Source organism: Salinivibrio sp. VGrn1 (genome assembly GCF_009377995.1).
Lineage (GTDB): Bacteria > Pseudomonadota > Gammaproteobacteria > Enterobacterales > Vibrionaceae > Salinivibrio > Salinivibrio siamensis.
On sequence record NZ_SATA01000001.1, the window covers coordinates 172,116 to 229,208 of the forward strand.

The following is a 57,093-nucleotide window of genomic DNA, read 5'->3' on the forward strand; positions in this document are numbered from 1 at the left end:
CGTATGGGATGCGTTGGCGGATGATAGAGCCGATATTGCGATTGGTGCCACGGCTGCCGTGCCAGTGAGCGGCGCGTTTCGCTATCGGGAAATGGGCACCCTGCGTTGGCGGTTTGTGGTGAGCCCCTCGCATCCACTCGTCCAGTGTGCCCAGCCACTGGCTAATGATCAGCTCGCGCCGTATTCGGCTATCTGTTTGGAAGACACTTCGCGCCGTTTACCGCGCCGTACCACTTGGCTATTGGATAATCAGCGCCGCCTCACGGTACCGAATTGGCACAGTGCCATGCAATGTTTTAAGGCAGGGTTAGGCATTGGTGTGATGCCTTCACACATGGCAGAAGATGCGATTGCGAGAGGAGAGCTGGTGGAGCTTGCGCTTGAAGAGCCGCTATTAAGCAGTCCGTGCTGCATTGCATGGCGCTCGGATAAAGAATCACCACCGGTGCGCTGGCTGCTCGATTACTTAGGCGATAAAGAGCAGCTGCAGCACCAGTGGCTATAAGCTAGGAGGAGGGCGTATCGAGCGTACGCAACGTTTGGTACCCCGCCCAGACTCGTGTTGCTGCCGTAATTAAACAGGCTGCGCCAAAGATGCCGGCAATCCACGCCATGTATGTTGGGAAAAGGCACATTAACACAAAACTCGCGATGGTCTCCGTTCCTTCGGTGATCCCGCCGATGTAATACATCGACTTATTGGCGTAAACCGGGTTATCAATCTGGTGTTTGCCGGCCATAATTGCAAACGCTAAAAAACTTGCGCCAGTCCCCATAAAGCAAAACAGCAAAAAACTGGCGGCGATGGCGTTATTGGCCGGATCGGCTAGCGCAAAGCCAAAAGGAATGGCCGCGTAGAAGATAAAATCGAGGGTAATATCTAAAAAGCCCCCCGCGTCCGTGAGCCCTTGCTCGCGGGCGAGCGCACCATCAAGGCCATCAAAAAGTCGGTTGATGATAATAAACACAAGCGCCAGCCAATACATTTGTAGCGCGAGAGCGGGCACGGCCAGCAAGCCAATCAAAAAGCCTGAGAGCGTGACGGTATCGGGTTTTACCCTCCATTTTGTGAGCTGCACCGCTGCCTGCTTCAATGGCCAGCGGATTATCGCGATGGCGTAACGATCAAGCATTCTGCATCTCCTCGTGCGGTGCGGGGTCAGTCGGGCGAGCCGGCCAATTTAAACAGCGGCTCTGATCCGCAATATCCTCGGCATCATGCGTCACAATCAACGCAGGAATGTTGCGCTGCGCGATTTGCTCAAACACAAAGGCCCGAAAATCCCGTCGCAGCGGCTTATCCAGCTTACTAAAGGGTTCATCAAGCAAGATGGTATCGGGCGCGGCGAGTAATGCACGCAACACACTGATTCGCGCACGCTGTCCGCCCGAAAGCTGGCTGGGGGCATAATCCGCAAACTCCGCTAAATTGACAGACCCTAATGTTGCGATGGCCTGATCACGTTTTTGCGCTTTGCTCATCGATGAAGGCAGGGCAAAGGCTAAGTTTTGCCAGACGTTGAGATGCGGAAAGAGCAAATCATCTTGAAACAGAATCCCAATACGGCGCTGTTCCGGCGGTAAGTGATCAAAGGGCTTACCATTTAACGTCAGCTGACCGCTGTAATGCATGGGCGGTTGGATGTGCCCCGCCAATACACTCAGCAAACTCGATTTTCCGCAGCCACTGGGCCCCATCACGGTGAGTATTTCTCCCGGAGCGACCGAAAATGACAGCTCACGCACCAAACATTGATCAGGCGCGTTTATGGTGAGTTGGTTGACACACAGTGTCATGGTGTTGAGCTCCTGAATAAGTTGGTGTTGATTTAGGTAAAAGGCGACGTTCAGCGATGCGGCTCAGCACAGTGGCTAAGGCGAAAACGACAAGTGGAAGCATCGCTTGCATCAGCCCATACAGGCCACTGATACGGCGATCAAGGCCGCTCGATAAGCTAACCGCCTCTGTGGTCAGGGTATTAATGCGTCCCGCGCCCAGCAATTGTGTGGGGAGGTATTGCGCTAAGCTAACGCTTGCCCCGACCGCCCACGCCAAGATAATGGCGGGCAAAAGGAGTGGCACTTTCACCCGCCACCATGCAAGCGTGGCGCTAAGACCGAGGCTTCTGGCGGTTTGCATAAGACGCATATCAAATTGCTGCCACGGTCCATCGAGTGCGAGGTACACATAAGGAAACGCGAAAAAAATGTGAGCCCAAAGGGTTGCCGGCACGTGCCACTGGCCGGGAAGGCTATACACCGCCACCTGAATACCGAACAAGATAGAGAGTTGAGGAACCAATAACGGAATGGCGATGATCGCTCTCGGCACTGAGCGTTGCTGATTGACTGACCGCTCCAGACATCCGATGGCAAATAGCAAGGCGACACTGGCGCTGACCACCGCCAGAACAATACTGTTCCCCGCCAATGACCACACATAGCTAAGCTCTTGCTCCCAAAACCGTAAGCTATATCGGCTGGGTAGCCAATCGGGAAATGACCAGCGCAGCGCGAATGACCACATCAGCAACACAGGCATAATTGCAAGGGGAGTGATAAACACCGGCCACCAGAGTGATTTGCCGGGTAACCATGCGTGGCGGCGCCCCGTGTATTGCCAGCGATTGAGACATTGGCAACCAAGCCACGCCAAAAAGCGAAATAGCAATAAAGCCAAGCCACACAGAGCAAACAACAGCAAGGCACCGGCTGAGGCTCTAGGCAATAGCGCTAAATCAGGGTCATTAAACCACTGCCATACCAATACCGCATAGGTGGGCGGCGTATTCGGCCCAAGGATCATCGCCACATCAACCACTGAAAGGCTATAGGCGATGACGGCAAAAATCGGGAAACGCATTTTGGCCAGCCAAAGCGGAAGAATGACTTTTAACCAAGTTGCGGTGCGGTTATACCCGAGGCTGGTTGATACCATCGTCAGTCTAGACACATCAATTTGACGCAGCACCGATAGACTCATCAATAGTAAAAACGGGGTTTCTTTTAGCGTCAGCGCCAAGGTGAGCCCAATAACATAAGGGTCTTGTACCAGCGCCCAAGTCACGGGTTGATCGCCGAGAAGGGGACTTAACAGGCGAAACAGCCAACCCGACGGGGATAGCAGCAAAACCAGACCAATCGCAAACGCGACGTGTGGTAATGCCAATAGCGCAGGCAAGCGTGCACTGATCTTTTGCCAAATAGGCGTGTGCCAAGTAGCCTGTAAAATCATAAAGCTAAGTGCCACCGCGAGCAGGCTACTGCCTAACCCCGAGATGAGCGTTAGCTGAATAGATTGTGATAGCCCCGGCCATGCCATGACAGCTTGCCAGCCGCTAAAGTTAGCCTCCGTCAGCCCTAGTGTGGGTAAGAATGCAAAGGCGGTCGCGAATAAGCCGCCCACCCCTGGCAACAAGGGTAGGCAGCACACCGTTAGGGTAATGGCAAACAGCAAACGTGCCATATCAACCTCTTTCTATTGGCCGTAGCGTTTCAGCCAAGCGCGCTCAAGCGCGGTTTGCCAGCTTGGGTGTGGCTCGGGTTGGGTGTTAAAGCGGCTGACTTCGGCGGTGTCAGGCAGCTTCACCACGGGTGGATCGCCCCATACTTGGGTATCGGCTTTGCGCAGCTGTGCCTTTTCGCTCATTAAGAAGTTGATGGCGACCATGGCGCCGGCTTTGGCATTAGCGTTGTATGGAATCGCCATAAAGTGAATGTTAGACAGGGCGCCTTGGTCAAAGGCAAACGCACGCGCTGATGGGGCAAGTTTTCCAGAGGCCACCGCCGCTTTTGCTGCATTGGGGTTAAACGCTATCGCGACGAGAAGCTCACCATCGTCCAACAATTGGATAGTTTCAGCACTACCCGATGGGAACTGCGCGCCTTCGCGCCAAGCGACTTGATGCAGTTGGTCGAGATAGCGCCACAATGGTGCGGTCACGGCGTCAAAATCCACCTCATCAACCGGCAAGTAAAGCGCCTCGCGGCTGTCCGTGAGCTCGAGTAACGCCGCTTTCAGAAAACTGGTGCCGTGGAACTCAGGGGGTTTGGGATAGCTGATACGGCCAGGGAATGCTTTAGCTAGATCTAGCAGCTCGGCAAATGATCGAGGCGGATTAGCCAAGGTTTTCTGATCATGGATAAACACCAGCTGTCCCACCCCCCAGGGTGCTTCGAGGCCGTCTGTAGGCTCAGTGAAGTCTTCTTCAACCGGTAAGCTTTTATCGACAATTTCCCAATTGGGAAGCGTGCTGACAAAAGGGCCGTACAGCAAATCATTTTCCTTCATCGATTTGAAGTTTTCGCCGTTAATCCAAACCATATCGACACTGCCGCCGCTATCCTTACCGGCGGTCTTTTCGGCAAGCAGGCGATTGACGGTTTCAGCGATATCCGCCACTTTGACATGTTTAAGTGTGACACCGTAATCGCGTTGTAACTCGCGGCTTGCCCAGCGCAGGTAAGCATTGATCTCTTGATTGCCGCCCCATGCGTTAAAGTAAACAGTTTGACCTTTGGCTTGTTGCTCAATTCTTTCCCAACTGTTGTTTTCCGCGCTTGCAGAGGCAGTAAAACTGGCAGTACTCGCAATTGCCAATGTTAACGCCGCTATCCAGTGTTTCATTGTCATCTTCCTTTTCAATTAGTGACGCATCCAACGATGATATTTTTCGACCCAGTTAAGCAGCTTCTCGGGTGCATGGGCTTGTTTCCACATCCCAGCGGTATACTTCACCGCTTCACTCATGGTCGGATACGGATGGACGGTGCCCAAAATTTTATTTAGTCCTAACCCATGCCGCATGGCGAGAGTAAATTCTGCGAGCAAGTCGCCCGCATGCTCGCCAACAATAGTCACACCCAGAATGGTATCTTTTCCTTTCGGTGTCAGCACCTTAATAAAACCGTGATCATTGCCATCAGCAATCGCGCGATCCAGATCATCAATGCCGTAATAGGTCACTTCCACTTCTTGCTGATTGGCTTTGGCTTCTTTTTCATTGATACCTACGCGCGCGACTTCTGGCGAGGTGTAAGTCGCCGCCGGCATCACTGAATAATCGGCTCGGAAGCGTTTGAATTGACCGAATAGTGCATTCACGGCGGCATACCACGCTTGGTGGGCACTGGCGTGGGTGAGCTGAAACGGCCCCGCTACGTCACCCACCGCATAAATATTGGGATAGGCGGTTTGCAGATACTCGTTGACTTGAATTGTGCCACGATCGGTTACGGGAATATCGAGCTTTTCGAGACCAAAGCCTTTGGTGTTGGCACTGCGCCCTAACGCGACCAGCACCGCATCAAATGCGACGGTTTTCTCACCGTCAGGGCCATCGAGTAAGGCGATTTGCTCATTATCACTGTGTTCAAATGCTTTGACTTTGTGCTGTGTTAAAACCGTGACACCGTCATGCTCTAACGCCTGCTCAACCAGTTTGGCGGCATCTTTATCCTCACGGCTGAGAAGTTGGTCAGCCATTTCTGCGAGCGTCACTTGGCTGCCTAAGCACGAAAAACTTTGCGCCAATTCCGCGCCAATGGGACCACCGCCTAAAACCAACAACCGTGATGGCAGCTCAGTCAGAGACCAAATCGTATCTGAGGTGTAATGCGTGACCTCTGCCAAACCAGGAATGGGGGGTAGCATGGGGCGTGCGCCTGTGGCAATCACGATGTTGCGAGTGGTCAGTCGCTCGCCGTTCACCTCAACTTCCCATGGCGAAACGATGTGCGCTTCGCCTTGCACACACTCCACGCCGAGTTTGGTGTAACGCTCGACCGAATCGTGAGGCTCAATGTGGGTAATCACTTGTTTAACCCGTGCCATCACGGCCGAAAAATCAACAGCTGGCGTTTGGGTATGAATGCCAAACGTTTTGGCCTTGCCAATTTCTCGCATGGTTTTTGCCGCGCGTATTAGCGCTTTTGAGGGAACACATCCGGTGTTTAGGCAGTCACCTCCCATCGAACCTTTTTCAACCAGTGTGACTTTTGCTTTTACCACTGCAGCGATATAACTCGATACCAAGCCGCCTGCACCGGCACCGATCACCACCATATTGCGGTCAAACTGTTGAGGTTTGTTCCAACCTTGATAGCGTTTACGACGCGTGATCCAAGCCATGACCCACTTTGCCAGTAGTGGGAAGACACCCAGTAATGCGAGTGAACCAAGCACTGAAGGTGACACTACATCGCCGAGTGCATCGATTTGGGCCAGTTGGGTCCCTGCATTCACGTATACGGCGGTACCCGGCAACATACCGAGCTGACTGACCCAATAGAAGTTGCGGGTTTTGAATGGGGTTAGCCCCATCACGAGGTTAATCAGAAAAAACGGGAAAATAGGGATCAGGCGGAGGGTCAACAAATAGAAGCTGCCGTCTTTCTCAATGCCACGATTAATGGTATCGAGCTTATTGCCAAATTTGGCTTGGACCCAGTCGCGTAACATAAAGCGACTCACCAAGAAGGCGAGGGTGGCGCCAATCGAGCTAGCAAATGAGACCAACACCAATGCCCACCAAAAGCCAAAGAGTGCCGCGCCCAATAGACTGGCTACCGCCGCTCCCGGCAACGACAGGGCGGTCATCACCACATAGCCGGCGAAAAACACCAAGCTCGCGGTGGTCGCGTTTTCGATAATGTAATCGTTCAATGCCGCTTGTTGCGCCTTGGCGTTTTCAAGTGTCAGCCACTGGCTGAGATCAAAACTAAACCAGAGGGTAATAAGTGCAGCAATCGCAAAGCCAAGTAAGATCTTTTTTATTGGCATACGGTATCTCGTCAGGTAGCAAATAGGGTCCAGTTATAACATTAGGTGCTGTAGATTAATTAACTGGCTGATTTTTCTGTTGCATTAAGAAACTGTGCTCTTAATCGTACCTAGAATCAGACCTGATCGATCGCAGGAGACTTTCACATGGAGTGTAAAAAAAGTGTGGTTGACGCTTTTTTGAGCGAAAAGAGAGAAGCGACACCGCCCTAAGGCGGTGTTGGACGCGAACATTGCTCACAGAAAAAGTAGAGTCAGAGTAGAGAGTGTTATTGTGAGGTGTTATTTCTCTAGATGTTGTAATAACTCTTGGCGGCGTTGGGGTGGGACAACTGACCAGTGTTTGCCAGTAATCGCGCCCTCTAGTGACCATAATAGCTCCAAGCTTAGGTCTTTATCATGCGCAGAGACGAGTGCTTTGTAGGCGTTGACTGCTCCCTGTTGATGAAGGGATTCAGGCGAGTCGATCCCTGCCTTTTTCAGCATTCTTTCGGTGGCGAGTCGAAGGTTTGGGAGATCTTTCAAGCGCGACGGACTGGTTTCGGTTTTTAGCGAACGATCGCGAATGGCAACATCGAGTGCACTTTTAGCTTCACTGATGAGTTTTTGTTGATTGTCCCACCAAGCATCAGGAATGGCAAAGTACTTGGTGACCACCGGGAAACCACGTTTCTTGTATACATAGGGAGCGAGGCCCTGTTGTTTGAGTAAAGCTTCGTTTTCTTTGCCGGCGCGTAGGTGAAGGGTGTTATTGACGACAAGGGCGAACATGGTGTCTTCACAAAATAAGCCAAATCCGCCGAACATGGATCGGGATTTGATATTGCCAAAATCGGCAAATAAACGCATCGCGTCTTTTAAAGCTGGTTTATCCATTAATAACAATCTCGATGAATGCAAATGCCTAAAAAATAGTACCGTAGTGTAACAAGGCAAACAGGCAGAATTATCAGCGAGTTATCAAAATCTCAACGATGATACATCGTAAGTTTTGACGCTATCTTCAGCTTTATAACAATGATGCTGGCAACCCCGCTACCGTAACTAACTGATTGAATTTTATCAGCGTCCATAGGCCGGTGGCTTTGCGTCCCATGCTTTCGCCATGGTTTGCCTTGTTCAAACAGGGATAAGCATATAATAATTAGACAGTGATGTCGCCCTCACCAACCACACAAAGTGTGATTTTGGTTCAAAAAGTTTGTAATTGACAAGTTAGAGTAAAGGTTCTTTTTGGCTCAAGAGAGGGGAAGAAGCCACCATGCCCAATGACATGGCAGCTTAAAAAGTTATTATAAAACACTAATTTATCGTTTTTACAGATTCCCGACTAATGAGCTCGAGATCCATTTCAAATACTTGCTGTTGCGTATCATTATCGTTAATGCGTGCAAGCAAGAGTTTAACAGCGGTTTTACCGAGTCGCCGCTTAGGTTGGTGGACGGTCGTCAGTGGTGGTGAGTAATACTCGGTCAGATCAATATTGTCATAACCAATCACAGAAATATCTTCAGGTACTTGCAACCCCGCTTGGTTAAAGGTGCTAATTGCGGCGAGCGCCATAATATCGTTGAAGCAAAACACGCCCGTGGGACGATGAGTCATATCAATGAACTGTTGCGCAGCGATTTTGGCCTGATCTGCCTCGAAATCAGCCTCTACGATCCAGTCAGGGTTCGCTGTTATATTGGCTTCATCCAGTGCACGGTAAAATCCTGCTAGTCGTTGTTTACAGGTATTTTTATCCATTTGACCGGAAATACAGCCTATTTGGGTATGGCCATTGTCAATAAAGTGTTTGGTTGCCAGGTATCCGCCTAACTCGGCATTGTCTTCGATGCGATCGGTGTTGATATGATGACTCCCCCAATCCATTACCACCATCGGGAGATCGCGTTTCTTCTCTAACAGCAGCATGAGATCTTCATTGAGATCCGAGCACACCACAATCAAACCATCGACACGTTTTTCTGACAACATGCGTAAATAGTCACGCTGTTTTTCTAGGTTACCCTCGGTATTACATAAGATCAGGGTATAACCTTGCTCATAGCAATAATCTTCTACACCGTGAACCAGTTCAGCGAAAAAAGGGTTGGTTGATTTGGTCACCAACATACCAAGCGTGCGCGTCGTGTTACACTTTAAACTACGCGCGACCGCACTTGGCGCATAATTAAGGTCTTCAACGGCTTGCCAAACCTTCTCGGTTGTTTTCTCTGCGACAAAGCGGGTCTTATTGATAACGTGTGAAACCGTGGTGGTTGAAACGCCTGCGAGACGCGCGACATCTTTAATCGTTGCCATCTTAATTCTTCTATATTGTGAAGCCTTGGGATCGTTACTCGCGACCTTACAGAAAAACGCCGCTGTAACGCAGCGGCGTTGTCTTTCACAATCCCGGCTCATCAGAGGGTTGCGAAGGTAACGAATCCGATTTCATCCATTCTCATAGTTAATCGGTTGCGGTCTCAGTTTACTTAGGTTGCTGCTCAGTCGCAATTGGTCTGATGAGCAAGCCATCACCAACAGGTGGTTTTGTGACCCAGCTATGCTCTTGCAGCGTGATCTCATTTTCTTCACAGTCGGCAAAATTGTCATTACGTCACTATCAGTGGGCAAGCATGCGTTGGGTGTGTCATTACTGTCAGTGGGTGTTGATAAATCTCAGTCATCTGGTGGTGCGTAAAGCATTGCCAAGGCGTTCCCGAGAGAACCATTTCGCCTTGTTTCATAAAATAAAGATAATCAGCGTAGCGACTGGCAAGGTTAAGGTCGTGCAGTACGATGATCACTGTCATTCCTTGATCAACCAGTGCTCTGCACCGCATTAGCGTTTGGTGCTGGTGACTAATATCAAGAGCAGACGTCGGCTCATCAAGCATCATCATGGCGCGAGTCGGTTCCGTGTGCGCCAATTGCATGGAAATACGCGCCATATGGACTCGCTGCTTTTCACCGCCTGACAGTGTGGGGTAGGGACGATGTGCAAGATGAGATACATGCCATTGATGTAGCTGCTCTTCGGCTAACGCTCGGATTTGTTTGCGGTTTGCTTTTAATGGTGTGCCGCCCATTTCGACGACGTCTTTAACCGTAAACGCAAAGGTTAACCCGCTGGTTTGCGGCAAAAAGGCAACCTGTCTCGCGAATGTATCACGAGGCCATGTCGCTCTTGACGCTGACCAAAACAATACGTCGCCTTGTTGGTGTTGCTCACTCATCAGCTGTTTGAGCAAGGTACTTTTACCCGCTCCGTTCGGACCGAGTAAGACATGTAACTGTCCACTTTGAAACGCGACATTGATGTCGCGAAGCAGTGGGCGTTGACCAAGGGTGTAATGAAGGTGTTGAACATGAAGCGCCGTACGAGACATTAGTGCACCATCGTTTGTCGTTGCTGAATAAGAAGCCAGATAAAAAAAGGTGCGCCCATCAAAGCGGTAATAATGCCTACGGGCAACTCCGCAGGTGCGACAATCACTCGAGCAATAATATCGGCAAGCGTGAGTAAAAGTGCCCCCAATACTGCAGATAAAGGGATGAGCATACGGTGGTCGGGCCCAACGATCAGGCGGCCAATATGCGGTACTACTAAGCCAATAAACCCAATCAATCCCGCAGCACTAACGGATACGCCCATCCCGGCAGCGGTTGCAATGATCAGCAAACGTTTTAGGCGGTGAATATCTATCCCTAAATACGCGGCTTCGTTTTCACCGAGCAATAAAGCATTCACCTGATGAGCACGACAACAAGCAAACACCGTGAGAGCGACAGCCGCCACCCCAGTTAAAACGATTTGCCCCCAACTGGCACCGGTCAGTGATCCCATAGACCACAATGCGATATCGCGTAGGGTTTGATTGTCTGCCACATAGTTGATCATTCCCAGCGCCGCGCCTGATAGCGCACTGATAGCAATACCGGCCAATAGCATGACGGTAACGGACGTGCCCATCGCGGTGGTGCCGATTCGGTATACAAATAACGTTGCGAAAAGTGCACCAAAAAAAGCAAATAGAGGCACTGATAAGTGAAACGCCATGTTTATACTGCCAAATGACAACAACAACAGCCCCAGTGCACCGCCTAGAGACGCCCCCCCTGAGACACCAATAATCCCAGGATCCGCGAGAGGATTACGAAATAGTCCTTGCATTAATGCACCGGAAACGGCGAGTAAAGCGCCCACAAATAAGCAAAGCAGCGTTCGGGGCAGTCTGACTTGCTGCACGATGGCTAATACATGAGGCTCAAGCTGGTCTTGCCAAGGCGTTAGACTTTGTAGACTGACGAGCCAACCTAACTGCCATTGACCGACTGCAATCGAGGTCACCGATACGGCAAGCAACAAAATGATCAGCGCGGGAAAGAGTCGCTGATAAGGATGCTGTATCTGTAATGGCATCACTGGCTAAGCTCTATTAACTGTGATTGCACACGAAGCGCCTCATCTAAGCTTTTCAGGCTCAAACCGCCAACCAACACACTGCCATCGATCGCGAGGATCTTGTTTTGCTGAAAAGCTTGGGTGTTTTCTAGCAAGGGGACGGCATTGGCAAGTCCTGTCAAGCCACCCAATTGGTCCAAAGAACGTTGCATCACCAAAATAAAATCGGGATTAAAACCGAGCAGCGCCTCGGGTGAGAGGGGTTTATAGCTGGTAACCGTATTGGCAGCCGGATTCGTCGCGCCGATAAGCTCAATGAGCGTATTGGGTGTCGTGCTCGTGCCGGCAATACTCGCGGGACGACCTTGGTGAACAAGTAAGAAAACCCCTTGCTGTGTCGACGCTGGGGCGCGACGTTTCAGTTGCGTGAGTTTTCCATCGACCGCACGAAGCAGAGGCGCCGCTTTACTTTGCTTGTCTGTGAGGTTGGCAACTTGGGTTATGCGCTGTTTCAGTGCCGCCACCGTCGGTGCACTGGGTAGCGCAACCACCTTAACCCCGGCATTGTTGAGCTTTGTTAATACAGGTTTGGGGCCCATTTCCTCAGAGCCTAACAAAAGCGTGGGTGACAAGGAGAGTACCCCCTCCACTGATAGCTGACGGTGATAACCGATATTGGGGACATCTTTATTATTAAGCTGGCTCGTGGCGTCAATCCCCACAATTTGTGTTTCTGCCCCCAGATCAATCAGTAGGTCAGTAACACTTGCCCCCGCACTCACTATGCGTGGCGATGCGTGAATTGAAAATGAAACGAGTGTCATCATGAGGGCAATCAGTCGAACAGCAGCGGTTGCCATGCTTTATCCTTATTTTTCAGTGTCAGTAGTGTCGAGTGGTTTATATGTTGGTTAGGTCGCCACACCGTGCGACATGAACTCAGACAATATATTACCCAATACAAACAAGATCAATTATCGTTTGCATTCCTGTTCTCGATCAATAGAATCACTTTCAAATGATGATAAGTCGCATTTGCAGTAAGGCATAGAGAACCGTTATGAAAACCAGAAAGGATATTTGGACAGTAAAGCATAGCCACCGTGTCGCCTTGGCAGTCGGGGCCGTGCTGAGTACGATGACTGTTGCGCCTCAGGCCGTCGCTGAGAGCGCGAGTGCCGCCAGCCAGTCTAAAGAGGCTAGCTCTGTAGAGACGCTCTCTGTCTACGGAAGCCGTATGGACACGCAAAAAGCGAATGCTGGCGTGGCGGTGAGTACAGTGTCATTGGAAGAGATAGAGAAACGCCAGGGAAGTAATGTCACGGATTTGATTCGTCATTTACCCAATGTCTCCGTACTCGGAGGAGGGCGTGATGCCGCTCAGTCTGTTAGCATTCGAGGCCTTAGCAGTGACAACGGCCGCGTCATCCAGCTTGTTGATGGTGCCCGTCAGAATTTCTCGGTCGGCCATCGTTCCAGCCTATTCATCGATCCTGAATTGCTCAGTTCAGTCGAAGTGGTCCGTGGCCCTTCCAGTACGCTGTGGGGGTCTGGTGCATTAGGCGGTGTATTCGCACAAAACACCAAATCAGCCAGTGACTTTCTCTCTGGCACAGAAACCTTGGGTGGCTATGTCAAACAAGGCTTCCACAGCAACGACAACGCCTCACGTACAAGCGGTGCGGTGTTTGGTCGCACGGAGACGGTTGATTGGCTAGTACAAAGCTACTATCACGATAGCGACGATAGCCAATTAGGCAATGGCAAGACCTTGTCGTATTCTGCGGATCGAGAAAAAGGCGGGTTTGCTAAACTGGTGTTTACGCCTTCTTTGGATCACCAGTGGTCATTCATCGCGCGTCAAGGTAAACGTGACGCCATGGTTCCCTCTAATCCGACGACAACCTCGTCGCCCCTCGTATATCGCCAAGTCGACGACCAAAGCCTGTCGCTCACGTACAACTATAACCCTAGCCAGTCATGGGTGGATTTAGACACTCGCTTGTATTGGAACGACACCGAGGTCAATGAGCATCGGGTTGATAAAGGTGAGTTTGATAATAATCAGATGCAAACGCTGGGTTTGTCTTTATCGAACCGCTCGACGCTTGAAGCACTCACATTAACCACCGGGCTGGATGCTTATCAAGACAACTTTGAGACAGTACGAGACGCGAGTGGCTCGATGTTTGGTCGCCCAGATGACCAAGACGCCGAAGCACAAAGTGTCGGCTTGTTTTCCCAAGTTGATGTGCCGCTGGGACAAGCATGGCAATGGCAAGCGGGTGTCCGTTTTGATGCTTATGATGCGAAAGATAAGCGACCCGAATCGACCATTGGTAACCATGATAATACGGCGTGGTCGCCTTCAACTGCATTGACTTGGAATGCGACTGAACAGTTAGCACTGACTGCCAGCTATCGCGAAGCATTTCGAGCCCCGAGTTTAGAAGAAATGTATGCCAGTGGTACTCACTACCCCGGAAATCAATTTGTGCCGAATCCCGACTTGAGACCGGAAGAAAGTGCTAACAAAGAGCTAAACATCACCTATACTTTTGCGCCAAGTACGTATGTAGATCAAGGTTATATTGATGCTCGAGTCTTTCGCAATGACGTCGATAATTTTATAAATCAATCGGTTAAAAGGACTAAGGGTACTACGGTGAAGGAGAACCTTCCCGAAGCTAAACTCGAAGGCATCGAGATTAGCTTGCATCACCAACTTGGTGGTTTTACCAATAATCTGAGCTACAGCCAAACCGAAGGCAAGAATAAGCATGATGGCAGCTATCTAGATAATATTCCCGCTCATAAATGGGTTGCGGAAACCGACTACGCGCTGGCGACGTTACCAGTGAGTGTTGGTGGTCGCGTCTCTCATTATGCCGATCAAGACGACACGAATAATGCCAACACCTACGACGGCTATACCCTGTGGGATCTGTATGCAAGTTATAGCCCGAATGGCGCCTGGGATGGGGTGAAGTTTGATCTCGCGATCGATAATTTAACCGATGAACAATACACCCAAGCGTGGGCGCAAACCGCGTCACCCGGGCGTGATATTAAGTTTAATGTTCGGTACCAGTTTTAACCCAAAGATAAAGGGCAGGTGAACGCCTGCCCACTCAGAGACGACACACCACAATAAGAATAGGCTGGAGTGATCAATGACAACCACTTTGAACGAGCAGGTAAACGCACTATTGGCAGATAATGCCTCTATATTGCCTGCTGATATAGCGAAAACCCTAGGCGTGAGTGAAGGCGAGGCAGTACGTGCCATGCCGGCTGAGTATCAAACGTGGGTGGACGGGCAGCATGCTGAAACCGTGCTCATGAAAGTGGCCGAATGGGGTGGCCCAGTCACAGCGATTGTGCATTCCGGTGGCTCAATTTTTGAAGTAAAAGCCCCGTTTCCCAAAGGAAAGATCGCTTATGGCTACTACAACTTAATGGGAAAGCCGGGTGAAATGCATGGCCACCTAAAATTAGAGCGCATGAGCGGCATTGCCTTCGTCAGCAAGCCTTTTCGCGGTAAAACAACCCACTATATCGGCTTTTTCACCGAACAGGGGGATTCAATCTTTAAGATTTACGTGGGAAGAGACGACAAACGTCAGCTTCTTGAACACCAGGTTGAAGCCTTTAATCAACTAAAAACGCAGTTAGCGACCTCAACACCAACAGACCCGGAGCAATAATCATGGATCAAGCGACAAAACAACAACGCCTACAAAACCGCCTTGGCCCAGAAATCGAAGCCTTTCGTGCTAACTGTCGGACTTTGCAGCTAGCAACCGTCGATGCCCAGGGAAAACCCAACGTGAGTTATGCGCCATTTGCACAGTTGGAAGACGGTTTTTATATTTTAATCAGTGAAATTGCTCGTCATGCTCGGAACCTACAACAAAACCCCCAGGTTTCGCTGATGATGATCGAAGACGAAAGCGGGGCAAAACAGATTTATGCGCGCCAGCGCCTTAGTTTTGATGCCAATGCTGAATTAGTGATGCGTGATACCACTGAGTGGCAAACGGGGATTTCGGCGCTGACCCACCGCTTTGGCGATATTATCGACAGCTTAAGCGGGTTAGCTGACTTCCATTTATTCCGTCTAAAGCCGGAAAATGGTCTGTATGTCAAAGGGTTTGGTCAGGCCTTTCAGGTTGGCAGTGATGATTTTGTCGATATGGTACACCTTGACCAAGGTCATCGAAAACTTGGCGACAGCCAAGATGTTCAATCGACCGATGAGATAGCGGTTAACGACTAACCGAGTTTGCTTTCCTCAAACGGCGATGTGTGAAGCATCGCCACTCTTGTGTCGCTTCAGTCCGGGTTTACTTAGTAACAACCCAGTGATGATTATGATAAAGTTGTCGGCATCATAGAGCGTATAACCTGATTAGCATGAATTATCTCCCGTTGTCTGAATATAAAAGAAAGTGGATCTTCACCCACCAGTCTTTGCCTATTCCCGAACAGGATCTCGCTGATATTAAACCCATGGCTGAGGCACGCGCGGCGCAGTTATGGCAAGAATTTATCAGTAAAGACAGCCCAACACCGGATCATTTTGGCAAGCAAGATTGGCCGACGCATCAAAGCGTTTGGACCCAGCGACTGGTTTGGCAACAAGCCTGGGACGACGATGATGATCTTCCCGTAGAGTTTCTCGCTAACTTTCCTTGGGAAGACAATATTACGGTCTATTTTTGCTACGACAAACATAATATTGTCGAAACCCAATGGGGCGTGTTTAAACGGTATTGGAAAAACTTTCTATTCTACGATGATAAGCCTATTTTGCTTGGGCGTCGTCGTAAGGAAGTCGCTATGTTTGAGCAATCAGGCGAAGTGGTGATTGGCAAACGTGACTGACCTCAAGTTATCAGCGGTAGTGCCGTTACCAATGGTAGCCATGCGCTAATGTGACAGCCGGGCGTGGTGACGGTGCGATGCGTCTTGATAAGTGACCAGCCATAGAGAGACGCGTTGTATTCGGTGCACAGTGTAGGAAGAAGTGATGATTAAGATAATGGCCGCAGTGTGCTTGTCGATGTTATTGGTCGGATGCTCACTGCCAAAAATGTCGGACTTATGGCGCAATTACAGCACCATTGGTCTCAATGAAGCACTGCGTGGCGCGCAACAAGATCTTGTCCATTGCCGCTATGACAAAACACTTGATACGGCTCAGCGCTACACCGTGATTGGTACGGCGCGAGAGAAGACACGTGCGTTTGAGCTAATGGGCATTGTCTACAGCGAACAAGAGAACAGTGCAGAGTTTGATCACACGCTGCAGCGGTTTTTGTTTTCAGAACCGGGGCGAACGATGACGGCATCTCAGGTACAGATGCAGTGGCGTCAAGCCCAAATTGATATCGAACATCAACGCGAGGCAGTACTGAGCCAAACACATTGCTTGCAATCAACGACGTCACCAAAAGCAGGGCCGCTGAAGTAGCCCGTTTACTGCGCAGGTCATCATTTTTTAGCGCAATAGGGCAGCCACCACCGTAACGGGGCTGCCTTTTTATTGCTCGAACCGCACCGACTTAGGCTTTGAGAATACTGTCAGCCAGTGTCATCAGGCGTGGGTAGGCAAACTCACTTTCTTTGGCGATTTCACCCTGCTCCGCCAACACTTCTTGCAAAATATCAGCGGTGGTGAGGGGATTGGCCAGCACGACACGGAAAACCGTGGTGGTGCGACGTTGCCATTGCTCAGGCGTGAGACGTGTACGGGAGACAAAGGTTTTGCCCGATTCGCGCTGGCGCTTTTGAATGAACTTGGTTAGGTCGTTAAGCAAATCATGCATCAACTCAATTTGCTCTTCACTGGCCACAGCCAGCGCGGTTTGTACTTTTGCGGGCACAAAGCGATAGGTGAGTAGGCACAACTCGGGTTCCGATATCAGCTCAAAATCTGGATCTGTGGTTATCATGTCGGCAAACGTCGCCGCTTTATCAATACTTTGATCGATCAATAACTCATAACCGCGGCGAGAAATGATGTTCATACAAGCAAACACCAACATTGCCATACCACTGCGAGAGCCTTCGAGTGTGTGACTCCCCAGATCTTTTGCTCCTTTACGCAGGATGTACTCCGCATGATGTTCGATCGACGCCACGAGCGACGGATCTTTAAATAACACCATACCAGCCCCCATAGGGACATAAAGCTGTTTGTGCGCATCAATCGTGACAGAATCGGCACGTTCAATCCCAGCCAGTTTGTGGCGCTGATTATTTGACATCAAGGTCGCGCCGCCCCACGCGGCATCAACGTGGAAGTGAATACCCTCACGTTCCGCAATATCAGCCAGTGCATTGAGAGGATCAATGCTGCCTGTCTCTGTGGTGCCCGCCACCCCCACGATAGCTATCGGTTTAATATTGTCCCGGTTAAGTGTGGCAATGGTCTCTTCGAGTGCATCAATGCAAATACGATTTTGGCTATCTGCAGGCACCGAGATCAGTTGGTCGCGGCCAATGCCGAGTACATCAGCCGCCTTACCCAATGAATAGTGGCCTCGTTCTGACACCAAGATCGCGAGGTCGCGATAGCCATAGTGACGCATCGCGCCAAACAAGCCAGCCTTGTTGATGCCAGGAAACTCTCCGTCAGGTTTGAGCACGTTATTTCGCGCGACCCACAACGCGGTGATATTCGCCACCGTTCCACCTGAGCAGAAGGCCCCTAATGAATGGTTCGCGCTGTGCATCCAACTTTGATAGAAGGCGTCGTCTTGCTGATAAATCAGGTTGTGCAACATGCCAAGCACTTGCCGCTCAAGCGGTGTAAATGCCTTAGATGTTTCAATTTTGACCGTATTTTGGTTGAGGCCAATCATGATTTTAGAGAGCGGCATCAAAAAATAAGGCAGTGCAGAGGTCATGTGGCCGATAAATCGCGGTGAAGCGGTATGTACCGATTGAGCGACGAGCTTATCGAGCAGAAACTGCGTGTGATCAGAGACAAAAGTGGGGTCTTCAGGGATGGCCGGATCGCTAAAATCGCGCTCAATATCAGCGAGCGACCGTTCGGTGGCCGTAATATGGTTTTGTAAAAACCGGTTTAGATTCTGAGAGATCGCTTGCTCAATTTGACTGAGCGTTGAATCTGGGGCTTCGGGGACAGTGAAAATCCGGTGCAAGGTTTCCGGTGTGGCGTCCGCGGCTTTATTTTGTGTTGCCATGACGTTCTTCTTATATCTGCTTGGCTGTCCAAATAGTGACTCTCTCATGCGCATTGAGAGTAGGGTCACGATCACTGACTGAAATTAGGCCTCAACATAGCAAAAAAAAGCGAGAGCATCAGGCTTTTTTTACTGATAGATGACAGCTGAAACAGCACACGCGAAAGAGAGTCGATAAAAGAGCCAGCGGTTGCCGGCTCTCAAACAGCGGCCTGTTTACTGACACTGACGTTGGTTAATGCTGTTCATTTGGTCATTGTACTGGTTAAGTGCCTTATCAATCTCTTTTGGATGACTTAGCAGATCGGCAAGTGCACTGCGAAGGGCGTAGTTCCCGTCCATGGCTTCGCCTTGGCGGAAGTTAAACACTTTTTCGGCCAGCGCAGAGGGGGGCAACGAGCTTTGTGCGAGTGTTTTTACGTCTTCTTGGCCTAGTTTTAACCAAGATTCCACAGGCGCTTCCAAATTGAGCTTGGCGCTGTCATTTTCTAAATAATAATCAAACGCTTTTGCATTGAGGTTAAAGTGATTTTTACGGCCTTGCAAAAACCACTGTGCAACCTCATCGAGCGATGCGTCTTTTTTCACCGTCATATCGACCAACGCTTGGTACCAATTGATCGATGCATCTACATAATCATGATACTTGGCCGAATAGCAGTCTGCATTTTTGACAGGCGCAGCGTTTGACATTATCGGCAATAGTGCCGCGACCAGTGCAAGGGCATAGCGTTTCATAACATTATCCTAATCGTTATCGTGTTTGTGCTTTATGATTATACGCACCAACCATGTGCGGGGCGCAAACGTTGAGGTTTGGGCATCTTTGTGAATAATAAAACGCGGATATTGTAGAACGAGCCAGCGACAAAGTTAAATAACACATTGATATAAAAAGCCCTGTAGCAGAAAAGCTGTGACGCCACACTCAGTTAGCGCGTTGACATAGCTTATGGGTTCGACAGTACCGACAGCCAGTGGTGGGTAAATTCGGCAAAACCAAACCCTCCCGGCGCATCCGTGATCCAAGTTGGTACGGTGGCCAATGTTGGAAGGTGAGAGGAGATATTCGCGACGCCGACGCTCAGAGGAAAGTGGGCAAACATTTCGCTGTCGTTCGGTGAATCGCCAATAAACGCTGCGCGTTGCTGAGTTTGCTTTCCTGTGACACTGTAACGATCTAACCATTCTTGCGCCGCGTGTCTTTTACTGTGGTTACCTAACCAGGCGTTAATATGAATCGAACTGGCCGTTGCATTGACGCCCTGCCCATGAAGCTCGTCGAGTAATGCATTGATCTCGTCTGCGGATGCGCGTGGCGTATGCTGGCCAATATCAATCGCCACTTCACAGAGACGATAAGACTGATCGGCAGCAAGTGCGCGAGCTGGATAGCGCTGAAGTAAGCGGTTTACCCAGTCAAGTAGCGCAGCTTGCTGTTGATGGGCGGCGTGATTGATTTTCGTGAAGCGCTGACCGTTTTCTTGCCATAGGATCACGCCACCGTTTTCGCTTATCACCGTATCGACAGGCCAGGCGTTAATCATATGATCGCCCCAGCCAGCGCAAGCGCCAGTAACAGGGACAACGTGAATGCCAGCTTCACGGAGATCGGCCATTGCCTTCAGTGTTTGCCAAGGGAGCTCACCTTTCCATGTCAAGGTGTCATCTACGTCGGTAAACAGCCATTGCACGTTACGCCAGCGTATGGCGTGGTCATGCATTGACGATATGGGCAAACACTGATTCGGCATAGGTATTGCGATCCTCACTAATTAAATAGCTGCCACATGGCGATGATTAACCTGACGCAGAGTGAGCGCCAGCCGTTTTCCCTGCTCATGGTCAAACACGTGGAGGTTCTCAGGGGCAATCGCCAAGGGTAGGTTATCTCCTTCTACGACCTTACTGTGCCCCTCTAAACGCAGTGTGATGAAGCTGTCAGTATCGCTTATATGGCCATAGACCAGCAAATCAGCTCCCAAAGACTCGGTTAAGGTAACTGACAGTGTGAAACAGGCCTGATCGGCCGGTACCACTTTTAAGTGCTCGGGACGTAATCCGACGGACACGGATTGTGTGTCAATGCCCTGACACTCAGCCAATACGTGTTGATCTATCGAGAGGACGTCATTGTCGATACGACCTTCAACGATATTCATCGCTGGTGAGCCGATAAAAGTGGCCACAAACAAGCTAGCCGGGGCATCGTAGACGTCTAAAGGCGTACCAATTTGTTCAACGTTGCCACCATTTAATACCACGAGGCGATCCGCGAGGGTCATTGCTTCAACTTGGTCGTGGGTGACATACACAGCAGTGGTATTCAGCTTTCTCTGCAAACTTTTGATTTCCAAGCGCATTTGCACACGCAGTTTGGCATCAAGGTTGGATAACGGCTCATCGAAGAGAAACACCTTGGGACGACGCACAATGGCTCGCCCCATGGCTACGCGTTGTCGCTGTCCGCCGGACAATTGATTGGGCCGCCTGTCGAGTAGATGCTCTAGCTCGAGCATGGTCGCGACCTCGGTGACAAGCTGTTGAATGGTCGCTTTTGGTGTCCCGCGATTTTTAAGGCCATAGGCCATGTTGTCGAATACACTCATGTGTGGGTAAAGCGCATAGTTTTGGAATACCATGGCAATATCGCGCTCGCCAGGTTCAAGATCATTCACTTTTTTATCGTCAATGACTAATTGTCCGCTGGAAATCGCCTCTAGGCCGGCAATCATGCGCAGTAAGGTTGATTTGCCACAACCACTGGGGCCCACCAATACAATCATTTCGCCATCTTTCACTGATAAGTCGACGCCGTGAATGGCTTTGAACCCATTAGGGTAGGTCTTTGCCATCTGTTCTAGGGTTACCGTTGCCATTTACTTCTCCGTTTCCACTAAGCCTTTTACAAAGAGTTTTTGCATGCCGAGCACCACGATCACCGGGGGTAGCATCGCCATTAGAGTTGTTGCCATTACGCGGTTCCATTGCACCTCACCATCACCAACAGACAGCATGCGCTGAATACTCATCACAATGGTGTAGTACTCATCATCGGTGGTGATCAAAATCGGCCAAAGGTACTGGTTCCAACCATATATAAAGGTGATCACAAACAGTGCGGCGATATTGGTGCGCGAAAGAGGCAGCAGAATGTCTTTGAAAAACTTGAACGGGCCCGCGCCATCAATTCGCGCGGCTTCAAGCATTTCACCTGGGACCGTCATAAAAAACTGACGGAATAGAAAGGTCGCGGTAGCGCTGGCGATGAGTGGAATGGTCAATCCCGACATCGAGTTGAGCATGTTCAGGTCGGCAATGACCTGGAATGTTGGCATGATGCGCACCTCCACCGGTAGCATTAGGGTCATGAAAATCACCCAAAATGCCAACATTCGACCGGGAAAGCGAAAATACACCACGGCATAGGCTGAAAGAATGGAAATCGCGAGCTTGCCAATGGCGATGCCCATTGCCATTAAAAATGAATTCCACAGCATGCCGGCCACGGAAATGTTTAACTCGCGTGATGTGCCTTCGGTTAATACCTCCTCGAACACAGATAATCCTTTGTCACCAAACCATAACGGCGTGACACCACTTACAAAGGCGCTGCTGTCATGGGTGGCGGCGGTCAACGCAAGCCACACAGGGAGCGCCACCGAGGCGACGCCTAAAATCAACACCAAATGCGAGAACACAGTAAGCCAAGGGCGACGTTCAACCATTAGTAAGCCACCTTCTTTTCAACATATTTAAACTGAATCACGGTTAATGCGCCCACGAGGATCATCAACACGACGGATTGCGCGGCGGACGATCCCATATTGAGGCCGACAAAACCGTCTGCATACACTTTATAAACCAGCGTTGTGGTGGATTGACCGGGTCCACCTTGCGTCATGGCATGAATCACCCCAAAGGTTTCGAAAAAGGCGTAGACCAAGTTCACAACCAACAGGAAAAAAGAGGTCGGAGAGAGCAGTGGAAAAATGATGGTCAAAAAGCGTTTTACTGGGCCTGCGCCGTCAATAGCTGCCGCTTCAACCAATGAACGTGGGATAGATTGCAGCCCAGCGAGGAAGAACAGAAAGTTGTAGCTAATCTGCTTCCATGTAGCGGCAATGATCACCATGGTCATGGCATCGCCAGAATGGATAAACGGATTCCAGTCTAAACCAATGGCTTTTAGCGCGTGGGCCAATACACCGACAGTGGGATTGAACATGAATAACCACAACACCCCTGCCACAGCGGGAGCGACCGCGTAGGGCCACACCAAGAGTGTTTTATAGCCTGTCGCCCCTTTAATGACACGGTCAGCCATCACCGCGAGCACAAGCGCCGATAGAAGCGCGATGCCTGCAACAGAAAAACTAAAGAATAAGGTGGTCAAAAAAGAGCGATAATAGCTGGTGTCTCCCAATAACTCGGTGAAGTTTTCGCCACCGACAAACTCGGTACTAAGACCGAAAGGGTCTTCCAACAAGGTGGATTGCCATACAGCCTGCGCCGCTGGCCAGATAAAAAAGATAAAGGTGATCAGCAATTGAGGCGCGAGCAATAAAATGGGAAACGCACAATGATTAAATGTGGGTTTATTGGACATAGGCTTTCTCAAAAAGTGGAGCGGCAGTCTATACCGCTCCGTCATACAACATGGTTTTTACTGAATGGAACTAAACCGCTTATTGATTGGCTTTAGCAAACTTTGAAAGCAAGCCATTGGCACGCTCAACTGCTTCATCCAGCGCTTCTTGAGCCGATTGATCGCCGGACCATACGGTCTCAAGCTCTTCGTTAATCACATCACGGATTTGAACGAAATTACCTAAGCGGATCCCTTTAGAGGCAGGCGTTGGCTCGACCTCGGTCATTTGTTTAATCGCGACGTCTGTGCCTGGGTTTTGAGCATAAAAGCCTTGCTTCTTGCTTAGCTCATAGGCTTCGTGGGTAATGGGCAAGTAACCGGTGAACTGGTGCCAGTCCGCTTGGATTTCAGGTTGAGACAAGAAGGAGAAGAACTGGGCGACGCCCTTGTACTCTTCTGACTCGTGGCCTTGTAGAACCCAAAGCGTGGCCCCGCCGATGATGGTATTTCTTGGCTGCTCAACGGCTTTATCCCAGTAAGGCAGCTTGGCAACGCCAAACTCGAAATCTTTTACGCTTTCGCGCACACCGGCGTAAGACGCTGAAGAGTTCATGTACATGGCACATTCACCACTGTAAAACAGCGGCGCACTGTCAGAGCGGCGGCCTCCATATTCAAAAATGCCAGCCTGTTGCCAATCCGCCATTTTGGCAATGTGATCCACAAATGGAGACTGGTTAATTAGCATCTTGTTATCGACACTGCCAAAGCCATTGTCATTGGTGGCAATGGGCGCATTGTGGCGAGCACCGAGGTTTTCAATTTGTACCCAAGACTGCCAGCCAGTCGTGAAGCCGCACTGAGCGCCATTGGCAAGCAGTTTCTCAGACACTTGCTCAACTTCTTCCCAGGTTTTGGGAGGGTTAACGCCAGCTTTAGCAAACAGATCTTTGTTGTAATACAGCACGGGCGTTGAGCTATTAAATGGCATCGACAGCATATTCCCGTCTTCGTCTGAATAATAACCCGTCACAGAAGAGAGGTAGTCAGATTGGTCAAACGGGACATTCGCGTTTTCCATTAGCTCATAAACCGGGTATACCGCCCCTTTTGCTGACATCATTGTCGCGGTGCCTACTTCAAACACCTGGACGATATGAGGTTGCTTGTTGGCGCGGAATGCCGACACAGCGCCTGTCATGGTTTCGGTGTAGTTACCCTTGTAGACGGGTTTGACGGAATAGTCATCCTGACTGGCATTAAACTTCTCAGCAATTTCATTCACTTTTTCGCCAAGGTTTCCGCCCATTGCGTGCCACCATTCAATTTCGGTTGTCGCGTTGGCAGAAAAAGTGGCCAGCAACAGGGCCGAAGAAAGCGCGGTTAAGCGTTGGGTTTTCATGCGTCACTCCTTTTGAGGATGGGGTAATGTTCATTCGGCAACTTAATGAACAAAAATGAACATAATATGAACCCAAACGAAAAGGGAGATGACAATTGTATGACTTTTGACCGCGGTCGCATGGTATGTGAGGAAATTGTTAATTAGAGCGTGTTTTGATGATGAAAATCCTGCAAGCGCAAAGATTTACTCGTAAACACTCTGTCATATTTACACGAGACAATGCGGCTCGCGCTGTCCTACAATACCTAAATAACTGATTGAGATGAGACTGTTCAAATGAAAATCGCGCCACAGCAATTATGTGGGCATCGAGGTGTCGCTGCTCATGCTCCTGAGAACACGTTAACGTCTATTGCAAAGGTGCGAGAGATGGGGTTAAGTTGGGTCGAGGTCGATGTGCAACTGACCCAAGACGGTGTTCCCGTGGTGTTTCATGACCATAGCTTACAACGGTGCACCAATGGTGTAGGGGCGTTAAAAGACACCGCCTTGGCCGATTTACAGCAGCTCGATGCAGGCGGGCACTTTTCGCCAATGTTTGGCTATGAAAGGGTACCCACGCTCATGGCCGTTTTAGCCCAAGCGCACCGCGATGCGCTTTATATCAACCTTGAGATCAAAACTTACCCGGATAGCGATATACCTGCCTTGTGCCGCGCGATATTTGCTTGCTTGTCGGCAAGCCCTATCAGCACCGAGAAGGTATTAGTCTCATCTTTTTCTCTTGAGGCACTCGCGATTGTTCGTGATGAAATGCCTGAGTCAGCGCGGGCGATTTTATGGGAAACGATCCCTGATAATTGGCGTGAGTTCCGGGACTTAGCCACGTTTAGCATTCACTGCAACTATCGCCACCTCACCCAAGAGAAAGCCAAAGCCGTTAAAGATTCAGGTTTAGCGCTTAAGTGTTATACCCCTAATAAGCCTGTTGAGGTCGAAGCCTTGTGGGGTTGGGGCGTAGACATGATGATCACCGACGACCCAAGTAAATACTTAGCACACCCGTACTGACACGGAGTCAACCGAATCGTTAGGTGAGCGGTCGATAATGTCATACAACAAGGAGCTTATGTGTCACAAGAGGCAGAGTTAAATTGGCGCCAGCGCGAAATATTAGCGCAATTAGCAAAAACAGAGCACTTAGAAACGGATGATTTGGCCACACAGTTTTCGGTCACGACGCAGACTATTCGTCGTGATATTAATCAGCTCTGTGCGCTTGGCTTAGCTCGGCGTCACCATGGCGGCATTAATATGCCCTCTGCGCATGTCAATAGCGATTACCAACGTCGTTTGCAAAGGCACAGTGGCGTTAAAACGGCGATTGCACGCGCGGTGGCCGAGCACATTCCTGAGGGGGCGACCGTGATGCTCGGGATAGGGACCACGGTTTCTGCGATTGCTGAGCAGCTATTAACAAGACGCGACCTTCGCGTAATCACCAATAACGTTCAGATCGCGCATATTCTGGGGGCTAATCCCGACCTCGATATTTGGCTGGCAGGGGGGAAGCTGCGCGCCAATGACCAAGATATGGTTGGACACTCGGTGCTTCAGTTCCTGTCGCGTTTCCAACCGGATATCGCCATTATCGGCTGTGCGGCGGTCAATGAAGAGGGATGGGTGTGTGAGTTTTCCCCCGATGAAGCGGATATCAGTGACACCATGCTTAGTGCAGCGAGTGCACGGTGGTTGGTGGCAGATGGGTCAAAGTGGCAGCGCAGTGCGCCGGTGAAAGTGACAACGTTAAGTCAGTTTGATTATGTGTTCACCAACGATGTATTGAGCAACTACTCGACGCTGCCGGCAGATATTGCTTTTGTTCCTTGTGACTCGCGCGATCTCGGCCCCACGCAAGCGCCAACTGCCAACTGAGAAGGGTTGGCTAAGTTTGTGTGATGAAAAAGCCTGCATGACGACCGTCAAGCTTGCGCGGATAATATAGCGCGATACAGTGCCTCGGTGGCTTCACGCGGCGTTTGCTCAGGGTTGTAGAAGAACTCATTAATCACGTCGAACACCGCGCTTTGTACATAACGTGTGGTGGAAAGGCCGTGTGACATGCTGGGGCTTAAGGTGCCATTCTCTTGCGCGTAAGTAAACGCATCACGTGATTGTTGTGCGCACCGGTCTCCCTTGGGAAGGGGCACATCAAATCGGATAGGTAACGAGCCTTTGTAACGGTTAAAGTCACGCTGGAACTGTGGTGTGAGGAGGTAAGAGGCCATGTCTGTTTGGCTTTGTCGCTCACTTTGGCTATTGGGCTTGAAAAATACAAAGCTGTCGACATTGTAACTAAAGGCTTTTTTCGTCCCAGGGAAGGCGACACAGGTAAAGGCTTTGCCTTCTTGCTGGTTGGCGGCAAAAAACTCCCCTTTGGCCCAATCACCCATCACTTGCATCCCCGCCTGGTTATCAATGAGTAGACGAGTGGTATCGCTCCAGTTGCGTCCTTGACCCGAGTCATCCACATATTGGCGCATCTTCGCCAGCAGGGTAAAGGCTTTGACCACATCGTCACTAAGGAGTGCTTGGCGATCAAAGTCTAAAAAGGCACGTTGGTAATCTTGTGGCCCCAGTACTGATAGCGCCAGGCTGTCGAAAAGCGTCGCGACTTGCCATGGCTCTCCTCCCAACGCGAGTGGGATATAGCCTGCTTGCTGCAGTTTATCGGCGGCAGCAAAAAAGCTATCAAAGTCGGTAGGGATGTCGGCATTGACTGCTTTAAAGGCGCGTAAGTTGACCCACAGCCAATTTACGCGGTGAATATTGATGGGCGCTGCCACATAGTTACCTTGGTACTGCATGACATCACGTAGTGGGGCAGGGATTTTATCTTCCCAGTTTTCCGCTTCAGCAATCTCATTGAGGTTGCGTAAAAAGCCTAAACGGGCCCATTCGGTGATCTCCGGCCCTTTGATTTGTGCCGCAAGGGGCGGGTTACCACTGATGGCACGGATCCTCAAAGTGTTCATCGCGCTTATCCCTGCGCGGCCACCGACCGCGAAGTCTTGCCATTGATGGCCTTGTTGCTCAATGCCTTCTCGTAAGACAGAGGCGGCTTTGGCTTCACCTGCCGATGTCCACCAGTGTAAAACTTCAACATCACTCGCGGACACTGCAAGACTATAGGTGGCAAGCATGCCACCGATGATACATTGAGAGAGGTATCTATTTAAGCGTGTTAAACGTGCCATTACTCTTCTACCCGAGGAAAACTGATATCAACTTGTAGGCCGCCTTCACTGCGGTTACTGAGCACCATATCCCCGCCATGTGCGTGGATGATATCGCGCGCAATCCCTAAACCGAGCCCCGAACCATCGTTATCATCATGTAAGCGTACATAAGGGTCAAACACCGAGTCGAGCTCTTGCTCAGGAATACCTGGCCCCTCGTCAATCAGGGTAATATCTAACGTGTGTTTTGCGTCCATTACATAAATCGTCACTTTATCGCCGTATTTCACACCATTATCAATTAAATTGGATAAGCAGCGTTTGAAGGCGAGTGGCTTACACGTAAACGGAGGTACTGCGTCGCTTTCAATACTGACTCGAATACGGTTTTGGTTGTGTGGTTCGACAATCATCGCCAAGAAATCAATGACATCAATAGCCGCCATGTTCTCATGAATATCGGTGTCTCTGACCGTTTGTACGGCACCTTTAACCATGATTTCAAGATCATCTAAATCTTTATTGAGCTTCGCGGCTTGCAGGTCGTCATCAATTAATTCGGCTCGTAAACGTAAGCGGGTGATAGGCGTTTTTAAATCATGCGACATGGAGCGGAATAAGGTTTCGCGCTCACGTAGGTGACGTTGTAGGCGACGCTGCATACGGTTAAACGCCCTTGTCACAATGGCGATTTCTGCCGCGCCTTCCTCCTTCAGGGGAGGTTGCTCAATGTCGGTGCTAAACAAGTTCGCTGCTTTGGCCAGACGTTTTAAGGGGCGTGCTTGCTGGCGAATCAAGGTGTAAGTAAAGAACAGTAATAGCGCAGTGATCACCACGATAAAGACCACTTGATCGGCGGTAATCAAGGTATCATCGAGCGTGACATAGGGCGCGGGTAACAATGCAGCGATATAGATCCACTCATCTTTTTTCAGCTCCATTTGTACCACCAAAATGGGGGGATTTAATGGCTCTAAACTTAACGTGTGATGTGCCCAAGATTTGGGCAAGTCTTGCAATAAAATGTCGTTGTTGAGCACGCGTAAGGTTTCAGGGCGCGAAAAGTCAACATCAATGGTATTCAATGACGGGAGCTGCTCGTGGAGAATGCCCGATACGGTAAGGGTCGCGACCTTTTTCGCCTGTGTCTCTTCAATAGGCGTGATTTGGATTTTTTCTTTGTTAAAGGAGACAAAAAACCGTGTCCCGCCCATGTTACGTAATTGATTAAGCGCCACATGCCGATAAGCAACGGGCAACGATTGAAAGAAGGTGGTGGTTGAGGCAAACATGTTAGCTAAACTCGCCGACGCCGCCTCTAGCCCCGCAAGCTGGGTACGTTTTGATTGGGTATACCAAATTGAGGTGGCAATGCCCTGCGCCAATACCACGGATAACAAGGTCAGCAGCAAGGTGCGTGATAGCAAAGAGCGAGGGATCAGCTTTTCTAGCCATTCATGATTCATATTGGATCTCAGCGACAAACATATAACCCGCACCACGCACAGTTTTAATCAAGTTCGCTTTGCCTGTGTCACGTAAGCGCTGGCGTAAGCGGCTGACTTGTACATCGATGCCACGTTCTTGTGCCTGTGCATCGCGGCCGCGCGTCGCTTGGCTAATCGCATTACGATCGAGCAACTGGTGTGGGTGATCGATAAACAGCATCAGCAGGGCATAATCAGACGCCGACAACTCTATCTCCATGCCAGTAACAACCTGGTGCAATTGCTGGGTGGCAGGCTCTAGACGCCACTGGCCAAACCGAATCGCTTTAGGTCGGGACAGCGTGGTCTCCTGCAATTGCTGGGTGCGACGTAATAATGCACGAATACGGGCGATCAATTGGCGTGGACTAAAGGGCTTGGCGATATAATCATCGGCGCCTAGCTCTAGCCCAACAATTTGATCCGTTTCGTCTGATACAGCGGTGAGCATGATGATAGGCACACTCGAATCTTTACGAATGCTTTTGCATAGCGTAAAGCCATCATCCCCTGGGAGCATCACGTCGAGTAAAATTAAATCCGGGTATTGGACAGCCAGCTTAGTTTGCATCTCATGACCGTTTTGCGCGGTCATCACTTCGTAACCGGCTTTGGTGAGATAAGCTTGGAGAAGCTCACGGATTTCGACATCGTCGTCGACCACTAAGATGCGTTTGGCTGAAGCCATATCGCCATTGTCCTCGTTGCTAAAGTCAGTTCCTCCATTATCGGTGCTTTATCGTTGAGATGCTACAAACAAAGCCGCACTTTGTGTAATTAATCAGCGACTTGTTGATAACCGTTTTGGTGATGATGTCAGAGCAGACAGCCAGGAGGGGAAAAGGTATAAAAAGGCAGATAGTTCATTGCTTGACGACGCGAGATCGTGAAAAAGACAAAGCCCTCCATATAAGAGGGCTTTGGTTGACATCACAGTGTTATGAACCGTGACGAGCTATTCGCTATTGCTGTGCATCGCTTTGCGAATACACAAGGCCGCGCCACCCCAAGTGACGGCAAAGCCGATAAGCATCATGATGATTGCGCCTGTTGTCATGCATCTGTCTCCATATCGCGAGCAGGGGTCGTGGTGCTATTAACGATAATACCAACCACCAGCATGGCAGCGACCAAGCCCCAACCCAGGGTCAGTAATTCGAATTGTGCGTAACCGCCGTAGCCTTCGTTGAAGGTGTCAATCAGGTTTTTCACCAAGATAACCGCCAGCATAATGGGGCTGATAAAGCGGATACAAATTTCCATCCACTGACCCACGCTGAATTCAGAGACACGGTTAACATACTGACGGATGTCTGACAGTTTAACTAGCCAGCCGACCAGCAACAGCTCAAGCAAACAGCTTGTGAGCAGTGCAACGTTGTTAACAAAGTAATCAACCAAGTCAAGCAGCAATAGACCGCCGTTGGTAGCGAACGCCATTGATACGACAAAGCCCACACCACATACGGCTGTCGCCGCTTTTTGGCGAGTCACATTGAGCTTATCCATAATTGACGACGTCACGGCTTCAATGATGGAAATGTGCGAACTCAAGCCAGCAACAACCAATGCAAGGAAGAACAATGGACCAAGAATATAAGGGATAGGGAGCAAATTAATTGCGGCAGGTAGCGTGACGAACGCTAGGCCAACGCCCCCGCTGACGACATCGGTGATCCCTTTGCTTTGTTCCGCCGCCATATAGCCAAGAATCGAGAAGATCAGCACGCCGGCAACAATTGAGAAGCCACAGTTGATCAATACCGTCATCAAAGCATTGTTGTTGACGTCGGACTTTTCTGGCAAGTAGCTAGAATAAGCAAGCATGATGGCGAAGCCCACCGACAGCGTGAAGAAGATCTGCCCATAAGCGGCGGACCACACACTGGCATCGGCCAATTTGCTAAAGTCAGGCGAGAACAGATAGTTCAAACCATCCAGTGCCCCTGGCAACATCACCACACGGCCAATGAGTAACAACACCATGATAAACAGCAAAGGCATCATGATTTTGCTGGCTTTTTCGATGCCGCCTTTCACGCCACGGAAAACCGCTGCATAGGTGATAGCCCAAGCAATGATCATTGGAATCGCGATGTGCCACTGCCAATCACCCAAGCTGGTGGGAGAGTTTTCCCCCAATTTTAGGTAATCGGAGAAGAAGAAGGCGTTGGTGTCTGTGCCCCAATCTTGGCCAAACGAAAAGCCAAAGTATGAAATGGCCCAGCCAATAACGGCGACGTAATAAATCCCGATGGTTGCCGCGATTAAAACTTGAAACCATCCCAGCCATTCAAATTTGGTATTGAGTTTAGAAAACACCACGGGCGATGAGCCGCGCAGTTTTTTCCCTAGCCCAAATTCCATAATCATAAATGGAATACCCGCGGTGAGCATGGCGAAAAGGTATGGAATAAAAAAGGCACCGCCACCGTTCTCATAGGCCATATAAGGGAAGCGCCAAATATTCCCTAGGCCGACTGCTGACCCCACGGCAGCCAGGATAAACCCAGCGCGTGAGCCCCATTGTTCTCTTTTCATATCTACTTACTCCTTTGCGAATCGCCTTTCTTTACGCCCATCCAAATATGCAGTGTTGTGAGGCTGCGTTTTTTGGCCGATATGAAAGAAATAGCACATTCCCGCAATATTGATTTTTAACTTCCTGTTGCCCGAATGTTGAATTTTTTATCTAAAGCGGGCAGTCATTGCACATTAAGCACAGCGTGAGGCTAAATCAATAGCCATAAAACCAACAAGTTAGCAAAAAAATGGGGGTTAACCTGCTATTGGTAGAGTGAGGTAGATATAAATCATGTTTTGTTAACTCTTTGTAGTGATAAAAACTATCATAATTATCAATAAGTGGTGATTAATGGTTATTTTTGTTCGCTCGTCAATTGATGAAAAAAACAACGCCAAGATGTGTTGAGCGCGTGCCACAGCGCCAGAAAACATGATCTCATTAGCAGAATTTTAGACAACAAAGACGCACACTAAATGTGGTTTATACTTGTTATAGCAGCGTTATCACCTAGGAGGACATCATGAATACGACACTCACTTATGCACTGGTCACGACAGCCTGCGCACTCGGCCTTATTTTTACGTTTGCCGTCGTGGCGGTAATGGCATAGACAACACTTGGTTCGGTGGCTTCCGGTTTGATGACGATGCCACGGCACGGTAGCGCTAGCACAGTGTCACACGACGCGTTAAACTGTGAGACTTAGCTAATTAAAAATAGTCAATAAAACATAAGCATAACGATAAATGTGATGGTAAGGGGCGAACGTGGTAGAAACCAATCAAGCCGTGCAGCCCACGGTGTTGACCGACAACGCGCTGACCGCTGGCGCACAGAGCGGGACTCACGCGCGGCCGCAGCGCATAGCCCTTGTGCTTCAAGGGGGCGGACAACGAGGTATTTTTACAGCAGGTGTGCTGGATGCGTTTTTAACCCACCGATTTGACCCCTTTGAGCTTTATTTTGGTACATCGGCGGGGGCGCTCAATATGAGTGCCTATGTCTGCCAACAGTACCAATATGGTTACCGCTTTATTACCCAACTCACCACGCAGGAGCGCTTCTTCCATTTAATGAAGTATGTTCGCCGGCAGCATTACATGGACTTGGATTGGGCGTTAGACACGGCGTTACCCGGTAAAGAAACGGCTCTGGATATGGAAGCGGCGCGGCACCATCTGCAAAACCGTTATGCTTATGCATGCGCGACTGACACAGATACGCTGCAACCAGCCTTCTTCTCACTGACAGAAGACACCTGGCCAGATGCCCTGAAAGCGACCTGTGCGATTCCGCTACTTTATCCGCATCCGGTGAACATCGGTGAGCACCGTTATGTGGACGGTGGGGTAACAGCGGCGATCCCGGCAAAAGAAGCGTTTGCGCGCGGGGCGGATATTATCGTCGTGGTTCGCACTGAGCCAGTGGTTGACCAAGATAAACGTGATGATGAAAACCGGCGCTTTCTTGAAACACTACGCGAACGCTTTGAGGCGAAGAGGCCGCAATTTAAGCTCTCCGACTATCTATCAAACTTTGAGTCCAAATATCGACTCGCGCGCTTTGAAACCTTCCAGAAAGAGCTCAGTAAGCAAATCGGTGAGCTGTCAGATCGCTATAAGTCCAGCCGCGAGCAATTGGTTAATCGTGTGCGCGACAGCATGAAAGAGAAAGCGATGCAAAATGGTGGTCGTTGGCTGTTTGGTGGCGACACGATTTATCGGCTCCAGTCTTTATCCGGCAAGCCGCTAAACACCGAAATGCTCAAGATGCTGACCACGCATTACCAAAGCTACCAAAGTGAACTGCAGTTTTTGGCGTCACCGCCTGCGCGTGCTCAGATAGTGCAAATTGCGCCGAGCGCTCCGTTGCAAAGTAGTGCCTTACTGAGTAAGCCGGCGGCATTAGAAGCCGACTATCAGCTGGGGGCCTCGCTGGGAAACCAATTCTTGCGTGAATACGGTGACTCGCTGGTCTCTTTGTCGACAGTGGATAACCCCGGCTTTGAGTCAACGTCGTTACAAATGCCGCATCAAGGGTAGCGCTGATGACAGAGTTTGAAAAAATGCAACGCGGCCTGCCTTATTGTCCTGCGGATGAAGAGCTGACTTTGTTTCGATATGCCGCGCGCCGACTTTGCCAACAGTTTAACCGGCTCGATCCTGAAGATGCGGCCAGTTTAGCGGTGGTAACCACCAAGCTATTCGCCCGTATTGGCGATAACGTTGAAATCGACGCGCCTTTCTTTTGTCATTATGGGATGAATATTCATCTTGGCAACAATGTTAGCGTCGGTCCAAATTGCACCATTTTAGACGGGGCGCATGTCAGTATTGGCGATAACGTGAGTATTGGCCCCAACGTTGGGATCTATACCACGCGTCATCGCGTATTACCGCTAGACATTGCCCGCGGTGAATGTGAGTCCTCTCAGGATGTCATCATAGGTAATAACGTTATCATCGAGGGAAATACCGTGATAAAAGGAGGCACGGCAATCGGTGAAGGGGTAGTGATTGAAGCCGGATCAGTGGTTGATACGGATATCGAACCTTTTTCTATTGTGGCTGGCAATCCGGCTGCGGTGGTACGGCGTTTGCAGTGATGAGGATAGAGACAAGGTGACAGATACCTCCCAATACGATTTTTTCGCATCCTCCCTATAAATGTTATAATATAACATTTTTGAATTGGCATACTGATGTGGGTGTAGTAATGTTATCGCCCTCAATCGGGTATCAGCAGTAAGAGATAGACGCAGAATGGTTAAAGTTAGGGCCCGAGTGCCGTTGAAAGTCGGGGTGGGAAGCCAGATCCCAGCAGAGATCCTTTCCTTCCATGGTTTAGAATCTGAGCAAGAGCACGTCGCGCTAATTTTCCAACAAGCCGATAAGAAAGCTGATCCGCCTTTAGTTCGTATGCATTCCGAGTGTTTAACCGGTGATGTCTTCCATTCCTCTCGATGCGATTGTGGTGAGCAACTTGAAGAAACCATCCAAAAGATGGGTGAAGATGGCGGTATTATTCTTTATTTGCGCCAAGAAGGGCGCGGGATAGGGCTGTATAACAAGCTGGATGCCTACAAGCTACAAAGCGAAGGGATGACGACGTATGAAGCGAACAACCATTTGGGATTTGCGGATGATTTGCGTGATTTTGCCGAAGCGGCGCAGATGCTAAAAGCGTTAGACGCTCACTGTATTCGCTTGATCACCAATAACCCCAAAAAGATTGAAGAGCTGCAAGCGGCAGGGATTACTCTCAAAGAAGTGATTGGCACCAAAGCCCACCTTAAAGACGGTAATCGTAACTATCTTAAGGCAAAGATTGAGCACGGCAAACATCGTCTCAATATTGAGCAAGATTAAACATTCGTCGATAAAAATGGGCTAAATTGCTCGCAGGGCAGTGACAATCACTGCCCATATTCGCTACATTATTGCCATTATATCAGTCATTGCTCAAGGACGAGTCATGCGTGTGCAAACATGGCATTATCTCTTTCCCCCATTGCCCCCTGTGGCGATGCTCATTGCGGTTGCGATTGGTTTATTACTGAGCCATTTCTTTCCTTTTTCGCTGGTGCTGGGTGCGCCGATTTGGGCTGCCTTGCCTCTGGGGTTAGCTGTGGGGTTATTAGCCGCAGCTAAATGGGCGTTCCATCGCCATCACACCACACTTGATCCGCTGCAAATGCCTTCAGCGTTGGTGACCACTGGGATCTATCGTTATACCCGCAACCCCATGTACCTGGCGTTGGTACTGATCATCGCTGCGGCTGGGCTGTATTTTAATGCGCTATGGTGCTGGGGGATGATTCCCGCTTTTATGGCCTACCTATCCGCCACATTTATTCCTGCTGAAGAAGCCCGTTTATCACGCCAATGGCCTGATGATTTTGACGCTTATGCAGCTCGTGTCCGACGCTGGCTTTAGGATTAGTTAAACTAATCTTTAATATAATAAAGAATCGGGATCGTTATTATCGACTCTGATTGCGACATGCTCTCTTAAAGCCTATCATTCGCCTGTCTATCATTAGGTGGCAGAGTGGGTTAGGCCTTTATCCTTAATCTCGCCACCTATTCCTTACTTATTTTCGCATAATTATTTTTAGGAGTGCTGGTATGTCCTCGGCAATGCCTATGGGCAAGCTATTGCTATTGATCGTTCTATTAGCGGCGGTTGGGCAAATGACCCAAACCATGTATGTACCATCCATCGGTGCAATGGCGGACGACTTCGCCGTATCGCCCGCTTGGTTGCAAGCGGTGATGGCTTGTTATCTTATTCCCTATGGGTTATCGCAGTTTGTTTATGGCCCTGTCTCCGATCGCATCGGCCGCAAGCCGGTTATCTTGTTTGGGTTAGCATTGTTTTTAGTCGGGACGGCTATCACCTTATTGGCGACCTCCTTTGCGATATTTTTACTGGGCAGTATGGTTCAAGGCGCGGGCATTGGCTGCGGCGGCGCCATGGCGCGCACCTTAACCCGAGATTGTTTTTCCGGGGCCAAACTGCACCGCGCCAATAGCCTAGTTAGTATGGGACTGATCTTTTCTCCCTTAGTGGCTCCGCTTCTAGGAGGAGGGTTAACCGAGGCCCTACATTGGCGTGCCAGCTACTTCTTTTTATTGTTACTCGGTGTCTTGGTTTATACAGTCATGGCTTGGCGGTTTAGCGAGACTTTGCCTGCCGATTTACGCCAACCTGGTCATTTTGGTGCGCGCTATCGTCATGTTATGCGATCACATCAATTTAAAGGGTATTTGCTGTGCCTAATTACCGTTTTTTCCGGTGTATCTTTATTCGAGGCGGCGGCAGGTGTGATCATGTCAGATGCGTTAGCGTTGTCTCCGAGTGTGATCAGTTTGCTGTTTGTTGTCCCTCTGCCGGCATACTTAGTCGGGTCAGGGTTGTCGAGCCGGCTTTCCGAAAGTATGGGGTATTATCCCACCCTGACATTGGGCAGTGTCTTAGCGTTGTTGGGGGCAGGCATCATAGGATTACCCGGTATGCTCGGTGATGTTTCACTCTATGCGTTAGTGGGTGGCGGCTGTGTCTATTTTGCTGGTGCAGGTATTCTCTTTCCGGCAGCCAGTACAGGAGCGATTAGTCCTTTTCCTTACCATGCTGGCACGGCGGGGGCAATTCTTGGCGGCGCGCAAAATCTATTGGCAGGGCTGGTAACACTCGTCGCCAGTAGTTTCGGTGTGGCTAGCCAATTATCATTAGGGGTAATCATGCTGACATTGGCGACGCTGGCAAGCTTGGGACTGGTCATCAGTTATCGCGCTCACGCCCATGATGACGCGGACTCAGTGACCGTACTGTAATCATTCAACCGGTATTATCCTATGAAGTCAGCGCCAGTTCGCATCCACAACGGCAGCACCTATCGCTGCCGTTATTCTGTGGGGCAGGGCTAGTGGATCTGTGTTGGGCTGCGCTTCCACAATAAATGACAGAATTTATTATCCGGATCTCGGCTGATGAGCATACGAACAAAGACTTCATCTAGCACCTCAGCGCCAGCTATACCCATTTGCACCTCGGCACACTGAGATAAGTCAACATCCGCTCCCACATGCTCTGGCCAATCATTGTTTACTTCAACCACCACAGCGCCCCCTTCTTCTTCAAAGCGTGACTCATAGAGCATTAAATCGTCGAATTCCAAGTTGTCTGGGGCCGTTTCGGCAAAAATCTCGAACGCGATCTCTAGCACGGTCTCCAAGCTGAGTTGATTCTCTTGCGTCATGGTAAGCTCTCGTTGTCTGTATGTATGCGCATTATACCATGCTGTAAGGGGTATCTCAGCCGCGCCGTATCGGTTGACCTGCACAAAGAGGTATCTAAAGCGTATCCGTGTTTGTCCTCTCAACCGACGGCTCTCATGGTCAAATAGACAACCTCTGGCTAAAATAAAAGCAGACCCACAGTTAGAGCGTTGATTTGTTTATGCAGATGACCAACAATAGCGCGCGTACTCAAACCTGTGTGAAAGTCGTGACTCAGTTGCAATCCAGAAACGCTTATTTACCGGAGCCCGACCGGCGTGCCCCGTTTCAATCTGAATTTATCCCCGTGATGATTAAAGCGGTGAAGCAACTACGTGGCTTGCTCGGCAAGCGGCTTCACAGCGTCTACGTGAGTGGAGATATTGTTTGGCGGCGAGCCGTGGTGAAAGACAGCGTGCTATCGCTGACGGTGGTGTGCCAACACGCCCTGACGCTTGATCAATCGAACGCATTAAACACCTTGCTATGGCGATTAAAAACCAGTCATAGCAAGGTGATCAGTGATTGCCATATCGATATCGTGACCGTGTCACATGTTAGAGATCTCTCACAAGTCTTTCACTGGGGATTCTTTTTTAAACACAGAGCCATTTGCCTCTATGGCCAAGACTTATCGGTCAGTTTTGGTTTGTTTGAAGCCAGCTGGGAAGTGGCGAAAGCGATGAATCCAGATATCTCTGACAAACTCGCGCGTGCCAAACAAAAAATCACCGCCGCCACCACATGGAACACTCAGCTAAATACCGCACAAGCGATTGCAGACACCCTGATACGCGGTGCATTTGGTTTGGTACTTCATAAAGAAGCGCAGTGGAGTGAATCACTCAACGAGTGTGCGGATGCTTTTATTAAACACTACCCGGATAAAAAAATGGCGATTGAGCGGCTTTTTATCCTGCTAGAGCGCAAACCGGTAAAAAAACGTGCTGTCATGACCCTCCTCAATGACTTTGGCGATTGGTTGATCAAAGAATATGCGCGCATTGACTTTAAAATTGGTTAACTAGCGTTTGGCAACGATGCTGGCGTTGGACGCTTGAACATTAAGCGTATTCTGTGAGCTAACCCGCCTCATTCCCTACAAGTGAGTAACAGAATCTGATCTTGGTCAATAAAACGGTGTAACAAACTTTTCACAAAAGATGGTTTGTTGAACTATAAAACCACCAGTAGGCATGTGTAATCTGCTTTTAGGGTGTATTTATTCAGTATTTATGACTAAATAGTTATTTACATCCTGTGTATGATTCGATAATCTGCATGCCAGTTAGTCACAGTGAGTGAATAATTAATCAGCAAAGGCGTTGATGCTCGCGGTGAGATAAATAAAAATTCAGGATTCAGACGTATGCAAAAAACTGACACTCTCTCTACGAAGTCACCTTCGATGAGAAATATTCTGATGTTCGCAATCCCATCATTATTGGGGTTGTTCCTTTTTATGACGCCAGTCAGTTTCGGTGACAGCGTCACCATCCCGATTGCGGTAATGGCGAGCAGTGTCTTGGACTTACTAGGTAACAGTGCAACAGCGGTCGTCACTGCCTTAGTGGTGTTGAGTGCCGTCGTTTCAGTGTTGGTTACGCTGACCAAGCCTGCCGTTATCATGCGAAATGGCTTTCTTAATGGTTTGTTTAATGTCTCTCCGGTGTGGCTTGTCACCCGTGTTTTCGGTGCCGCCTTCATCGTAATGGCGTTTTATGGTTTTGGCTCGCCAGTCATCATGGGTGAAACAACGGGGGCCTTTGTGCTCAATGAGCTATTGCCTACCTTGTTATCCGTGTTTATTTTCGCTGGTCTATTACTGCCGCTACTGACAAGTTTCGGCTTGCTCGAGCTGCTTGGTGCTATTTTCACCAAGGTAATGCGTCCGTTATTCGGTCTGCCGGGGCGCTCTGCGGTCGACTGTGCCGCCTCTTGGTTGGGCGATGGCAGCGTCGGTATCTTGATGACCAGTAAACAATATGAGCAAGGTTTTTATACCCAGCGTGAAGCGGCAGTGGTTGGCACGACGTTCTCTGCGGTTTCAATCAGCTTTAGTTTGGTGGTGATAGCGCAAGTCGACTTGATGCACATGTTTGCTTGGTTCTATCTCACCGTCTGTTTAGCTGGGATTGCGGCGGCGATCATCGTTCCTCGTCTTCCTCCTCTGAGCTGGAAAAAAGATGCGCTTATCGATAACTCTGAGCGTGAAACCAATGATGAAGTCCTACCGGCTGGCCACAATACGCTGAGCTATGGACTGCACTGTGCTCTGACACGTGCCGAGAAAATTCGCTCGGTAAGCAGTGTGCTAAAAGAAGGCGTACAAAACGCCGTCGATATGGTGTTAGGTGTGTTGCCAGTTGTGATGGCAATTGGTACGGCGGCGTTGATGGTCGCTGAGTACACCGATGTGTTTAGCATCCTAGGGGCGCCATTTGTGCCATTGCTTGAACTATTGCATATCCCTGATGCGGTGAAAGCCTCTGAGACCATGGTGATTGGTTTTGCAGACATGTTTATTCCTGCCATTTTAGCCGCAGAAATCGACAGTGAAATGACCCGTTTTGTGATTGCTACGGTATCGGTGACCCAGCTGATTTATATCTCGGAAGTGGGTGCCTTACTACTGGGAAGCAAAATCCCAGTCAAGCTGTGGGAGCTGTTCGTGATCTTTATTTTACGTACGCTAGTCACTCTGCCTGTTATCGCAGGGATTGCTCACCTGATTTTCTAATTAGGCGCTACGCATAAGCCGCTATGCGCGTACTCCTTACATCATCAACGCCTCACTTTTTGTGGGGCGTTTTTTTGTTAACGCGTCCTCGTTGTTGTGATGCAAGCCCTCGGTTGTATCAACCACCTATGGGCAGAAAGGGACATATATTGGTATGCTGAACGCAGCGGCTAATGGGAGGCGGGATGAAAATAGTCACTCTTCATGGGTTATACATGCACGGTGTTTTTTTGATTCCGCTGTGCGAGCGCTTAGAAAAACATGGGCACCAGGTGCTGAATGTTTCGTATAATACGCTCAACCCGGACCTAGAGGGTATCACCGCCAAAATCGATGCGTTTGTTGGCGACCAGCCAGCGATCTTGATTGGCCATTCGATGGGCGGACTCATTATTCGCCGTTACTTGGAACAGAGTACAAAGCGGTGTGATAGACCGCCTCTCGATGTTCGCGCGGTGATCACTTTGGGCACGCCGCATCAAGGCGCTAAGTTGGCACGTATCTTTGGCGATCTGGGGTGGGGCGGCTGGTTGTTTCAACGTAGCGAAGACATGCTTATCCCTGACAAGGTCAAACCCTGGCAAAACCTTCCGCCGTTACATAGCCTTGCCGGCGATTGCCCCTGGGGACCCGCGGCGCTGTTGTTAAAAAACCAAGTCTGCGATGGCACCGTGCTGGTCGAAGAAACCAAAATCGAGGGCATGACCAGTCACGATCTGTACTCTGTGACCCACATTGCATTATTGTTTTCAAGGCGGGTCAGTGAGCGTGTGATTCAGTTAGTCGCTCAGTATACGTCGGCGGCTGTGCCAGCCGCCGAGGGCTAAAGTGATGGTTTGATAAGGTCACTTTAGTTCGGATGATTCCTGTGTTCCCACCCAAGTATTAACAAACGTCCCATCGGGGTCATATTGCGCGGCTTGTTTGTCGAGGTTAAACCGGCGGCTGCCGCGCGGATCGGCACCAACGCCTGCTAAGTATTGCCAATTGCCATAATTAGCCGCTACATCAAAATCAATCAGTTGCTGCTCAAAGTATGCTGCGCCATAGCGCCAATCAACACCTAACTCATGGACTAGGCAGCTGGCCACCAATTGACGACTGCGATTCGAGAGCCATCCCGTTTGCTTAAGTTGGCGCATCGCCGCATTGACGATAGGAAAAGGCGTGGTGCCTTCACGCCACGCCATAAAGGCTTCGGCATAAAAGGTCGTGAGTGGCCGTTTGTTGGCAATGCCTTTAAAGGCAAAAAAACGGGTACCGTAGTGGTACAGCATCCATTGGAAATATTCGCGCCACAACAGCTCAAAGTATAGCCAATAGGTGGACTCGTTCTTCTCGACATTGCGCTCATAGCGATCGAGCTCTGCGGCGACCCAGCGCACGGACAAACTGCCGTTAGCGAGCCAAGCCGATAAGCGTGACGAGAAATCCCAACCATCAAGGCCGTTGCGCGTTTCTTTATAGCGCTGAATACGATGGGTATCCCATAAGTAATGATTCAGTTGCGCACGTCCGGCGATTTCACCGCCTTGATAAGGGGCTATTCGGCGATCAGATAGGGGCGCTGGGTCGGACTTAATCGCTGTGATGGGGGCTGGCAATGACTCAGGTACTGGCAACGGCAAGCGTGGTTTGATCCCGGGTTTTTCCACCGCTTTACGGAATTGTGTAAAGGTCGTCGGGATCTCAGGTAAGTCAAACGGCAGCTGATGCTGGGTAAACAAGGTGTGAGCATCCGAGACAACCACCCGCTGCGGAAAGCGCTCAACCAGCGTATCAACCTGGTGACGCTCGCGTGTCCCTGGGTGGTCGGTGACGCCAATAAGGTCAAACTCATGATCCATACACAGATTTGCCACCACCTCTAGCGGCTTGCCGGTGCGAATAATCAATTTTTGCCCCATCGCATCCAGGGCGCGATGCAGTTCGGTTAGGCTTTGCCACAAAAACGCTTCCCGTGGGGCACCGAGGTGCTTACTTTGAAAGTGATCCGCACGATACCAGCTGGGGTCAATCACAAACACGCAGGTCAGCTGATCGCAGCTCGAGGCTAAATTGGCGAGTGCAGGGTTATCATGTATTCGAAGGTCGTGGCGAAACCACATTAATCCGCGTTGCATACCTATCTCCTTTTTCCCTCCAATACGCTCACAGGCTGCGGGCGGATTGCTTGATTGGATCAACTGGGTGACTATTCGCCAACCACGAGCATGAATGCGGGCTCTCACACCCGCCTAAGTGCGCGCTGGGGGTGTGAATGAGTGTTATGGACGAAGACTAGATCTGTCGCTGGCGTTGCGCCCACATTCCAATAAAAACAAAGGTGGCGACCAAGCCGGCAAAAAGCCAATGATCTGGCCATCCGCGCATTTGTCGCGCCAGCCACGGAGAGACGGTAATGATAAAAGCGCCGTAACCAAAGGCATTGATCGCCACAAATACCAGAGTGCGAACGATAAAATGATGACCGGTCAATAAACGGCGTAGCGTCCGATTAATATCATTGCCAAATACCACCAACAGTGACGCCACAATGGCCACTGCAATATCACTGAGCCATGGCGTTAACCACGCACCCGCCTGAGAAAACCAAGAGATTAAAATATTCATAACGATTTACACTGTGTAGAATGCGGCTAGAGTACTGATTTCTGCTGGCGACTTCCAGCGCGGACTTAGCCCGCGGGAGCGCACGATGTAAGGAGAAGGCATGAAAATCGCATCGATCGGGTTAGGGGACATTGCGCAAAAAGCCTACTTGCCATTGATGGTCAATTGGCCAGGGCTCGAATGGGTATTGTGCAGCCGTGATGACGCTAAGCTGGCGACGCTCGCCACGCAATACCGAGTGAGTGAGACCGCGAGTGATATCCAACAATGCTTAGCATTAGGGGTGGATGGAGTGATGATTCACAGCGCCACCGACTCGCATGCGGCCTTGATTCGTACCTGCTTGCAAGCAGGTGTGCCGGTGTTTGTCGATAAACCTGTCGCCCCATCAGGCGCGGAGGTTGAAGCCTTATTCAACTTGGCAGAACAACAGCAAACCCCCTTGTTTGCAGGCTTTAACCGGCGTTATTTGCCTTTGCTCAACACTCATCTCAATGGCCAGCGCCCCGAAGACGAGCTGGGCACACCCCTTTTATCGCTGCGTTGGGAAAAACACCGTCATGCGCTGCCCGATGCACCGCGTCGTTTTATTTTTGATGATTTCATTCATCCACTCGACAGTATAAACGTTCATGGTGACATCAATATTGATGATTTGGACGTGTTTGCTCAATTTAGCGAAGGCTTGCTAGGCCGCTTAGACGTGCGTTGGCTCCGCGACAATAGCTTGTTTGAGGCCAGCATGAACCGCCAGTATGGGGTCACCAAAGAAACCATTGCGGCGGCCTATCGTAACGAGTGCTATTTCTTTGATGGCTTTACCCGCGGTGCGCGCATGCAAGACAACGTCAGCACACAGCTTACCTTGCCAGATTGGACGGGTATGCAAGCGAGCAAAGGTTTTGCGGCTATGCTCAGCCATTGGTTTGAGGTGGTTAGCGAAGGGCGGGTTGGTGCTGCTCTCACCGCTCGTAATGTGGCGAGCCACTGGGCCGCGGAAGATCTGGTCGCCTATTGTGAAGCGCTGCGCGATAGCCCCTAGTCCCACGCGCAGCACACGGTGACTGTTTACGCTTCGACCGGATTACCCGTGTGTGAGTGGGTTAAATAAGGCAATAACAACTGGCGGACATTAAAGCTCACGTTTAACTTGGCCGCCAGCAAATACAACCCTGCTATTTTACGATGTAAAAACAGTGCATCCGCCGGTGGTGTGTGCCAATAGCCTTGTTCCATACTCAGCGCCATCCCACGGTTACGTAAACGCGTTGCCAAATCGGCGTCGCCAAAGTTAAATGGCGCATCCGTCGCAATCGGTTCACAAGCCGTGTTCACAAGCTCCAGCACACTGGCTTTTTGCTCTGGCAAGATGTGCTCGGCAAAAAAGCCAATTTGGGTTAGTGCCACCTCAATCCCTGCGTTGTCTTTTTCAATCGCCGCTAAAAATAGCTTGCGATAGCCATCGGTAAACGTCGGGGCATACTGACGGGTGGCGCCAAAATCGAGCAACACGACGCGTCCGGTATCGGGCTGATACAAATAGTTGGCAAAGTTAGGATCGGTTTGGACCTCGCCAAACACAAAGACTTCCTCAAACAGCAACTGGAATAAACGACTGATCACGCGGTGGCGAATCGTCTCTGAAGCCTTGTTGAGTTGCTCAATCGGCTCTCCTGCCATATAGCTCATGGTAAGAATGCGATCTGAGGTAAGCGCTGAGTGAACCCTTGGCACCACCAAACCGTTGGCATTTTTCAAATGGTCGCCAAACCGAGTCAATGCTTGTGCCTCTTTGCCGTAATCGGCTTCATCATGCAGTTGTTGCTTGGCTTCATCGAGTAAGGCTTGGTAATTCGCTTCTTTGGGGATCAGGCCACTTAAGCGCAGTAGGGTGATCACATTATCCACATCGCTATCAATGCTGTCTTTGATGCGCGGGTATTGCACCTTTACCGCTACTTTTTCACCGGCATCGGTATAGGCCTCGTGCACTTGGCCTATCGACGCTGACGCGATGGGCGAAAAACGAAAATGGGTGAACTCAGCCTGCCAATTGTCGCCCAGCTCTTCATTGAGCACTGCTTTGAGCTGCGCCGGTGGCATGGGAGTGGCATTATTACGCAAACGGGCGAGAAGCTCGCTGAGCTCTGGCGGAATCAAATCCCCCGCATCCATTGACAACAATTGACCGACCTTCATCGCCGCTCCACGTAAGTCCGCCAGTTTGTCCGCCACGTGGGCAATATTGGCCGGCGACATCACCAAATCCTTACGACTCGGCCGATTGCCCTGGGCAAACTGTTTGGTACCTTCCCACGCCACATTCGACGCCACACGCCCCGCCAACGAAGCCAGTGCGCCAAAGCGAGAAAACTTACCATGCGGCACTTTACGATTTTTCATAGCCACCTCCTGAATACCAACTAAGAATACGCGACGAACAGCGGAATGGTTTGGTGGGACGAGTTGCTCGCGCTCACAAAGACGCGAGTTAACGAGCCAAATCCACACCACGATATGGCAAAGACCTTTCCATTTACATGACATTCCAACCCGGGTCACAGCCTCGGGGGTTAAATCGCGTTTAGATCAAATAAAACAGCGGTTTATATTTTTGGTTGTCTAGTTAAGTAGTAGTATTTGCTTACAAAATTAGTCTGCAGGGTAATTGCCAATGAAGCTGATGTTTAAAACGAAAATACTGCTACTTGCCATCGTGCCACTGATCGCCTCAATGCTGATTATGAGTGCGGTCACGGCCTATAACGAACAGGCGTTAATAGAAGAAAACATTGCCACGTTTCGGGAGAAGTTGGTCAACGAGCGTAAAAAACAACTCAAAGAAGTGACTCAGGTAGCGGAGAACATCGTTAAGCGTTTTAACCCAGGCACCAATGAGGCTCGCTTGGCTGAGGTGAAAACGGCGCTTACTGATGTGCAGTTTGGCGAGACGGGTTACTTTTTTATTTACAACAAACAGGGGATCAATGTGTTTCACCCTGTTAAACCAGCCCTTGAAGGAAAAAACCTGATTGATTTTACCGATCCGAAAGGCAATAAGGTGATTCAAGGGTTACTCGAGGCGGCACAACGTGGCGATGGCTACTTTAATTTTATGTTTGATAAGCCGGGTACCGATGCGCTGATTGATAAAATCGGCTATGCGGTAATGGTGAATAATGGTCAATGGCTATTAGGCACTGGCGCCTACACCGATGACATTGAGCAAGAGGTTGCTGCCTATCGCACCGACGCAGAGCAAACCCTGGATGCACAAATTTTCCGTTTAACCCTGTTGGGGATAAGCACAGTGATTATCACGGTGTTGCTGGTGAGCTGGTTTGCGCAGCGTATTGGTGAGCCGGTGAAAAACATGCTTGATAAGCTTAATGATATTGCTAGCGGTGAGGGCGATCTCACTCAGCGTTTGCACGTACATGGCTATGATGAAATCGCCCAACTCGGTCATGCCTTTAATCGCTTTGTAGAGAAGCTGCAGCACACCATTCAGCGCGTCGCGCAAGTCACGGCGCAAGTAAACAGCACCGCCTGTGATATGGCTCAGCAAACATCCGCAGTGGCTGAAAAACTACAAACCCATGATAACGAGACCGAGCAAGTGGTCACCGCGGTGACAGAGATGAGCTCTGCTGCGCAAGAAGTGGCACAAAACACGACACAGGTGGCTGATGCCGCCACCTCTGCCACCCAAGATGCGCAAAATGCTCAGGCGCAAGTGCGTGAATCAGAGGCATCGGTTGAGAAGTTGGTAGCGAAAATGAGCGAGTCGAGCGGGCAGGTGGATCAACTTAAAGCTCAGTCGGATAAAATTACCTCGGTACTGTCCGTGATTGGTGAAATTGCGGAGCAAACCAATCTATTGGCGCTGAACGCGGCGATTGAAGCCGCTCGCGCGGGTGAGCAGGGGAGAGGCTTTGCGGTGGTGGCCGATGAAGTGCGCACCTTGGCCAGTCGCACTCAAACCAGTACCCATGAGATCCGTGACATGCTTGATGGTCTACACGTGCATGTGGATAGTGCCGTGAAAACCATTGCCGACAGCGATCAAGAGTGCCAAAGCATGGCAACGATTTCAGCGCAAATTGGCGAGCGAATCACCTCGGTGAGTGCGGCGTTTTCGCAAGTGAACGATATGACCTCGCAAATTGCCAGTGCGGCGTCAGAGCAAACCACGGTCACGGAAGATATTCATCGTAATCTGGTATCGATTCGCGACATTGTCGCTAGCTTGTTGACCTCAAGTGAGGCATCGTCACACGCGGCGGAAGAGCTGAGCTCGCTTGGTCAAGATCTTGATACCTTGGTCGGGCAATTTAAAGTCGCCTAAGCCAATAGCATGATCACTATTCTCGGCACACGGGATAAAAAGTCATAAAGGACGCTTACCGCAAGCGTCCTTTCGCTTTACAATAGCTATTTTAGCGGTATTATGCTCACGCAAACGTTTGCCTAGAACATATTGTGCGCTATTGAGAGGGTTTCATGCTGCCTGATGTCGAGATTTGTCGTAACACCACACTCGCCCCCATATCTACTATTGCCAAGCAAGTTGGCCTCCTTGACTCAGAGTTTAAAACGCAAGGTAGCTATAAAGCCAAAATCTCTCTCGATTGCTTAAAGCGTCTTGCGCCCAACCCAACCGGAAAGTTAGTACTGGTCACCGCCATTACTCCCACGCCCTTGGGTGAAGGCAAAACCGTCACCACCATTGGTCTGGCGCAAGGCTTGGCCAAGCTGAATCATTCTGTAACGGCGTGTATTCGTCAGCCTTCGATGGGGCCCGTATTTGGTGTGAAAGGTGGCGCAGCTGGCGGTGGTTATTCGCAAGTGGCTCCAATGGAGGAGCTCAACCTCCACCTGACGGGAGATATTCATGCGGTGACCGCGGCGCACAACTTGGCTGCTGCGGCTATTGATGCGCGAATCTATCACGAGCAACGCCTAGGCTATGACGATTTTGAGGCGCGTAGTGGCTTAAAAGCGTTAAAAATCGACCCAAGTCGCGTTGTATGGAAGCGGGTGATGGATCACAACGATCGCGCCTTGCGTATGGTAACTGTGGGTAAAAACGAGCCTGGCAAAACCATCAACGGCTACGAGCGTGAGGGCGGATTTGATATCTCGGCCGCCTCCGAACTAATGGCGATTTTGGCGTTGGCGAGCGATCTTCGCGATTTGCGTCAGCGCATCGGCCGCATAGTGTTGGCTTATAGCCATACTGGTGAGCCGATCACCACCGAGGATTTACAAGTAGCTGGCGCGATGGCGGTGAGTATGAAAGAAGCGATTGAACCCACTTTGATGCAAACCCTAGAAGGCGTGCCGACACTGATTCACGCCGGTCCATTTGCCAATATTGCCCATGGCAATTCGTCGATTATCGCCGATAACATTGCCCTTAAGCTGGGTGACTATACCGTCACCGAAGGCGGCTTTGGCTCGGACATGGGGTTTGAAAAAGCCTGCAACATCAAAGCGCAAGCATCGGGTAAAGCACCAGACTGTGCGGTGATTGTGGCGACATTGCGCGGCTTAAAAGCCAACTCGGGTCACTATAATTTACAGTCCGGTCAGCCTATGCCCGACGCGCTCTTTGCGGATGACAATGAGGCATTAGTAGCTGGGTTTGAAAACCTCAAATGGCATATCAATAACGTGACCCAATATGGTGTGCCGGCGGTGGTGGCAATTAATCGCTTTCCACAAGACAGTGATGCCGAGCTTGCGACACTCAAGGCGATGATTGAAGCGCTGCCCAACAAAGTAAGAGTAGCGATCAGTGAAGGCTTTGCCCAAGGTGGTGAGGGTACGCGTGAACTGGCGGAACAAGTGGTCGCGCAATGTGAAGCTGGCGCATCATTCTCGCCCTTGTATCATGCCCAGCAAAGCTTGGAAGAAAAGTTGATGGCGGTTGCGGAAGTTGGTTATGGCGCGGGAAGCGTGACGTTAAGTGAGACCGCGAAACAGCAACTGCAACAATTTAAAGCGCAAGGGTATGACGGCTTGGCAGTCTGTTTGGCGAAAACACCGCTGTCTATTTCAACCGATGGCGCAATAAAAGGCGCTCCCAAAGGCTTTGATGTACCGATCCGCGAGTTGAAATTATGCGCGGGTGCCGGATTTGTCTATGCCTTATGCGGCAACGTGATGACTATGCCCGGCCTACCGGAACAACCGGCGTTTATGAACCTCGACCTCGATGGTGAGGGCAGTATTGTTGGATTGAGTTGATGACTTAGTGCCCGACTAAAGTGCTAGGATTAGATGACTTTGCTCGTTTAAAGGCGAATTCAATGGATGATCAACAAATTACAGATAAAGCTATAAAGCAAGCGAAAGCAATGAAATAAATGATTGCCAGAAAGCTTGTTGATCATTTGCCCGAGGAGGAGGAAGCGGCTTCTGTATTTATGGCAGTGTCGCCAGGCGCAGGTAAAACGGAAACGGCTAGAGCGATGGTTCGTGCTTTTAAGAATGAGCACGACCTGACATTAGTGCACATAGAGAACGACGAGTTAAGAAAGGCATTTGAAGATTATCAAGGTTATAACTCGCCCTTGTTTCAGCGCCCAGCTACAATCTTGGTAGAAGCTATTCATGATCGCGCTTTGAAGCGAAGAGTCAGCTTTATTCTTGATTCAACGCTTTCCAGTTTCGATAAAGCGAAAGATAACATCGAGCGATCTTTGAAAAAAGGCCGCTTTGTTATGATTGTTTTTGTATATCAAGAGCCAGTGCAAGCTTGGCGTTTAGTGAAAGCGAGAGAAAGTGTTGAAGGTCGTCGTGTCCCCAGTGAAGTCTTCATTAATCAGTTCCTAGAATCGCAACGTGTGGTGAGTGAATTAAAGAAACTGTTTAGGGATCAGATTGATATCACTTTTATTGAGAAAAACGTCGATGGTGTCAACAAGAGACCACACTTTAACGTCGGTGACATTGACGCACTATTGCGCAAAAAGTACAATCGAAAGTCGCTTGAACGTATCGTCGGTATCACGAAAGGAGGGAGCCATGCAGAATAAGCGTAATAAGGTAAAATCTACCGCTTTCTCAGACTTCGTGCGTCACTCGTCGTCGAGAGAAAAGCGAAAGTTTTTCGATAAAATAGTGAGAGAAACGATTAAAGAGCAGCAAGACATGCTCACAAAGGCAGAGCAAATAGCTAAGTGTCAGTAATCGTTTATATTTCTCGTGAGAGCCGCTGTTGTCAGCGGCTTTTTTATTTTTGCTAGATGCGGCCACGCTTGTGATTATCTTCACGGTCGTGTGATGTGGTATCCTCTCTGGCTTCAATTCTCCCACCGACTGTGAGCCTGACTTGAAAAAAATCGCGGTTTTTGTCGACGTTCAAAATATCTACTACACCACACGGCAAGCCTACGGGCGTCAGTTTAACTATCGCCAGTTGTGGCAAACCCTCAATGATATGGGTGAGGTGGTAACTGCGTATGCCTATGCCATTCGCCGCGATGACGATCAGCAAATCAAATTTCAAGATGCCCTGCGTCACATTGGCTTTACCGTCAAGCTCAAACCCTATATTCAACGCGCTGATGGCAGCACCAAAGGGGATTGGGATGTGGGGATTGCCATTGATGTGATGGAATCCGCGCCCGAGGTTGATAACGTGGTGCTGTTATCAGGAGACGGAGATTTTGATTTGTTGATGAACAAAATCCGCGCGCGCTATCACACCGAAGCGGTGGTGCTTGGCGTGCCATCCTTAACGGCTAATTCTTTGGTGAACAGCGTCGATCGCTTTATCGCGATTGAAGACGATATGTTGTTGTAGGCACGGCGTTTAGTTTGCAGTTCTGGGACAGTTTCTGATTTTATTTTGATGTTGAAGTGAGTAAACGATGTACAAATTAATCGCCCTAGATATGGACGGCACCTTGTTAAACAGCGAGAAAGCAATATCTGCTGAGAATAAGCAAGCCATTGCCCGCGCGCGTGAGAAAGGCGCGACTGTGGTATTGGCGTCTGGTCGGCCGCTTGAGGGCATGCAGCCTAAGCTAGACGAACTGGGAATCGGGTCGGATAAAGACTTTGTGCTGTATTACAACGGTTCAATGGTAAAAAACCTAGGTACTGATGAAGTTATCTTGCAAAAAGGGCTTGACGGCAAAGCCGCCAAAGCGCTGGCTCAGCATGCCGAGGCACTGGGTGCTTATGTGCATGCATTTAGTACTGAGCACGGTTTGATTACACCAGCACAGAATCCGTATACCGAGATTGAGGGCAAGATCAACGGGCTGGATATTACCGTGATGGATTTCGAGACCCTAAGCGATGATCATCCGATTATCAAAGTGTTGATGGTGGCAGAGCCAAGCAAATTAAACGAAGTGATCAGTGCGTTACCATCCGCGCTACGCGAGGAATTTACGGTCGTGCAAAGTGCGCCTTTCTTCCTCGAGTTTTTAAACCCTGCTAGTAATAAAGGGGCGGGGGTAGCTGCCATTTCAGCGCATCTAGGCATTCAACCTGATGAAGTGATTTGCATGGGCGATGCTGAAAACGATCACGCAATGTTGGAATACGCAGGCCTTGGCATTGCGATGGCGAATGCGATGGAAGCAACCAAGCAAACCGCAGATTACATTACCGAGAGCAATGATGAGCACGGTGTGGCCAAAGCGATTGAAAAGTTTGTGTTTGCGGCCGATAGCGCCGTAGCCTAAAACGAACAAGCATGAACAAATGGGGTGGGTGTTTGTGCCTGCCTCGTTTTATTTCATGATACTGATGGCATCGTTTACTGACGTGGCGTGAGCCTATCTTGCTTTAAAGAACAGATAGCGGTCTTTGCGCAAAACAAAAAAGCCTGCTTTTAAGCAGGCTCTCTGGAAATGGTGCGTCCGGGCAGACTCGAACTGCCGACCCCCGCCATGTCAAGGCGGTACTCTAACCAACTGAGCTACGGACGCAAATTTCAAAATGTGGTGCGTCTGAGTGGACTCGAACCACCGACTTCCACCATGTCAAGGTGACACTCTAACCAACTGAGTTACAGACGCATAATTTAGTGTTTCAAGCAAAATGGTGCGTCCGAGTGGACTCGAACCACCGACCCCCGCCATGTCAAGGCGATACTCTAACCAGCTGAGCTACGGACGCACAGTGCTTGAAAGCGGGGTGAATAGTAGCGAGTTCATCTTTGTCACGCAAGCGCTTAAGCGCATATTTTTGCGCAGAAACGACTGTTTGGCGATTTGATCGTCAATATGGCGGTATTTTCAGTATTCATCTTGCTTATATCGCTAAGCGATTGCACTGACTTACTGATTTTTGGTGCTTTATTGCCCAAGCTTAACCTCACAGCGCTGGAACAATTGCTGCCAGACATCAGCATGATGCTTAATCGCCGCTTTATACGCCTGATACGCTTCTCCCTCCCAGTAGGCTTTTTTGTAATCGTTAAATGTATCAGGGGTGTTTAAGCTCCCGAGGCGCGAAAGCGCGGGGGCGAGATCACGATAAAGTCCGTCTACCCGAGCAAGGTATGGCTGCACATCACCCACATAAAACTTATAAAACACGGTCTGTAGGCGTTTTAAACGTGTGGTATCGAAATTACCGCCGCAACGCACTGTCTGTTGATGATTAGCGATCAGTTCACTGGTTTGGTTAAGCCACGCGGTGTGATAGCTCAAGCTCACAAACAAATCGCCTAAGATGGGTTGTTTCTCGATACTTTCTTGCCAAGTCGTAACAGGCTCTGTGGGCGCTTGGGTTGAGGGTATCAATTGGCTAAACTGCTCAATAGTGTTAACCGCATTACTGTGTGCCGGCAGTTCGATGGGAAGTGTAAAGGCGGGTAAGCTGAGTTGTTTGCGCCAGGCGTCACTATCAATCAACGTATTCCAGATCACTTTCTCCCGTTGCTGGCGTTTAAGTGTTAGTGCCTTTTTCAGCTCAGCTTGAATGCTCGGATCCTTCACTTGCGGCAGACACTGCGCCGCGGTATCGATGAATTTGAGCTCGTAGTCAAGTTGGCGAAAGCGATCCGCGACTTTACCCAAGGATGAGTTACGTTCTGCAATAAGGTTGAATAAGCCACACTGGCGAAGCTCATAGGCATCGAGTACCCCCATTCGCAGTTCATCAAGCGGCTGAACCAAATCGCGTTTACGTGGCAATGCTGGCAATTCGGGGGAAGTGAAATCGGGGGTGGGTGCATCCAATACATTGCCAAGTCGCTGGTAGTAGTCGGCCATCATATCCTTGGCCGGATCATCTGATTGGCAACCTGTTAGTGCTGCTAACGATATCACGAGTATTGCAGTTTGTATTCGGCGCATGATGTCGTTTTTATCCTTTGGCTTTCTAGACTCACTTCCTGATGTTACGCGAGCGATCTGACCCGCGATCGCTCTGCGTAATATTAGTTTATCCGTATTGCTGGGGCTATGTAAGACACTTACCGCTCTGCCATAGCCAGTTGGAACTCAGGAGATTGCTGGCGCATCCAGCGCAAGCGTAGGCCCAACAATACCGCGGCACTGGATAGACCGATAATAATGCCAACCCAAAAACCGTGCGCGCCCATGGCCGGTACCAGCCAGTCTGTCATGCCAAGCACATAGCCGAGCGGCAAGCCCAGCCCCCAGTAGGCGATCAGGGTGCGTTGGAAAATGGCGCGCATGTCTTTGTAGCCACGCAGAGCACCGGCAGCAACCACTTGAATCGCATCGGTGATCTGATAGACAGCTGCTAATAACATCAATGATGATGCCAGCGTGGCGACATCGGGATTATCAGAATACAGGGCGATAATTGGGTCGCGTAGCCACACGGTGAGTAAGGCGGTTACCACGGCGGTGCTGACACCCAGCCAAATACCGATTTTGGCGGAATTAGCCGCCCCTTCGGTGGTGCGTTTGCCCAATAGGTGGCCGACACGAATGCTGACCGCTACGCCAAGGCTCATCGGCAACATAAAGATCATGGTGGAGAAGTTGATCGCCACTTGGTGCGCGGCCACGGTGATTGGCCCAAGTGGGGCGATTAAAATAGCAATGGCCGCAAACAGCGTTACCTCGAAGAACAGCGAGGCCGCCACGGGGAAGCCGAGTTTAAATAAGCGGATTTGCTCTTTGATAATCGGCGTGTAAAGGGTGGCGAATAGGTGTAGACCACTGAGCTTTTTGCTGATCATCACATACGCGGCCATCAGCGCTGCCATCAGCCAGTACACTAGCGCGGTGGCAACGCCACATCCGACGCCGCCAAGTTCCGGCGCCCCTAGCTTACCGTAGACAAACATCCAGTTAAGCGGCACATTGGCCGCTAGGCCGATAAAGCCAATCACCATCGCTGGGACGGTCAACGACATCCCCTCGCACAGGTTGCGAATCGCCTGAAAAAGCAAGAAGGCTGGCACTGCCCAAATCACCGCATGCAAGTAACCAATGGTTTTAAGTGTGAGCGCCGCTTCGACATCCATCAAGTCAATAATAAAGCCGGCTTTATACAAGATGAGCCCAATCGGCACGCTTAATAGCAGTGCCATGTATACTCCTTGTTGAAATTGAAAGGGGATCTGATTTTCTTTGCCAGCCCCGTTGAGCTGGGCAATCACCGGGACCATCGCCATTAACAAGCCGATGCCAAATAAAATGGCGGGCATCCATATGCTTGAGGCAACCGCCACGGCAGCCATATCTGTGGCACTGTAGCCACCTGCCATTACGGTATCGACAAACCCCATTGAGGTTTGAGCTATTTGGGCAATAAAAACAGGCACACTGAGCCGAATAATGGCTCTTGCTTCATCATGGTATTGCTGCACGTCGGCCTCAATAATTTGTGATTGAACGGAAGGGGAATGGAATCGCGCGCAATTATACGTGCTAGGGGAAGAGAAAGGAAAGCGAAAGCACTATCAATTTCGCACCCACGGCGATGCAAAGTCTTTAGGACAGGCGCGTTGCGGCGGCATCGCGCTTAACGGTTAGAAAATTTGCTCATCATCCGCATCAATAAACAAATGAATGGTTCGATGAGATTCATCAATCTGCATATCGTAATGAATGGCATTGCAACAGTTTGGGCAGTCTTCATAAAACTCCTGGTTGCCACCACTTAAATCCAATGTGATATCAAAGCGATGACCACAGTGCGGGCAATTTACGATCCGATCAGTAATATCATCCATGGTTACACACCTCTTTTTGATTCTCTGTACTCAAAATCAGTATAGATGAGGATGCTAAGGGGATAAACGTAGGGGATAATATGATCGATAAACTGGGCTATGCGTCGCGACAAATGGCATATCACCTTGATGCCGGTGAATGCCATTTATATTGCTATCATGATGTCGACGGCTAGAGCGATTCGAGATTATCTGCGCTAAATGCACGAAGGCTCGCAAGCTTTTGGTCGGCTATCACAAAGCGAGGATCTTCCCACTCATGGGCTGCAGGCACGACGATGGTTTTCATCGAGGCCGCTTTGGCAGCAAGTAGGCCAGTAAATGAATCTTCAAAAGCTACACAGTGATCGGGCTCCACACCCAAGGCATTGGCGGCGTTAAGATAGACCTCCGGGTGAGGTTTGCCGTGTTTAAGTGCACCGGCTGACTCCACGATGGCAAATTGATCACTGAGTCCTAATGCATCCAAAGTAGGATGGATAAGCGTGAGCGGCGATGACGATGCTAAGCCCACTCTTAGTCCTGCTTGATGGCAAATTGCTAGCGCGTCTTTCACGCCTGGCATCATCGGCTTTTCGTCTTTCACTAACTCAACCACACGGTCGACGATTCGCGCCTGCACATCCGCATTGGAGGGACCTTGCCAGGGCTGAGTGCGTGCGTAGTATTTGACTATCTCGTCAATTCGAACGCCTGTGGTGTCACGCGTATCTTGTAAACTGATGGAAACACCGAGCTCGCTTAATACGTCAATTTGTGCACGTTGCCAAAACGGCTCTGAGTCAACCAACAGGCCGTCCATATCAAATATTGCGGCAGCTAACATCGCCAACCTCATTCTCAGTTTGTGTGCACCGCATCCTACACCGTGAGTGTGAGTTTTGTCAGCAATTGTTCTGCTTGTGTGAGGTATGGCCCGCCGAATAAGTTGACATGGTTGAGCACGTGATAAAGGTTGTAAATATCTTTTCGATTTTGATAACCCTCATCTAACGGCCACTCGGCTTGATAGCCGTTGTAAAAGCTTGATGGAAAACCGCCAAAGAGCTCTGTCATCGCAATATCTGCCTCACGGTCGCCCCAATAACAGGCAGGGTCAAACACCACCGGACCATTGACCGACAGGCCCATATTGCCAGACCAAAGATCCCCGTGCAGTAACGAAGGTTTGGGCGTGTGGCCGACAAGTTGGGCTTTAACATTCTCGATAATGGTATCGATGTCGCCAAAATGCAGCGAGCGCTCAGCCGCCAATTGCAATTGCCAACCAATGCGTTGTTCGGCAAAAAAACGACACCATTTGCGGTGCCAACAGTTTCTCTGCTCCGTGGTGCCGATGAAATTATCGTCATCGAAGCCGTACTCTGCTTGCTCTCCCCAGCGATGATGACGCGCTAAGTGTTGCCCCAACAAATAAGCCTGCATGTCATCTATCGGTTTGATGGGCAGGTAGTTGAGCACCAAGACAGCACTGTCTTTCACGGGGCCAATAAAATACACCCGAGGAACATGAATATGGCCACTCATCGCGAGTTGACGCAACCCTTCCGCCTCGGCTTCAAAGGCGGGGAGTAGTGCACGCTCGTTTACCTTGACGAAAAAGCGCTGATCACCGCCATCGCTAATGCAATAGGCTTCATGGATATCGCCACCACTGATAGCGTGTTTTTCGGTGATCTCGAAATCAATCCCGAGTTGTTCGGATAGGTGTACAGACAGGGCATGCCACATAAGCGACTCCGTTACATCGAGGTAAAGAGGGAAGTAACAGCAACTGGTTATATATTAGCCTATGATGTCGCCCAATATCTGTGGATATGACGACAGTTTAGATAAAAAACGGCTCATAAAGAGCCGTTTAACTGTCAAGTTTGGAACGCGTTACCGATGTTAGGAGACAGATGTCAAACTTGGCAAGATACCGTTTGGCATTAAGCGGTTATAGGTCCCGGTTTTGAGCAGTGCGTTGGCCTTTTCAATATCAGGGGCAAAGTAGCGGTCTTTATCATAAAACGGCACCACGCCACGCAATTCTGCTTTGGCTTGCTCCAGTCGTTCCGAGGTTTTATCGGGCGCGCGAAAGTCAATGCCTTGACTGGCCGATAGCAGTTCGACGGCTAAGATGCCGCGTGTATTGCTGCTCATATCATGCAAGCGACGAGCGGCAAAGGTCGCCATGGAGACATGATCCTCTTGGTTTGC

General features: G+C 50.0%; 54 protein-coding genes, 3 tRNA genes and 1 riboswitch (2 of these 58 running past the window's edge). Of the genes, 22 read left to right on the forward strand and 35 right to left on the reverse strand.

Annotated elements, in window-relative coordinates; translation table 11 throughout:
- Positions 1–505 carry the 3' portion of a DNA-binding transcriptional activator PunR gene (gene punR, locus EHW56_RS00790; protein WP_152795271.1) on the forward strand. It extends 395 nt beyond the left edge of the window, so only the last 505 of its 900 coding nucleotides appear in the window; the start codon falls outside the window, past its left edge; the stop codon is at positions 503–505.
- Between the two features lies 1 nt (position 506).
- Here the strand turns inward: punR and EHW56_RS00795 are convergent, their stop codons facing one another.
- From EHW56_RS00795 to EHW56_RS00840, 10 genes are all read right to left on the reverse strand, one after another.
- Positions 507–1,133, reverse strand: coding sequence for a CDP-alcohol phosphatidyltransferase family protein (locus EHW56_RS00795; protein WP_152795269.1), 627 nt, complete (start codon positions 1,131–1,133; stop codon positions 507–509).
- Positions 1,126–1,797: an ATP-binding cassette domain-containing protein gene (locus EHW56_RS00800; RefSeq protein WP_152795266.1), complete on the reverse strand. Its 672-nt coding sequence runs from the start codon at positions 1,795–1,797 to the stop codon at positions 1,126–1,128. The genes EHW56_RS00795 and EHW56_RS00800 overlap by 8 nt, the downstream gene beginning before the upstream one ends.
- Positions 1,757–3,466 carry an ABC transporter permease gene (locus EHW56_RS00805; RefSeq protein WP_227486465.1) on the reverse strand — a complete coding sequence of 570 codons (1,710 nt, stop codon included), beginning with the start codon at positions 3,464–3,466 and terminating at the stop codon, positions 1,757–1,759. The genes EHW56_RS00800 and EHW56_RS00805 overlap by 41 nt, the downstream gene beginning before the upstream one ends.
- A 12-nt stretch (positions 3,467–3,478) precedes the next feature.
- Entirely contained in the window at positions 3,479–4,633 is a 1,155-nt protein-coding gene (locus tag EHW56_RS00810; RefSeq protein ID WP_152795264.1) for an ABC transporter substrate-binding protein, read from the reverse strand.
- A gap of 12 nt (positions 4,634–4,645) precedes the next feature.
- The gene (gene lpdA / locus EHW56_RS00815) at positions 4,646–6,781 is read right to left on the reverse strand and encodes a dihydrolipoyl dehydrogenase (RefSeq protein WP_152795262.1); all 2,136 of its coding nucleotides are present in this window, start codon (positions 6,779–6,781) and stop codon (positions 4,646–4,648) included.
- Positions 6,782–7,063: 282 nt separating this feature from the next.
- Positions 7,064–7,657 (reverse strand): TfoX/Sxy family DNA transformation protein, encoded by a 594-nt coding sequence (locus EHW56_RS00820; protein ID WP_152795261.1) that lies wholly within the window; start codon positions 7,655–7,657, stop codon positions 7,064–7,066.
- A gap of 146 nt (positions 7,658–7,803) precedes the next feature.
- Positions 7,804–7,906, reverse strand: a riboswitch (cyclic di-GMP riboswitch).
- 177 nt (positions 7,907–8,083) lie between these two features.
- Complete coding sequence (locus EHW56_RS00825) at positions 8,084–9,088, reverse strand: substrate-binding domain-containing protein (protein ID WP_152795259.1); 1,005 nt, start codon at positions 9,086–9,088, stop codon at positions 8,084–8,086.
- A 293-nt stretch (positions 9,089–9,381) separates the two neighbouring features.
- Positions 9,382–10,158: a heme ABC transporter ATP-binding protein gene (locus tag EHW56_RS00830; RefSeq protein ID WP_152795257.1), complete on the reverse strand. Its 777-nt coding sequence runs from the start codon at positions 10,156–10,158 to the stop codon at positions 9,382–9,384.
- Entirely contained in the window at positions 10,158–11,192 is a 1,035-nt protein-coding gene (locus tag EHW56_RS00835) for an iron ABC transporter permease (protein WP_077666310.1), read from the reverse strand. Before EHW56_RS00835 ends, EHW56_RS00830 begins: the two co-directional genes overlap by 1 nt.
- Positions 11,192–12,034, reverse strand: coding sequence for a hemin ABC transporter substrate-binding protein (locus EHW56_RS00840; protein ID WP_152798908.1), 843 nt, complete (start codon positions 12,032–12,034; stop codon positions 11,192–11,194). The genes EHW56_RS00835 and EHW56_RS00840 overlap by 1 nt, the downstream gene beginning before the upstream one ends.
- A 200-nt stretch (positions 12,035–12,234) precedes the next feature.
- Here EHW56_RS00840 and EHW56_RS00845 point away from each other — a divergent pair, with 200 nt between their 5' ends.
- The 5 genes from EHW56_RS00845 to EHW56_RS00865 all read left to right on the forward strand — a co-directional run bounded on the left by EHW56_RS00845 (position 12,235) and on the right by EHW56_RS00865 (position 16,650).
- Positions 12,235–14,271: a TonB-dependent hemoglobin/transferrin/lactoferrin family receptor gene (locus EHW56_RS00845; RefSeq protein ID WP_152795253.1), complete on the forward strand. Its 2,037-nt coding sequence runs from the start codon at positions 12,235–12,237 to the stop codon at positions 14,269–14,271.
- Positions 14,272–14,347: 76 nt separating this feature from the next.
- Complete coding sequence (hutX, locus tag EHW56_RS00850; RefSeq protein WP_152795251.1) at positions 14,348–14,881, forward strand: heme utilization cystosolic carrier protein HutX; 534 nt, start codon at positions 14,348–14,350, stop codon at positions 14,879–14,881.
- A gap of 2 nt (positions 14,882–14,883) precedes the next feature.
- Positions 14,884–15,453, forward strand: a complete 570-nt coding sequence (gene hutZ, locus EHW56_RS00855) for a heme utilization protein HutZ (RefSeq protein ID WP_046073302.1) — start codon at positions 14,884–14,886, stop codon at positions 15,451–15,453.
- A 137-nt stretch (positions 15,454–15,590) separates the two neighbouring features.
- Positions 15,591–16,061 carry a DUF2947 domain-containing protein gene (locus tag EHW56_RS00860; protein WP_046073301.1) on the forward strand — a complete coding sequence of 157 codons (471 nt, stop codon included), beginning with the start codon at positions 15,591–15,593 and terminating at the stop codon, positions 16,059–16,061.
- Positions 16,062–16,206: 145 nt separating this feature from the next.
- Positions 16,207–16,650, forward strand: coding sequence for a hypothetical protein (locus EHW56_RS00865; protein WP_046073300.1), 444 nt, complete (start codon positions 16,207–16,209; stop codon positions 16,648–16,650).
- A gap of 91 nt (positions 16,651–16,741) precedes the next feature.
- Here EHW56_RS00865 and panP read toward each other — a convergent pair whose 3' ends face one another.
- From panP to ugpB, 7 genes are all read right to left on the reverse strand, one after another.
- Positions 16,742–18,388, reverse strand: a complete 1,647-nt coding sequence (gene panP, locus EHW56_RS00870; protein ID WP_046073299.1) for a pyridoxal-dependent aspartate 1-decarboxylase PanP — start codon at positions 18,386–18,388, stop codon at positions 16,742–16,744.
- Positions 18,389–18,604: 216 nt separating this feature from the next.
- Positions 18,605–19,126: a hypothetical protein gene (locus EHW56_RS00875; protein WP_046073298.1), complete on the reverse strand. Its 522-nt coding sequence runs from the start codon at positions 19,124–19,126 to the stop codon at positions 18,605–18,607.
- Positions 19,127–19,338: 212 nt separating this feature from the next.
- Positions 19,339–20,142 carry an HAD family hydrolase gene (locus EHW56_RS00880; protein ID WP_152798911.1) on the reverse strand — a complete coding sequence of 268 codons (804 nt, stop codon included), beginning with the start codon at positions 20,140–20,142 and terminating at the stop codon, positions 19,339–19,341.
- Positions 20,143–20,163: 21 nt separating this feature from the next.
- Positions 20,164–21,267: a sn-glycerol-3-phosphate import ATP-binding protein UgpC gene (locus EHW56_RS00885; protein ID WP_152798914.1), complete on the reverse strand. Its 1,104-nt coding sequence runs from the start codon at positions 21,265–21,267 to the stop codon at positions 20,164–20,166.
- The gene (ugpE, locus tag EHW56_RS00890) at positions 21,268–22,116 is read right to left on the reverse strand and encodes a sn-glycerol-3-phosphate ABC transporter permease UgpE (RefSeq protein WP_046073296.1); all 849 of its coding nucleotides are present in this window, start codon (positions 22,114–22,116) and stop codon (positions 21,268–21,270) included.
- Positions 22,116–22,997, reverse strand: a complete 882-nt coding sequence (gene ugpA, locus EHW56_RS00895; RefSeq protein WP_046073295.1) for a sn-glycerol-3-phosphate ABC transporter permease UgpA — start codon at positions 22,995–22,997, stop codon at positions 22,116–22,118. Before ugpA ends, ugpE begins: the two co-directional genes overlap by 1 nt.
- A 79-nt stretch (positions 22,998–23,076) precedes the next feature.
- Positions 23,077–24,381 carry a sn-glycerol-3-phosphate ABC transporter substrate-binding protein UgpB gene (gene ugpB, locus EHW56_RS00900; protein ID WP_152795241.1) on the reverse strand — a complete coding sequence of 435 codons (1,305 nt, stop codon included), beginning with the start codon at positions 24,379–24,381 and terminating at the stop codon, positions 23,077–23,079.
- A 279-nt stretch (positions 24,382–24,660) separates the two neighbouring features.
- Between ugpB and EHW56_RS00905 the strand changes: the two genes are divergently transcribed.
- Both EHW56_RS00905 and EHW56_RS00910 read left to right on the forward strand, forming a co-directional pair.
- Entirely contained in the window at positions 24,661–25,395 is a 735-nt protein-coding gene (locus EHW56_RS00905) for a glycerophosphodiester phosphodiesterase family protein (RefSeq protein ID WP_152795239.1), read from the forward strand.
- Between the two features lie 60 nt (positions 25,396–25,455).
- A complete protein-coding gene (locus EHW56_RS00910; RefSeq protein ID WP_172969939.1) occupies positions 25,456–26,259 on the forward strand; it encodes a DeoR/GlpR family DNA-binding transcription regulator in 804 nt (267 codons plus the stop codon).
- 47 nt (positions 26,260–26,306) lie between these two features.
- Here EHW56_RS00910 and EHW56_RS00915 read toward each other — a convergent pair whose 3' ends face one another.
- The 5 genes from EHW56_RS00915 to EHW56_RS00935 form a co-directional block, all read right to left on the reverse strand.
- The gene (locus EHW56_RS00915; RefSeq protein WP_227486464.1) at positions 26,307–27,581 is read right to left on the reverse strand and encodes an ABC transporter substrate-binding protein; all 1,275 of its coding nucleotides are present in this window, start codon (positions 27,579–27,581) and stop codon (positions 26,307–26,309) included.
- Positions 27,581–29,029, reverse strand: a complete 1,449-nt coding sequence (locus EHW56_RS00920) for an ATP-binding protein (protein WP_152798917.1) — start codon at positions 29,027–29,029, stop codon at positions 27,581–27,583. Before EHW56_RS00920 ends, EHW56_RS00915 begins: the two co-directional genes overlap by 1 nt.
- The gene (locus EHW56_RS00925) at positions 29,019–29,738 is read right to left on the reverse strand and encodes a response regulator (protein WP_046073289.1); all 720 of its coding nucleotides are present in this window, start codon (positions 29,736–29,738) and stop codon (positions 29,019–29,021) included. The genes EHW56_RS00920 and EHW56_RS00925 overlap by 11 nt, the downstream gene beginning before the upstream one ends.
- Positions 29,739–30,005: 267 nt before the next feature.
- Complete coding sequence (locus EHW56_RS00930) at positions 30,006–30,107, reverse strand: MetS family NSS transporter small subunit (RefSeq protein ID WP_100297978.1); 102 nt, start codon at positions 30,105–30,107, stop codon at positions 30,006–30,008.
- A complete protein-coding gene (locus tag EHW56_RS00935) occupies positions 30,104–31,591 on the reverse strand; it encodes a sodium-dependent transporter (protein WP_046073288.1) in 1,488 nt (495 codons plus the stop codon). The genes EHW56_RS00930 and EHW56_RS00935 overlap by 4 nt, the downstream gene beginning before the upstream one ends.
- Positions 31,592–32,344: 753 nt before the next feature.
- On the opposite strand from EHW56_RS00935, the gene EHW56_RS00940 reads away from it, so the two are divergent.
- The 5 genes from EHW56_RS00940 to emrD all read left to right on the forward strand — a co-directional run bounded on the left by EHW56_RS00940 (position 32,345) and on the right by emrD (position 36,913).
- Positions 32,345–33,619, forward strand: a complete 1,275-nt coding sequence (locus EHW56_RS00940; protein ID WP_370517131.1) for a patatin family protein — start codon at positions 32,345–32,347, stop codon at positions 33,617–33,619.
- A gap of 5 nt (positions 33,620–33,624) precedes the next feature.
- Positions 33,625–34,182, forward strand: a complete 558-nt coding sequence (locus tag EHW56_RS00945) for a sugar O-acetyltransferase (RefSeq protein ID WP_152795235.1) — start codon at positions 33,625–33,627, stop codon at positions 34,180–34,182.
- A 157-nt stretch (positions 34,183–34,339) separates the two neighbouring features.
- Positions 34,340–34,945 (forward strand): GTP cyclohydrolase II, encoded by a 606-nt coding sequence (ribA, locus tag EHW56_RS00950; protein WP_152795233.1) that lies wholly within the window; start codon positions 34,340–34,342, stop codon positions 34,943–34,945.
- Between the two features lie 106 nt (positions 34,946–35,051).
- A complete protein-coding gene (locus EHW56_RS00955) occupies positions 35,052–35,513 on the forward strand; it encodes an isoprenylcysteine carboxylmethyltransferase family protein (RefSeq protein ID WP_077522154.1) in 462 nt (153 codons plus the stop codon).
- 191 nt (positions 35,514–35,704) lie between these two features.
- Complete coding sequence (emrD, locus tag EHW56_RS00960; protein ID WP_152795231.1) at positions 35,705–36,913, forward strand: multidrug efflux MFS transporter EmrD; 1,209 nt, start codon at positions 35,705–35,707, stop codon at positions 36,911–36,913.
- Between the two features lie 89 nt (positions 36,914–37,002).
- Here emrD and EHW56_RS00965 read toward each other — a convergent pair whose 3' ends face one another.
- A complete protein-coding gene (locus tag EHW56_RS00965) occupies positions 37,003–37,338 on the reverse strand; it encodes a DUF440 family protein (RefSeq protein ID WP_046073283.1) in 336 nt (111 codons plus the stop codon).
- Positions 37,339–37,544: 206 nt separating this feature from the next.
- Between EHW56_RS00965 and EHW56_RS00970 the strand changes: the two genes are divergently transcribed.
- The 3 genes from EHW56_RS00970 to EHW56_RS00980 all read left to right on the forward strand — a co-directional run bounded on the left by EHW56_RS00970 (position 37,545) and on the right by EHW56_RS00980 (position 40,924).
- Positions 37,545–38,381: a hypothetical protein gene (locus EHW56_RS00970; RefSeq protein ID WP_131825336.1), complete on the forward strand. Its 837-nt coding sequence runs from the start codon at positions 37,545–37,547 to the stop codon at positions 38,379–38,381.
- Between the two features lie 345 nt (positions 38,382–38,726).
- Positions 38,727–40,097, forward strand: a complete 1,371-nt coding sequence (locus tag EHW56_RS00975) for a YjiH family protein (protein WP_227486463.1) — start codon at positions 38,727–38,729, stop codon at positions 40,095–40,097.
- A 185-nt stretch (positions 40,098–40,282) separates the two neighbouring features.
- On the forward strand, positions 40,283–40,924 hold the full coding sequence (locus EHW56_RS00980; RefSeq protein WP_172969940.1) for a triacylglycerol lipase: 642 nt from the start codon (positions 40,283–40,285) through the stop codon (positions 40,922–40,924).
- Between the two features lie 18 nt (positions 40,925–40,942).
- On the opposite strand, the gene EHW56_RS00985 is transcribed toward EHW56_RS00980, so the two are convergent.
- Positions 40,943–42,220: a DASH family cryptochrome gene (locus EHW56_RS00985; protein WP_152795225.1), complete on the reverse strand. Its 1,278-nt coding sequence runs from the start codon at positions 42,218–42,220 to the stop codon at positions 40,943–40,945.
- Positions 42,221–42,377: 157 nt separating this feature from the next.
- Entirely contained in the window at positions 42,378–42,710 is a 333-nt protein-coding gene (locus tag EHW56_RS00990) for a DUF3392 domain-containing protein (protein WP_046073279.1), read from the reverse strand.
- 100 nt (positions 42,711–42,810) lie between these two features.
- Between EHW56_RS00990 and EHW56_RS00995 the strand changes: the two genes are divergently transcribed.
- On the forward strand, positions 42,811–43,752 hold the full coding sequence (locus tag EHW56_RS00995; RefSeq protein WP_152795223.1) for a Gfo/Idh/MocA family protein: 942 nt from the start codon (positions 42,811–42,813) through the stop codon (positions 43,750–43,752).
- A gap of 26 nt (positions 43,753–43,778) precedes the next feature.
- Here EHW56_RS00995 and EHW56_RS01000 read toward each other — a convergent pair whose 3' ends face one another.
- Positions 43,779–45,119 (reverse strand): AarF/ABC1/UbiB kinase family protein, encoded by a 1,341-nt coding sequence (locus EHW56_RS01000; protein WP_172969941.1) that lies wholly within the window; start codon positions 45,117–45,119, stop codon positions 43,779–43,781.
- Between the two features lie 274 nt (positions 45,120–45,393).
- On the opposite strand from EHW56_RS01000, the gene EHW56_RS01005 reads away from it, so the two are divergent.
- From EHW56_RS01005 to EHW56_RS01025, 5 genes are all read left to right on the forward strand, one after another.
- Positions 45,394–47,058 carry a methyl-accepting chemotaxis protein gene (locus tag EHW56_RS01005; RefSeq protein ID WP_216644433.1) on the forward strand — a complete coding sequence of 555 codons (1,665 nt, stop codon included), beginning with the start codon at positions 45,394–45,396 and terminating at the stop codon, positions 47,056–47,058.
- A 155-nt stretch (positions 47,059–47,213) separates the two neighbouring features.
- Positions 47,214–48,962 (forward strand): formate--tetrahydrofolate ligase, encoded by a 1,749-nt coding sequence (locus EHW56_RS01010; protein ID WP_152795216.1) that lies wholly within the window; start codon positions 47,214–47,216, stop codon positions 48,960–48,962.
- A 119-nt stretch (positions 48,963–49,081) separates the two neighbouring features.
- On the forward strand, positions 49,082–49,753 hold the full coding sequence (locus EHW56_RS01015) for a zeta toxin family protein (protein WP_216644434.1): 672 nt from the start codon (positions 49,082–49,084) through the stop codon (positions 49,751–49,753).
- Positions 49,754–50,049: 296 nt separating this feature from the next.
- Positions 50,050–50,523 (forward strand): NYN domain-containing protein, encoded by a 474-nt coding sequence (locus EHW56_RS01020; protein WP_152795214.1) that lies wholly within the window; start codon positions 50,050–50,052, stop codon positions 50,521–50,523.
- Positions 50,524–50,590: 67 nt separating this feature from the next.
- Positions 50,591–51,415: a Cof-type HAD-IIB family hydrolase gene (locus EHW56_RS01025; protein WP_152795212.1), complete on the forward strand. Its 825-nt coding sequence runs from the start codon at positions 50,591–50,593 to the stop codon at positions 51,413–51,415.
- Positions 51,416–51,584: 169 nt separating this feature from the next.
- Here the strand turns inward: EHW56_RS01025 and EHW56_RS01030 are convergent.
- The 9 genes from EHW56_RS01030 to hutH all read right to left on the reverse strand — a co-directional run.
- A tRNA-Val gene (locus EHW56_RS01030) sits at positions 51,585–51,661 on the reverse strand.
- A gap of 13 nt (positions 51,662–51,674) precedes the next feature.
- Positions 51,675–51,751 (reverse strand) — tRNA-Val (locus EHW56_RS01035).
- A gap of 23 nt (positions 51,752–51,774) precedes the next feature.
- A tRNA-Val gene (locus EHW56_RS01040) sits at positions 51,775–51,851 on the reverse strand.
- A 179-nt stretch (positions 51,852–52,030) separates the two neighbouring features.
- Positions 52,031–53,035 carry a DUF3080 domain-containing protein gene (locus EHW56_RS01045; RefSeq protein ID WP_152795210.1) on the reverse strand — a complete coding sequence of 335 codons (1,005 nt, stop codon included), beginning with the start codon at positions 53,033–53,035 and terminating at the stop codon, positions 52,031–52,033.
- 119 nt (positions 53,036–53,154) lie between these two features.
- Positions 53,155–54,525 carry an MATE family efflux transporter gene (locus tag EHW56_RS01050; protein ID WP_172969942.1) on the reverse strand — a complete coding sequence of 457 codons (1,371 nt, stop codon included), beginning with the start codon at positions 54,523–54,525 and terminating at the stop codon, positions 53,155–53,157.
- A 162-nt stretch (positions 54,526–54,687) separates the two neighbouring features.
- A complete protein-coding gene (locus tag EHW56_RS01055; protein WP_152795208.1) occupies positions 54,688–54,891 on the reverse strand; it encodes a CPXCG motif-containing cysteine-rich protein in 204 nt (67 codons plus the stop codon).
- 172 nt (positions 54,892–55,063) lie between these two features.
- Entirely contained in the window at positions 55,064–55,717 is a 654-nt protein-coding gene (gene hxpB, locus EHW56_RS01060) for a hexitol phosphatase HxpB (RefSeq protein WP_152795206.1), read from the reverse strand.
- Positions 55,718–55,752: 35 nt separating this feature from the next.
- The gene (locus tag EHW56_RS01065) at positions 55,753–56,622 is read right to left on the reverse strand and encodes a fructosamine kinase family protein (protein ID WP_152795204.1); all 870 of its coding nucleotides are present in this window, start codon (positions 56,620–56,622) and stop codon (positions 55,753–55,755) included.
- Positions 56,623–56,781: 159 nt separating this feature from the next.
- Positions 56,782–57,093 carry the final stretch of a histidine ammonia-lyase gene (gene hutH, locus EHW56_RS01070; protein WP_152795202.1) on the reverse strand. The gene runs 1,233 nt beyond the window's last position, so only the last 312 of its 1,545 coding nucleotides appear in the window; the start codon falls outside the window, past its right edge — the gene reads right to left on this strand; the stop codon is at positions 56,782–56,784.

What these genes read in the sequence shown, in the direction of transcription:
- EHW56_RS00795 (WP_152795269.1), bottom strand. Translation starts at nt 1,133, where the DNA reads ATGCTTGATCGTTACGCCATCGCGATAATCCGCTGGCCATTGAAGCAG.
- EHW56_RS00800 (WP_152795266.1), bottom strand. Translation starts at nt 1,797, where the DNA reads ATGACACTGTGTGTCAACCAACTCACCATAAACGCGCCTGATCAATGT.
- EHW56_RS00805 (WP_227486465.1), bottom strand. Translation starts at nt 3,466, where the DNA reads ATGGCACGTTTGCTGTTTGCCATTACCCTAACGGTGTGCTGCCTACCC.
- EHW56_RS00810 (WP_152795264.1), bottom strand. Translation starts at nt 4,633, where the DNA reads ATGACAATGAAACACTGGATAGCGGCGTTAACATTGGCAATTGCGAGT.
- lpdA (WP_152795262.1), bottom strand. Translation starts at nt 6,781, where the DNA reads ATGCCAATAAAAAAGATCTTACTTGGCTTTGCGATTGCTGCACTTATT.
- EHW56_RS00820 (WP_152795261.1), bottom strand. Translation starts at nt 7,657, where the DNA reads ATGGATAAACCAGCTTTAAAAGACGCGATGCGTTTATTTGCCGATTTT.
- EHW56_RS00825 (WP_152795259.1), bottom strand. Translation starts at nt 9,088, where the DNA reads ATGGCAACGATTAAAGATGTCGCGCGTCTCGCAGGCGTTTCAACCACC.
- EHW56_RS00830 (WP_152795257.1), bottom strand. Translation starts at nt 10,158, where the DNA reads ATGTCTCGTACGGCGCTTCATGTTCAACACCTTCATTACACCCTTGGT.
- EHW56_RS00835 (WP_077666310.1), bottom strand. Translation starts at nt 11,192, where the DNA reads ATGCCATTACAGATACAGCATCCTTATCAGCGACTCTTTCCCGCGCTG.
- EHW56_RS00840 (WP_152798908.1), bottom strand. Translation starts at nt 12,034, where the DNA reads ATGGCAACCGCTGCTGTTCGACTGATTGCCCTCATGATGACACTCGTT.
- EHW56_RS00845 (WP_152795253.1), top strand. Translation starts at nt 12,235, where the DNA reads ATGAAAACCAGAAAGGATATTTGGACAGTAAAGCATAGCCACCGTGTC.
- hutX (WP_152795251.1), top strand. Translation starts at nt 14,348, where the DNA reads ATGACAACCACTTTGAACGAGCAGGTAAACGCACTATTGGCAGATAAT.
- hutZ (WP_046073302.1), top strand. Translation starts at nt 14,884, where the DNA reads ATGGATCAAGCGACAAAACAACAACGCCTACAAAACCGCCTTGGCCCA.
- EHW56_RS00860 (WP_046073301.1), top strand. Translation starts at nt 15,591, where the DNA reads ATGAATTATCTCCCGTTGTCTGAATATAAAAGAAAGTGGATCTTCACC.
- EHW56_RS00865 (WP_046073300.1), top strand. Translation starts at nt 16,207, where the DNA reads ATGATTAAGATAATGGCCGCAGTGTGCTTGTCGATGTTATTGGTCGGA.
- panP (WP_046073299.1), bottom strand. Translation starts at nt 18,388, where the DNA reads ATGGCAACACAAAATAAAGCCGCGGACGCCACACCGGAAACCTTGCAC.
- EHW56_RS00875 (WP_046073298.1), bottom strand. Translation starts at nt 19,126, where the DNA reads ATGAAACGCTATGCCCTTGCACTGGTCGCGGCACTATTGCCGATAATG.
- EHW56_RS00880 (WP_152798911.1), bottom strand. Translation starts at nt 20,142, where the DNA reads ATGCCGAATCAGTGTTTGCCCATATCGTCAATGCATGACCACGCCATA.
- EHW56_RS00885 (WP_152798914.1), bottom strand. Translation starts at nt 21,267, where the DNA reads ATGGCAACGGTAACCCTAGAACAGATGGCAAAGACCTACCCTAATGGG.
- ugpE (WP_046073296.1), bottom strand. Translation starts at nt 22,116, where the DNA reads ATGGTTGAACGTCGCCCTTGGCTTACTGTGTTCTCGCATTTGGTGTTG.
- ugpA (WP_046073295.1), bottom strand. Translation starts at nt 22,997, where the DNA reads ATGTCCAATAAACCCACATTTAATCATTGTGCGTTTCCCATTTTATTG.
- ugpB (WP_152795241.1), bottom strand. Translation starts at nt 24,381, where the DNA reads ATGAAAACCCAACGCTTAACCGCGCTTTCTTCGGCCCTGTTGCTGGCC.
- EHW56_RS00905 (WP_152795239.1), top strand. Translation starts at nt 24,661, where the DNA reads ATGAAAATCGCGCCACAGCAATTATGTGGGCATCGAGGTGTCGCTGCT.
- EHW56_RS00915 (WP_227486464.1), bottom strand. Translation starts at nt 27,581, where the DNA reads ATGGCACGTTTAACACGCTTAAATAGATACCTCTCTCAATGTATCATC.
- EHW56_RS00920 (WP_152798917.1), bottom strand. Translation starts at nt 29,029, where the DNA reads ATGAATCATGAATGGCTAGAAAAGCTGATCCCTCGCTCTTTGCTATCA.
- EHW56_RS00925 (WP_046073289.1), bottom strand. Translation starts at nt 29,738, where the DNA reads ATGGCTTCAGCCAAACGCATCTTAGTGGTCGACGACGATGTCGAAATC.
- EHW56_RS00930 (WP_100297978.1), bottom strand. Translation starts at nt 30,107, where the DNA reads ATGACAACAGGCGCAATCATCATGATGCTTATCGGCTTTGCCGTCACT.
- EHW56_RS00935 (WP_046073288.1), bottom strand. Translation starts at nt 31,591, where the DNA reads ATGAAAAGAGAACAATGGGGCTCACGCGCTGGGTTTATCCTGGCTGCC.
- EHW56_RS00945 (WP_152795235.1), top strand. Translation starts at nt 33,625, where the DNA reads ATGACAGAGTTTGAAAAAATGCAACGCGGCCTGCCTTATTGTCCTGCG.
- ribA (WP_152795233.1), top strand. Translation starts at nt 34,340, where the DNA reads ATGGTTAAAGTTAGGGCCCGAGTGCCGTTGAAAGTCGGGGTGGGAAGC.
- EHW56_RS00955 (WP_077522154.1), top strand. Translation starts at nt 35,052, where the DNA reads ATGCGTGTGCAAACATGGCATTATCTCTTTCCCCCATTGCCCCCTGTG.
- emrD (WP_152795231.1), top strand. Translation starts at nt 35,705, where the DNA reads ATGTCCTCGGCAATGCCTATGGGCAAGCTATTGCTATTGATCGTTCTA.
- EHW56_RS00965 (WP_046073283.1), bottom strand. Translation starts at nt 37,338, where the DNA reads ATGACGCAAGAGAATCAACTCAGCTTGGAGACCGTGCTAGAGATCGCG.
- EHW56_RS00970 (WP_131825336.1), top strand. Translation starts at nt 37,545, where the DNA reads ATGACCAACAATAGCGCGCGTACTCAAACCTGTGTGAAAGTCGTGACT.
- EHW56_RS00975 (WP_227486463.1), top strand. Translation starts at nt 38,727, where the DNA reads ATGCAAAAAACTGACACTCTCTCTACGAAGTCACCTTCGATGAGAAAT.
- EHW56_RS00980 (WP_172969940.1), top strand. Translation starts at nt 40,283, where the DNA reads ATGAAAATAGTCACTCTTCATGGGTTATACATGCACGGTGTTTTTTTG.
- EHW56_RS00985 (WP_152795225.1), bottom strand. Translation starts at nt 42,220, where the DNA reads ATGCAACGCGGATTAATGTGGTTTCGCCACGACCTTCGAATACATGAT.
- EHW56_RS00990 (WP_046073279.1), bottom strand. Translation starts at nt 42,710, where the DNA reads ATGAATATTTTAATCTCTTGGTTTTCTCAGGCGGGTGCGTGGTTAACG.
- EHW56_RS00995 (WP_152795223.1), top strand. Translation starts at nt 42,811, where the DNA reads ATGAAAATCGCATCGATCGGGTTAGGGGACATTGCGCAAAAAGCCTAC.
- EHW56_RS01005 (WP_216644433.1), top strand. Translation starts at nt 45,394, where the DNA reads ATGTTTAAAACGAAAATACTGCTACTTGCCATCGTGCCACTGATCGCC.
- EHW56_RS01010 (WP_152795216.1), top strand. Translation starts at nt 47,214, where the DNA reads ATGCTGCCTGATGTCGAGATTTGTCGTAACACCACACTCGCCCCCATA.
- EHW56_RS01015 (WP_216644434.1), top strand. Translation starts at nt 49,082, where the DNA reads ATGATTGCCAGAAAGCTTGTTGATCATTTGCCCGAGGAGGAGGAAGCG.
- EHW56_RS01025 (WP_152795212.1), top strand. Translation starts at nt 50,591, where the DNA reads ATGTACAAATTAATCGCCCTAGATATGGACGGCACCTTGTTAAACAGC.
- EHW56_RS01045 (WP_152795210.1), bottom strand. Translation starts at nt 53,035, where the DNA reads ATGCGCCGAATACAAACTGCAATACTCGTGATATCGTTAGCAGCACTA.
- EHW56_RS01055 (WP_152795208.1), bottom strand. Translation starts at nt 54,891, where the DNA reads ATGGATGATATTACTGATCGGATCGTAAATTGCCCGCACTGTGGTCAT.
- hxpB (WP_152795206.1), bottom strand. Translation starts at nt 55,717, where the DNA reads ATGTTAGCTGCCGCAATATTTGATATGGACGGCCTGTTGGTTGACTCA.
- EHW56_RS01065 (WP_152795204.1), bottom strand. Translation starts at nt 56,622, where the DNA reads ATGTGGCATGCCCTGTCTGTACACCTATCCGAACAACTCGGGATTGAT.